Origin of the sequence: Jiella sonneratiae (genome assembly GCF_017353515.1) — a bacterium.
Lineage (GTDB): Bacteria > Pseudomonadota > Alphaproteobacteria > Rhizobiales > Rhizobiaceae > Jiella > Jiella sonneratiae.
The window spans coordinates 395,864-452,463 of record NZ_JAFMPY010000001.1; the positions used below are offsets into that span (position 1 = coordinate 395,864).

General features: G+C 68.7%; 52 protein-coding genes (2 of these 52 running past the window's edge). 21 read left to right on the forward strand and 31 right to left on the reverse strand.

The window, feature by feature from the left end; genetic code table 11:
• From J1C47_RS01750 to J1C47_RS01785, 8 genes are all read right to left on the reverse strand, one after another.
• Nucleotides 1–22: the beginning of an MOSC domain-containing protein gene (locus J1C47_RS01750; RefSeq protein WP_207348987.1), read on the reverse strand. The gene continues 590 nt to the left of window position 1, outside the view; the window shows 22 of its 612 coding nt (coding positions 1–22); the start codon lies at nt 20–22; its stop codon lies beyond the left edge, outside the window.
• 111 nt (nt 23–133) lie between these two features.
• Nucleotides 134–772, reverse strand: a complete 639-nt coding sequence (locus J1C47_RS01755) for a DedA family protein (RefSeq protein WP_207348988.1) — start codon at nt 770–772, stop codon at nt 134–136.
• 228 nt (nt 773–1,000) lie between these two features.
• Nucleotides 1,001–2,629: an NTP transferase domain-containing protein gene (locus tag J1C47_RS01760; protein ID WP_207348989.1), complete on the reverse strand. Its 1,629-nt coding sequence runs from the start codon at nt 2,627–2,629 to the stop codon at nt 1,001–1,003.
• Nucleotides 2,626–3,342, reverse strand: a complete 717-nt coding sequence (locus J1C47_RS01765) for an XdhC family protein (RefSeq protein ID WP_207348990.1) — start codon at nt 3,340–3,342, stop codon at nt 2,626–2,628. Before J1C47_RS01765 ends, J1C47_RS01760 begins: the two co-directional genes overlap by 4 nt.
• A complete protein-coding gene (locus J1C47_RS01770) occupies nt 3,342–3,671 on the reverse strand; it encodes an XdhC family protein (protein ID WP_207348991.1) in 330 nt (109 codons plus the stop codon). The genes J1C47_RS01765 and J1C47_RS01770 overlap by 1 nt, the downstream gene beginning before the upstream one ends.
• A gap of 237 nt (nt 3,672–3,908) precedes the next feature.
• Nucleotides 3,909–5,195: a vWA domain-containing protein gene (locus tag J1C47_RS01775; protein WP_207348992.1), complete on the reverse strand. Its 1,287-nt coding sequence runs from the start codon at nt 5,193–5,195 to the stop codon at nt 3,909–3,911.
• Complete coding sequence (locus J1C47_RS01780; RefSeq protein ID WP_207348993.1) at nt 5,173–6,096, reverse strand: AAA family ATPase; 924 nt, start codon at nt 6,094–6,096, stop codon at nt 5,173–5,175. Before J1C47_RS01780 ends, J1C47_RS01775 begins: the two co-directional genes overlap by 23 nt.
• 73 nt (nt 6,097–6,169) lie before the next feature.
• Nucleotides 6,170–6,631: a flavin reductase gene (locus J1C47_RS01785; RefSeq protein WP_207348994.1), complete on the reverse strand. Its 462-nt coding sequence runs from the start codon at nt 6,629–6,631 to the stop codon at nt 6,170–6,172.
• A 225-nt stretch (nt 6,632–6,856) separates the two neighbouring features.
• On the opposite strand from J1C47_RS01785, the gene J1C47_RS01790 reads away from it, so the two are divergent.
• From J1C47_RS01790 to J1C47_RS01805, 4 genes are all read left to right on the forward strand, one after another.
• Complete coding sequence (locus tag J1C47_RS01790) at nt 6,857–7,960, forward strand: branched-chain amino acid ABC transporter substrate-binding protein (RefSeq protein WP_207348995.1); 1,104 nt, start codon at nt 6,857–6,859, stop codon at nt 7,958–7,960.
• A gap of 102 nt (nt 7,961–8,062) precedes the next feature.
• On the forward strand, nt 8,063–8,824 hold the full coding sequence (locus tag J1C47_RS01795) for a PAN domain-containing protein (RefSeq protein WP_207348996.1): 762 nt from the start codon (nt 8,063–8,065) through the stop codon (nt 8,822–8,824).
• Nucleotides 8,825–8,986: 162 nt separating this feature from the next.
• On the forward strand, nt 8,987–10,009 hold the full coding sequence (locus J1C47_RS01800; protein WP_207348997.1) for a P1 family peptidase: 1,023 nt from the start codon (nt 8,987–8,989) through the stop codon (nt 10,007–10,009).
• A gap of 138 nt (nt 10,010–10,147) precedes the next feature.
• Complete coding sequence (locus J1C47_RS01805) at nt 10,148–12,661, forward strand: cation:proton antiporter (protein WP_207348998.1); 2,514 nt, start codon at nt 10,148–10,150, stop codon at nt 12,659–12,661.
• Nucleotides 12,662–12,677: 16 nt separating this feature from the next.
• On the opposite strand, the gene J1C47_RS01810 is transcribed toward J1C47_RS01805, so the two are convergent.
• Both J1C47_RS01810 and J1C47_RS01815 read right to left on the reverse strand, forming a co-directional pair.
• Nucleotides 12,678–14,663, reverse strand: a complete 1,986-nt coding sequence (locus tag J1C47_RS01810; RefSeq protein ID WP_207348999.1) for an adenylate/guanylate cyclase domain-containing protein — start codon at nt 14,661–14,663, stop codon at nt 12,678–12,680.
• Nucleotides 14,664–18,263, reverse strand: a complete 3,600-nt coding sequence (locus J1C47_RS01815) for a FecR domain-containing protein (protein ID WP_207349000.1) — start codon at nt 18,261–18,263, stop codon at nt 14,664–14,666.
• A 202-nt stretch (nt 18,264–18,465) separates the two neighbouring features.
• Between J1C47_RS01815 and J1C47_RS01820 the strand changes: the two genes are divergently transcribed.
• On the forward strand, nt 18,466–18,948 hold the full coding sequence (locus J1C47_RS01820; RefSeq protein ID WP_207349001.1) for a Pycsar system effector family protein: 483 nt from the start codon (nt 18,466–18,468) through the stop codon (nt 18,946–18,948).
• A 9-nt stretch (nt 18,949–18,957) separates the two neighbouring features.
• On the opposite strand, the gene J1C47_RS01825 is transcribed toward J1C47_RS01820, so the two are convergent.
• A complete protein-coding gene (locus J1C47_RS01825) occupies nt 18,958–19,860 on the reverse strand; it encodes an EamA family transporter (RefSeq protein WP_207349002.1) in 903 nt (300 codons plus the stop codon).
• On the opposite strand from J1C47_RS01825, the gene J1C47_RS01830 reads away from it, so the two are divergent.
• Nucleotides 19,859–20,668, forward strand: a complete 810-nt coding sequence (locus tag J1C47_RS01830; RefSeq protein WP_245396288.1) for a pyrimidine 5'-nucleotidase — start codon at nt 19,859–19,861, stop codon at nt 20,666–20,668. The two genes, J1C47_RS01825 and J1C47_RS01830, sit on opposite strands and share 2 nt — an antisense overlap.
• A 57-nt stretch (nt 20,669–20,725) precedes the next feature.
• Here J1C47_RS01830 and J1C47_RS01835 read toward each other — a convergent pair whose 3' ends face one another.
• Nucleotides 20,726–21,022 carry a hypothetical protein gene (locus J1C47_RS01835; protein ID WP_207349003.1) on the reverse strand — a complete coding sequence of 99 codons (297 nt, stop codon included), beginning with the start codon at nt 21,020–21,022 and terminating at the stop codon, nt 20,726–20,728.
• Between the two features lie 274 nt (nt 21,023–21,296).
• Between J1C47_RS01835 and J1C47_RS01840 the strand changes: the two genes are divergently transcribed.
• Nucleotides 21,297–22,019, forward strand: coding sequence for a fused DSP-PTPase phosphatase/NAD kinase-like protein (locus J1C47_RS01840; protein WP_207349004.1), 723 nt, complete (start codon nt 21,297–21,299; stop codon nt 22,017–22,019).
• 49 nt (nt 22,020–22,068) lie between these two features.
• On the opposite strand, the gene J1C47_RS01845 is transcribed toward J1C47_RS01840, so the two are convergent.
• Both J1C47_RS01845 and J1C47_RS01850 read right to left on the reverse strand, forming a co-directional pair.
• A complete protein-coding gene (locus tag J1C47_RS01845; protein WP_207349005.1) occupies nt 22,069–23,628 on the reverse strand; it encodes a serine protease in 1,560 nt (519 codons plus the stop codon).
• A gap of 242 nt (nt 23,629–23,870) precedes the next feature.
• Complete coding sequence (locus J1C47_RS01850; protein WP_207349006.1) at nt 23,871–25,040, reverse strand: DNA recombination protein RmuC; 1,170 nt, start codon at nt 25,038–25,040, stop codon at nt 23,871–23,873.
• A 138-nt stretch (nt 25,041–25,178) separates the two neighbouring features.
• Between J1C47_RS01850 and def the strand changes: the two genes are divergently transcribed.
• Complete coding sequence (def, locus tag J1C47_RS01855) at nt 25,179–25,694, forward strand: peptide deformylase (RefSeq protein WP_207349007.1); 516 nt, start codon at nt 25,179–25,181, stop codon at nt 25,692–25,694.
• Between the two features lie 4 nt (nt 25,695–25,698).
• The gene (gene fmt, locus J1C47_RS01860; RefSeq protein ID WP_207349008.1) at nt 25,699–26,673 is read left to right on the forward strand and encodes a methionyl-tRNA formyltransferase; all 975 of its coding nucleotides are present in this window, start codon (nt 25,699–25,701) and stop codon (nt 26,671–26,673) included.
• Nucleotides 26,674–26,681: 8 nt separating this feature from the next.
• On the opposite strand, the gene tgt is transcribed toward fmt, so the two are convergent.
• Nucleotides 26,682–27,815, reverse strand: coding sequence for a tRNA guanosine(34) transglycosylase Tgt (gene tgt / locus J1C47_RS01865; RefSeq protein WP_207349009.1), 1,134 nt, complete (start codon nt 27,813–27,815; stop codon nt 26,682–26,684).
• Nucleotides 27,816–28,047: 232 nt separating this feature from the next.
• On the opposite strand from tgt, the gene J1C47_RS01870 reads away from it, so the two are divergent.
• Nucleotides 28,048–28,368, forward strand: coding sequence for a DUF1236 domain-containing protein (locus J1C47_RS01870; RefSeq protein ID WP_207349010.1), 321 nt, complete (start codon nt 28,048–28,050; stop codon nt 28,366–28,368).
• Between the two features lie 7 nt (nt 28,369–28,375).
• Here the strand turns inward: J1C47_RS01870 and J1C47_RS01875 are convergent, their stop codons facing one another.
• From J1C47_RS01875 to coaD, 5 genes are all read right to left on the reverse strand, one after another.
• On the reverse strand, nt 28,376–28,636 hold the full coding sequence (locus J1C47_RS01875; RefSeq protein ID WP_207349011.1) for a hypothetical protein: 261 nt from the start codon (nt 28,634–28,636) through the stop codon (nt 28,376–28,378).
• Nucleotides 28,633–29,724, reverse strand: a complete 1,092-nt coding sequence (queA, locus tag J1C47_RS01880; RefSeq protein WP_207349012.1) for a tRNA preQ1(34) S-adenosylmethionine ribosyltransferase-isomerase QueA — start codon at nt 29,722–29,724, stop codon at nt 28,633–28,635. Before queA ends, J1C47_RS01875 begins: the two co-directional genes overlap by 4 nt.
• 91 nt (nt 29,725–29,815) lie before the next feature.
• Complete coding sequence (locus tag J1C47_RS01885) at nt 29,816–30,292, reverse strand: peptidylprolyl isomerase (protein WP_207349013.1); 477 nt, start codon at nt 30,290–30,292, stop codon at nt 29,816–29,818.
• Nucleotides 30,293–30,453: 161 nt separating this feature from the next.
• Entirely contained in the window at nt 30,454–31,047 is a 594-nt protein-coding gene (locus J1C47_RS01890) for a peptidylprolyl isomerase (RefSeq protein ID WP_207349084.1), read from the reverse strand.
• 81 nt (nt 31,048–31,128) lie between these two features.
• Nucleotides 31,129–31,647: a pantetheine-phosphate adenylyltransferase gene (coaD, locus tag J1C47_RS01895; protein ID WP_207349014.1), complete on the reverse strand. Its 519-nt coding sequence runs from the start codon at nt 31,645–31,647 to the stop codon at nt 31,129–31,131.
• Between the two features lie 211 nt (nt 31,648–31,858).
• Here coaD and J1C47_RS01900 point away from each other — a divergent pair, with 211 nt between their 5' ends.
• Complete coding sequence (locus J1C47_RS01900; protein WP_207349015.1) at nt 31,859–32,005, forward strand: hypothetical protein; 147 nt, start codon at nt 31,859–31,861, stop codon at nt 32,003–32,005.
• A 279-nt stretch (nt 32,006–32,284) separates the two neighbouring features.
• On the opposite strand, the gene gyrA is transcribed toward J1C47_RS01900, so the two are convergent.
• Complete coding sequence (gyrA, locus tag J1C47_RS01905) at nt 32,285–35,074, reverse strand: DNA gyrase subunit A (RefSeq protein WP_245396311.1); 2,790 nt, start codon at nt 35,072–35,074, stop codon at nt 32,285–32,287.
• A 380-nt stretch (nt 35,075–35,454) separates the two neighbouring features.
• Between gyrA and J1C47_RS01910 the strand changes: the two genes are divergently transcribed.
• Nucleotides 35,455–36,105, forward strand: a complete 651-nt coding sequence (locus tag J1C47_RS01910; protein ID WP_207349017.1) for a MarC family protein — start codon at nt 35,455–35,457, stop codon at nt 36,103–36,105.
• 136 nt (nt 36,106–36,241) lie between these two features.
• Nucleotides 36,242–37,234 (forward strand): cation diffusion facilitator family transporter, encoded by a 993-nt coding sequence (locus J1C47_RS01915; protein ID WP_207349018.1) that lies wholly within the window; start codon nt 36,242–36,244, stop codon nt 37,232–37,234.
• A 97-nt stretch (nt 37,235–37,331) separates the two neighbouring features.
• Here the strand turns inward: J1C47_RS01915 and ssb are convergent, their stop codons facing one another.
• Complete coding sequence (gene ssb, locus J1C47_RS01920) at nt 37,332–37,841, reverse strand: single-stranded DNA-binding protein (protein WP_207349019.1); 510 nt, start codon at nt 37,839–37,841, stop codon at nt 37,332–37,334.
• A gap of 427 nt (nt 37,842–38,268) precedes the next feature.
• On the opposite strand from ssb, the gene uvrA reads away from it, so the two are divergent.
• The 3 genes from uvrA (at nt 38,269) to J1C47_RS01935 (ending at nt 41,879) form a co-directional block, all read left to right on the forward strand.
• On the forward strand, nt 38,269–41,190 hold the full coding sequence (gene uvrA, locus J1C47_RS01925) for an excinuclease ABC subunit UvrA (RefSeq protein WP_207349020.1): 2,922 nt from the start codon (nt 38,269–38,271) through the stop codon (nt 41,188–41,190).
• 195 nt (nt 41,191–41,385) lie between these two features.
• On the forward strand, nt 41,386–41,682 hold the full coding sequence (locus J1C47_RS01930) for a DUF4258 domain-containing protein (protein ID WP_207349021.1): 297 nt from the start codon (nt 41,386–41,388) through the stop codon (nt 41,680–41,682).
• Nucleotides 41,679–41,879, forward strand: coding sequence for a hypothetical protein (locus J1C47_RS01935; protein WP_207349022.1), 201 nt, complete (start codon nt 41,679–41,681; stop codon nt 41,877–41,879). Before J1C47_RS01930 ends, J1C47_RS01935 begins: the two co-directional genes overlap by 4 nt.
• Before the next feature lie 233 nt (nt 41,880–42,112).
• Here the strand turns inward: J1C47_RS01935 and J1C47_RS01940 are convergent, their stop codons facing one another.
• Nucleotides 42,113–42,259 (reverse strand): hypothetical protein, encoded by a 147-nt coding sequence (locus J1C47_RS01940; protein WP_207349023.1) that lies wholly within the window; start codon nt 42,257–42,259, stop codon nt 42,113–42,115.
• 274 nt (nt 42,260–42,533) lie between these two features.
• On the opposite strand from J1C47_RS01940, the gene J1C47_RS01945 reads away from it, so the two are divergent.
• Nucleotides 42,534–43,361: a DUF72 domain-containing protein gene (locus J1C47_RS01945; RefSeq protein WP_207349024.1), complete on the forward strand. Its 828-nt coding sequence runs from the start codon at nt 42,534–42,536 to the stop codon at nt 43,359–43,361.
• Nucleotides 43,362–43,535: 174 nt separating this feature from the next.
• Here the strand turns inward: J1C47_RS01945 and J1C47_RS01950 are convergent, their stop codons facing one another.
• Nucleotides 43,536–45,947 (reverse strand): hypothetical protein, encoded by a 2,412-nt coding sequence (locus tag J1C47_RS01950; RefSeq protein WP_207349025.1) that lies wholly within the window; start codon nt 45,945–45,947, stop codon nt 43,536–43,538.
• A 52-nt stretch (nt 45,948–45,999) separates the two neighbouring features.
• Nucleotides 46,000–47,292, reverse strand: a complete 1,293-nt coding sequence (locus J1C47_RS01955) for an adenylosuccinate synthase (protein WP_207349026.1) — start codon at nt 47,290–47,292, stop codon at nt 46,000–46,002.
• Between the two features lie 359 nt (nt 47,293–47,651).
• Between J1C47_RS01955 and J1C47_RS01960 the strand changes: the two genes are divergently transcribed.
• Nucleotides 47,652–48,551 carry a DMT family transporter gene (locus tag J1C47_RS01960; RefSeq protein WP_207349027.1) on the forward strand — a complete coding sequence of 300 codons (900 nt, stop codon included), beginning with the start codon at nt 47,652–47,654 and terminating at the stop codon, nt 48,549–48,551.
• Between the two features lie 435 nt (nt 48,552–48,986).
• Here the strand turns inward: J1C47_RS01960 and rpmE are convergent, their stop codons facing one another.
• Entirely contained in the window at nt 48,987–49,208 is a 222-nt protein-coding gene (gene rpmE / locus J1C47_RS01965; RefSeq protein WP_207349028.1) for a 50S ribosomal protein L31, read from the reverse strand.
• A gap of 214 nt (nt 49,209–49,422) precedes the next feature.
• On the opposite strand from rpmE, the gene J1C47_RS01970 reads away from it, so the two are divergent.
• A complete protein-coding gene (locus J1C47_RS01970) occupies nt 49,423–51,228 on the forward strand; it encodes an ABC transporter transmembrane domain-containing protein (RefSeq protein ID WP_245396289.1) in 1,806 nt (601 codons plus the stop codon).
• A gap of 211 nt (nt 51,229–51,439) precedes the next feature.
• Here J1C47_RS01970 and J1C47_RS01975 read toward each other — a convergent pair whose 3' ends face one another.
• The 3 genes from J1C47_RS01975 to J1C47_RS01985 form a co-directional block, all read right to left on the reverse strand.
• Nucleotides 51,440–52,423, reverse strand: a complete 984-nt coding sequence (locus tag J1C47_RS01975) for an MBL fold metallo-hydrolase (protein WP_207349030.1) — start codon at nt 52,421–52,423, stop codon at nt 51,440–51,442.
• A gap of 163 nt (nt 52,424–52,586) precedes the next feature.
• Nucleotides 52,587–52,976: a VOC family protein gene (locus tag J1C47_RS01980; RefSeq protein ID WP_207349031.1), complete on the reverse strand. Its 390-nt coding sequence runs from the start codon at nt 52,974–52,976 to the stop codon at nt 52,587–52,589.
• 108 nt (nt 52,977–53,084) lie between these two features.
• A complete protein-coding gene (locus J1C47_RS01985) occupies nt 53,085–53,765 on the reverse strand; it encodes a helix-turn-helix transcriptional regulator (RefSeq protein ID WP_207349032.1) in 681 nt (226 codons plus the stop codon).
• A 248-nt stretch (nt 53,766–54,013) separates the two neighbouring features.
• On the opposite strand from J1C47_RS01985, the gene J1C47_RS01990 reads away from it, so the two are divergent.
• On the forward strand, nt 54,014–54,379 hold the full coding sequence (locus tag J1C47_RS01990) for a type II toxin-antitoxin system RelE/ParE family toxin (RefSeq protein WP_207349033.1): 366 nt from the start codon (nt 54,014–54,016) through the stop codon (nt 54,377–54,379).
• 4 nt (nt 54,380–54,383) lie between these two features.
• A complete protein-coding gene (locus tag J1C47_RS01995; RefSeq protein ID WP_207349034.1) occupies nt 54,384–54,740 on the forward strand; it encodes a helix-turn-helix domain-containing protein in 357 nt (118 codons plus the stop codon).
• Nucleotides 54,741–54,858: 118 nt separating this feature from the next.
• Here the strand turns inward: J1C47_RS01995 and J1C47_RS02000 are convergent, their stop codons facing one another.
• Nucleotides 54,859–55,197, reverse strand: coding sequence for a c-type cytochrome (locus tag J1C47_RS02000; RefSeq protein ID WP_207349035.1), 339 nt, complete (start codon nt 55,195–55,197; stop codon nt 54,859–54,861).
• 246 nt (nt 55,198–55,443) lie between these two features.
• Nucleotides 55,444–56,600, reverse strand: the 3' portion of a protein-coding gene (locus J1C47_RS02005) for a PQQ-dependent sugar dehydrogenase (protein ID WP_207349036.1). 100 nt of this gene lie beyond the right edge of the window; the window shows 1,157 of its 1,257 coding nt (coding positions 101–1,257); its start codon lies beyond the right edge, outside the window; its stop codon occupies nt 55,444–55,446.

A 56,600-nucleotide genomic window follows, 5' to 3' on the forward strand; every position in this document is an offset into this window, starting at 1 on the left:
CGGGAAGCATGGTCTGGCCCATGGCCGCCTCTCCTGATGACGTCTCTGCCCTGTCTCGCGCAGGAAACGATCGCGCACAAGGCCGGCATCCCCGCGGACCGGGCCGCGCCGGCGGCTTGCGGCGGGATCGGACCTAGTAGCGCGGATCCTCGGCCGCCTCGTCGCCGGTCTTCGCCGCTTCCGGGGAATAGGTCGCGACCCGGTAGATATAAATCGCCGCGATCGCCACGATGACGACGTTCGAGACCGGGCCGACATAGGCGCCGACCACCTCGTATTGCTGGCCGAGCAGATAGCCGACGACGGTCAGCATCGCCGTCCAGACCGCACTGCCGATCGCCGAGTAGAGGAGGAACGTCGGCATCGGCATGTGCGCGATGCCGGCAGGCACGGAGATCAGGGTGCGGACCGTCGGCAGCTGGCGGCCGAAGAGCACGGCCGTGGCGCCGCGGCGCCGGAACCAGACATTGGCCCGCTCGACATCGGCGGGCGACAGCGTCAGCCAGCGGCCGTGCCGCGCGGCGAGGCGCGTCATCCGCCGCTCGCCGAGGGCGTGCCCGGCATAGTACCAGGGAACGACGCCGAGGAGCGAGCCGATCGTCCCCGACGCGACCACGGAGAAGAGCGACATCTCGCCCTTGGCCGACTGGTAGCCGGCGAGCGGCATGATCAGTTCCGAGGGGATCGGCGGAAAGACGTTTTCGAGAAACATCAGGAGGCCGATCCCGAAGACCCCGAAATCGCTCATGATCGTCCGGACGACGTCGTCCATTGCCGCATCGCTCCTCGTCTCGTGCAAAAATCCGGTGACGGCTCCCGTCCGGCATGCAAGGCAGCAGCAGCGACGTTCGTTCCATCGCCGCTCGGGGTGTGGCGCACCGGGGTGTGGCCCCCTGGGGTAGGCCGGTCGTGCCGGAAGCCATCGCCCCGCCGACCGGACGATCCGTCCGACGAACCGTCGCAGGGCATCGGAGAAAGAGATCGCGCGGGCTCGCGACGCTCAGCCGCGATCCAGCCGTCCACCCGCCGCTTCCAGTGCTTCCGGCGTGTCGACGTCGAGGCTCGCTGCGGGGCCGATGTCGATCTCGATCAGCGCGTCCGGGTTGGCGGCGATGATCCGCGCCGCACCGACGTCGCCGGAGAGCGCATCGACCGCATCGGCGAACTGCCGCGACAGGATCACCGGATTGCGCCGCTCGCCGCGGTCGCAGGCGGCGACGATCGCGCCCCTGCCCTTGCCCGTGAAGGCGGCGATCAGGCGGTCGAGGTCCTTGCCGGTGAGGAGCGGCTGGTCGGCCAGCATGACGAGGATGCCGTCGGCCTCCCGGGCGGCGAGGAAGCCCGCCTTGACGGAGGTCGACAGCCCGTCCGAATAGTTGGGATTGCCCACGATCTGGACGTCGAGGCCATCGAGAGCCGCCACGACGTCGGCGCGCATGTGACCGACGACGACATGCACGCTCGCGGCGTTGCGCGCCGCCAGCGCGGTCTCGACGGAACGGCGGACGAGCGGCTTGCCGTCGAAGGCGGCGAGCAGCTTGTTCGTCCCGCCCATGCGGCTGGACTTGCCCGCGGCGAGCACGACGATGTCCACCGAGGGATCGTCCGCCTCGCCGTCGCCATCCTCTTTCCGCTCGCCCTCGCGCGGCCGCGGCCGCGAGGCGATCTCCATCAAGAGGCCGCCGACGCCCATCTTGCGGATGTCTTCACCCGACACCGGAAGATCCGCCAGCAAACGGTTGATAATCCAATCGAAACCGTTCTCCTTCGGGCTGCGGGCGCAGCCCGGCGCGCCGACGACCGGCCGGCCGCCGAGCGCCCCGAGCAGCAGGAGATTGCCGGGATCGACCGGCATGCCGAGGTGGTCCACCCTGCCGCCGGCGAGGCGGATGGCCGCGGGCACGACATCGTCCTCGTCGATCACGGCGGAGGCGCCGAAGACGAGCACGAGATCGGCGTCGTCCACCTCCTTGAGGCGTTGCGCCAGCGCTTGTGCCTCGTGGGCCGTGCGGGTCTCGCCGACGACCGAGGAGCCCGAGGGCGAAAGCCTCGCGTCGGTGATCCGCCGGGTCTTGTCCAGCGTCTTCGGGCGGGTTCCGGCGAGCTCGGTCTGGATCAGCGCGACCTTGCGGGCCCGAAAGGGCGCGAGCCGGAAGGCGGGACCTTCGGCGAGCACCTTCAGCACGGCCTCGACGGAGCCGCCCGCGACGGCGAGCGGAATGATCTTCACCGTCGCGACCATCCGGCCGGGCCCCACCGGCTCGAATTCGCCGAGGGTCGCAAGGGTGATCGAGGGGTCGACGGCGTTAATGCGGTCGACGACGGCGCGGTCGGGCATAAACAGGCCCGCCGCCTCGGCGAAGACGTTGACGCGGCCGGTCGCGGCGCCCGCGACCGACAGGCCCGATCCGCCGAGCGCCGCGCCGATGCGCGCCGCCGCCTCGTCCTCGGCAAGGTCGTCCGCATCGAGCCTCGCCGCCACGACGGCGGCGATTCCCGCCTCCGCGAGAGCCTCGATGTCGCCGGCCGACAGCCGCGTTCCCTTGGCGATGCGGCCCGTGGCGACCGCTTGCGAATGGGCCAGCAGCGCCCCTTCGGCTTCCCGCGTCGGAAGCTGCCCGAACCTCATGCAGGCTCCTTTTCACCGCGCCGCTCGGCGAACATCTTGCGCTTGCGGAACGCCTCGATCACCGAGGCGAGGATCGCGACGGCGATCTCGCCGGGTGTCGAGGCGCCGATGTCGGCACCGATCGGGGCTTCGATCCTGTCGATCGAGGATTGCGGGATGCCGGCCCCGATCAGCCGCTCCACCCGCCGCGCATGGGTCTTCCGGCTGCCCAGCGCGCCGACGTAGAAGCAGCCGGCCTTCAGCGCCGAAATCAACGGATGGTCGTCGATCTTCGGATCGTGGGTGATGACGCAGACCGCCGTGTAGGCGTCGAGGGGCCGCGCCTTCAAAACGTCCTCGGGCCATTCGGCCGTGAGCACGGCGCCGGGGAAGCGCTCGGGGGTGGCAAAGGCCGTCCGCGGATCGATGATCTCGAAGTCGAAGCCGGCGATCTTCGCCATGGGCGCGAGCGCCTGGCTGATATGGACGGCGCCGATGGCGACGATGCGGGCGGGCGGCAGATGGGCATTGAGGAAGACCTCGCCCGCCCCGGTCTCGGCGATCCCCGACTTGCCGGAGCGGATCGCCTTCTCGATCGGATCGGCCAGCGGATCACCGCCGACTTCGGACTCGCGCACCAGCCGCTGCCGGCCGGTGGCGAGCTCCGTCACCACGACGGCGGCACGCCGCGCCGCGCGTTCTTCGTTGAGGGCGGCGAGAAGAGTCCGGTCCATCAGGCCACCCGCTCGACATAGACGCGGATGCGGCCGCCGCAGGACAGCCCGACACGCCAGGCGGTCTCGTCGGCGACGCCGAATTCCAGGATCTTCGGCGCGCCTGCCTCGATGACGTCGATCGCCTCGGCGACCACCGCCCCCTCGACGCAGCCGCCGGACACCGAGCCCTCGAAATTGCCCTCGGCATCGATGACGAGGTGGCTGCCGGTCGGCCGCGGGGCTGAGCCCCAGGTCTCGATCACCGTCGCAAGCGCCAGCGAGCGCCCTTCGCCGGCCCAGCGCTCGGCGGTCTTCAGGACGTCGAGTTCGATCGCAGTTTCGGACATTGGTCAGATCCTCTTTCCCACTGTCATTTGCAGCGGGTCGACCCTTCCGCCATTCACCCCCCTCTGTCGGCTTCGCCGACATCTCCCCCGCAAGGGGGGAGATCAGCGGGAGCCAACGTCCATGTCGGCCGATCTCCCCCCTTGCGGGGGAGATGCCCGGCAGGGCAGAGGGGGGTTGAGGCGCAGGGCACCTGTCGTTTCGACTTATGTCGATCCCCGCCCCGCCCTCGGCAAGGGTCAGGCGGCGGCGACGAGCGTTTCGTCCTTCAGCCACAGCCTGGGGTCGGTCTCGGCCATCGGCCGGTCGCTCGACAGAGCCTCGCAGAGCGCCCGCATCGCATCGAGCGAATGCACCGAGCGAAACTCGTCGACATGCGGGAGCATCGCCCTCACCCCGCGCGCCTTGGCCGAGAAGCCCTCGTAGCGTAAGAGAGGGTTCAGCCAGATCAGCCGCCGGCAGGACTTGTGCAGCCGCTCCATCTGCCTTTCGAGATCGCCGACGCTGTCGCGCTCGAGACCGTCGGTGATCAGGATGACGATGGCGCCCTGCCCGAGCACCCGCCGCGACCAGACCCGGTTGAAGGTCGACAGCGCCTCGGCGATGCGCGTGCCGCCCGACCAGTCCTTCACCGTGCCGGCACATTCCTCGAGCGCCTCGTCGGGATCCCTGCGGCGCATCTGGCGCGTGACGTTGGTCAGCCGCGTGCCGAAGAGAAACGTCTGGACCCGCCGCCGCTCGTCGGTCAGCGCGTGGAGAAAATGCAGGAAGACGCGGGTGTACTGGCTCATCGAACCGGAGATGTCGGCGATCACCACGACGGGCGGGTGGCGGGTCCGCGGCGAGGCGAATTTCGGCAAGAGAAGATCGCCGCCGGTGCGCATCGAGGCGCGCATCGTCGCCCGCGCGTCGATCCGCGCGCCGCGCGGGTCGAGGCGGTAACGCCGCGTCGCCACCTCGTCGTGCGGCAGCCGGAGCGCGGCGATGGCGCGCTTGGCATCCGCGAGTTCGGCGACCGACATCTGGGCGAAATCCTTCCTGCGCAGCACCTCGTCGCCGGATACGGTCAGGCTGGCGTCGATCTCGACGATCGGCCGGTCCTGTTTCGTCACGCGGTCCTTGGCGCCCTCGAACAGCCCTTCCGCCGCCCGGTCTTCGCCTGCCCGCTTCTTCTCCGGCTCGCGCTCGCGCGGCGGCGCCGTCGGCGAGAACATCGCGATCATCTTCTCGATCAGTTCGCGCGAGCGCCAGAACAGCCGGAACGCCTCGGCGAACACTGCCTCGTCCTCGCGGCGCGACACCAGCGTCGCATGCAGCGTCCAGAAGAAGTCGTCGCGGGAGGCGAGGCCCGCCGCCTTCACCGCCTCGATGGCGTCGAGCGTCGCCGCCGGGCCGAGCTTCAGCCCGGCCCGGCGCAAGGCGCGGGCGAAATAGGCGATGTTGTCGGCGAGCCGGCCGTTCGGATCGGCACGGCGCGGCCCGGCAAGCGTCGCGTCCGCGGGCTCAGGAGGCGGCGCCGAGCTCACGCTTCACCTCGTCGAGTATCTTCCGGCTCTCGCCGCTCTGCAGCCGCTCGATGTCGTCCTGATATTTGAGCAGCACGCCGAGCGTGTCGGAGATGTGGGCGGGATCGAGCGCCACGGCGTTGAGTTCGGTCAGCGCATTGGCCCAGTCGATCGTCTCGGCGACGCCGGGGGCCTTGAACAGGTCGATCGTCCGCAGCCGCTGCACGAAGCCGACGAGCTCGGCGGAAAGTTCCTCGTTGGCGCGCGGCGCCTTGCGACGCACGATGGCGAGCTCGCGCTCGGCCTTCGGATAGTCGACCCAGTGATAGAGGCAGCGCCGCTTCAGGGCGTCGTGGATCTCTCTCGTGCGGTTGGTGGTGATGATGACGATCGGCGGCTCCTCGGCGCGGATCGTGCCGAGCTCTGGAATGGTGACCTGGTTGTCGGAGAGGATTTCGAGCAGGAAGGCCTCGAAGGCCTCGTCGGTCCGGTCGAGTTCGTCGATGAGAAGCACCGGCGCCCGGCCCGGGACGGCCTCCAGCGCCTGGAGGATCGGCCGGCGGATCAGGAAGCGTTCGGAGAAGATCTCCGAGCGCATCGCGTCGCGCGCCGTGTCGCCGCTCGCCTCGGCGAGGCGGATCTCGATCATCTGCGCGGCGTAGTTCCACTCGTAGAGCGCCGAGGAGACGTCGAGGCCCTCGTAGCACTGCAGCCGGATCAGCGGCCGGTCGAGCGCCGCCGCCAGCACCTTGGCGATCTCGGTCTTGCCGACGCCGGCCTCGCCCTCGAGAAACAGCGGCCGGCCCATCTTGAGCGCGAGGAAGAGCACCGTCGCCAGCGGCCGGTCGGCCAGATAGTCGGCGCGGTCGAGCAGCGCCGCGGTTTCGTCGATCGAGGCGGGAAGCTTCGTCACGGTCGTCAAATCCCTGTCGTCTCGCGGGTGGCCGCGGGCGCGCTTTCGCCCGTCCCCCGGCCCTGTTGATCGTCCATCCGCGTCATCCGGCCACCGGCAGGGAGCGGAAGCTGCGGTCGAGATAGAGGAGCGCCGGCGCCGACGGGCCGAGCTGGACGTCCGCGACCTCGCCGATCAGCACCTTGTGGGTGGCGATCACCTTGGCGTCGATCAGCCGGCAGTCGAAGCGGGCGAGCGCCGAGGCGAGCAGCGGCGCGCCGCTGACGCCGGTCGACCATTTTCCGCGGGCGAAGCGCTCGCGCTGGCTGAGCCTGCCCTCGCCGGCGAAGAGGCGGGCGAGCGGCTCGTCCGCCGCGGCGAGCACGTTGACCGCAAAGACGCCGTTCTCCTCGAACCAGGCGTTCTCGGCGCTCGAGAGATTGAGGCAGACGAGCAGCGTCGCCGGATCGTCGGAGACAGAACATGCCGACGTGACCGTCACGCCGCGCTGCCCCGAGGCCCCGCCGGTCGTCACGACGTGGACCGAGGCGGCGAAGCGGGTCATGGCGGCGCGAAACGATCGCGGGTCCGTCCGCAGGGGCGTCGGCAAACGTTGGTCCTCGTTCATCGGAAAGACATGGTTCATCGCATCTACATAGGGTGGCCTCGAACGGCGCGCACCCTCGATCCTCGCTCGAGGGCCGGCGCGGCGACGGATTCGCCGCGGCCCGACAGTCGCACGGCGCGGGCGCGATTTCCAACTGCCGGCGAACGCGCTATCACCGCCACCATGCGCGCTCACGCAATCCTCGCCTTGTCGCTCCTTTCGGCCGTGCCGGCATCCGCCCAGGAGGCTGCGACGCCGCTCGTCGGCGTCGCCGCGCCGCTCGCCGATTCGCAGGCGATCCTCGGTCGCCAGCTGACCGCCGGCGTCGCCGCGGCGGTCGCGAGCCACGGCGGCGGGACGGCGAGAACGGTGGTCGCCGACACCTCTTGCTCGGCAGAGGGAGGCGCCGCGGCGGCGAAGAATTTCGTCGCCGAAAAGGCCGACGTCGTCGTCGGCTTCCTCTGCATCGAGGCGATCGAGGCGGCGCTGCCGATCCTCAAGAAGGCCGGCATCCCGACGCTCGACGTCGGCGTCAGGGCCAACCGGCTGACCGACGACAAGCCCCGCAGCGGCAATCTCCTGTGGCGGATCGCGCCTCGCTCCGACGCCGAAGCGATCGCCGTTTCCCGTTACGTCGCCGCGCGCTGGGCGGACCAGCCCTTCGGCCTCGTCGACGACGGCTCGATCGCCGCCCGCAGCCTGTCGGATTCCGTCCGGCGGCGGCTTGCCGACCAGGGGCTGAAGCCGCAGACGCTCGACAATTTCCGGCCGGCCGAGGAAAAGCAGTTCGGCCTGGCGCGGCGCATGGAACGCAGCGGCGTCACCCGCTTCTTCATCGCCGGCGACAGGCCGGACGTCGCGATCATCGCGCGCGATGCCAAGGAGCTGGGGCTCGACCTTTCCATCGTCGGTTCCGAAGCGCTGTTCGACGAAGCGAGCACCGACACGCCGCTGCCGGCCGGCATCGTCGCCATCGGTCCGCAGACGCGGTTTCCCGAGCTCGAACCGAAGGACGAGGCGGAGGGGACCCGCGACGAGACCGGCCGGCTTCCGCCGCAGGGCTATTTCGGACCGGCCTATGTCGCGACCGAGATCGCCATCGAGGCGGTTCGTCGAAGCCGCGAGGATGGCGGCGACGGCGGCGGGATCGACAAGGCCCTGGCCGGCGGGCCCTTCGAGACCAGTCTCGGCAAGGTGACCTTCGACAAAAAGGGCGACGGCAGTCTCGACCTCTTCCGCGTCTTCGAGTGGCGCGGCGACGAATTCGCGGACGAAACCGGCGGGTAAGCCGCGGCGGCACCCGCTTTGCCATTGCGGGCTCGCCGCAAGCCATGGGCGCCCGGCTGGCGCGGCACTTCGAAGCGACGCTCCGAGGCCCCGACGATTTTTTTGACGCAGGGGCAGCGGCGGCATCGACTTCGCCAGGGCGATAAAATACAATATATTATCCGGTCGACGCTCCTCATCGCGCGCTCTGAACGCCAGAACGCGGCCGGATGCTTCTATCGATCGTATCAGACCATCGCATTGTCCGGAATTCGGGTCCGTGTTTCGGATCGATGCTTCAGGCTGGCGGAGGAAATCTCGATGCGCCGCGTTGTGACGAGTCTTTTCTGCATCTTGCTGCTGCTCTTCCTCGGTGTCGGCGCCTCCCGCGCCGACCAGGAATTCGAGGACAATGTCGACCGCCCCGGCGGCGACTACAAGAATTTCGATCTGAACGACCCGACGCCGGGAAGCTTCGGCGGGCCGGTCGACGCCTGCCGCATCCAGTGCGAGCAGGACGGCGCATGCCGGGCCTGGACCTTCGTCAAGAAGGGCGTCCAGGGTCCGAAGGCCAGATGCTGGCTGAAGACCGCCATTCCCAACGCCGTGCGAAACGGCTGCTGCACATCGGGCGTTCCGGCACGTTCGTTCGAAGCGGGGATCGACCGTCCGGGCGGCGACTACAAGAACTTCGACCTCCCGGCAGCCGATGCCAATCTCTGCGGCAGCGCCTGCAACGGCGAGAACGCCCTCTGCAGGGCCTGGACCTTCGTGCGCCCCGGCGTCCAGGGGCCGAAGCCGCGCTGCTGGCTGAAGAACACGGTCCCGCCGGCGGCGGTCAATGACTGTTGCACCAGCGGCGTGTTGGGCCCTATCGTGCACTGAGGGAGCACGTGCGACATCGAGGCCCCGCCTGGTGCGGATCCCGCGTCGGGTGTCGGATTGGAAGGCTCCATTCGAACCTCCGTCGCGGCGCGTGGCCTGCGGGATCGGCATTCGCCGCGCCGGTCCGGCCGCGGGTCGGCGAAACCAGGAAGCGAACCGCTCTTGCAGAGCCATGGCTGGCATCGGGGTCCGCGCAACCTCATCACCGACGTCGGCGGCGTCTTCGTCGGCAATGCCGGCGACGACGGCCTGAAGAGCGGGACGACCGTCGCGCTCTTCGACCCTCCGGCGGTTGCCGCGGTGGAGATTCTCGGCGGCGCGCCGGGCACGCGCGAAACCGAGCTGCTCGCGCCGGAAAGGCTGGTTCCGGGCGTCGACGCGCTGGTGCTCTCCGGCGGCTCGGCCTTCGGCCTCGACGCGGCCGGCGGCGTCCAGTCCCTGCTGCGCGAGACCGGCCGCGGCTTCGCCGTCGCGGGCTTCAAGGTCCCGATCGTCCCGGCGGCGATCCTCTTCGATCTCGCCAATGGCGGAGACAAGGACTGGGGGCTGCATCCGCCCTATCGCGACTTCGGATATGGAGCGGCGAAAGCCGCCGCGGCGGACTTCGCCATCGGCACGGCGGGAGCCGGCATCGGCTGCACGACGGGGACGGTGAAGGGCGGGCTCGGTTCGGCATCGGTGCGCCTTCCCTCCGGAATCACGGTCGGCGCGCTCGTCGCGGTGAATGCCGTCGGCTCCGCCACCGTCGGCGACACGGCGCATTTCTGGGCCGCGCCCTTCGAGATCGGCGACGAGTTCGGCGGCCTCGGGCTGAATGCCGTCCTGCCCGAGCAGCGGGAGCTGCTGCGCAGCAAGTTCGATCCGAAGCCGGCCGCCAACACGACGATCGGGATCGTCGCCACCGACGCGATCCTCGACAAGGCCGCCGCCAAACGGCTGGCCATCGCCGCCCATGGCGGGCTCGCCCGGGCGATCTGGGCATCGCACACGGCTTTCGACGGCGACCTGGTCTTCGCCGCCGCGACCGGCGCTTCCGGCGTCGCGGTCGACCAGCGCGAGGCGGCGACGATCGAACTCGGCGCCGCGGCTGCAGCCGTCATGGCGCGGGCGATCGCGCGCGGCGTCCATGCGGCCCGCCCCGCCCCGGGAGACGTCGCCCCGGCATGGAGCCAGCGCTTCGGCTGACGGAGCGTCGCCCCATGCGGCGCGGCGGAATTCTTCCGTCAGCAAGCCCCCTCGGCAAAGCCCACCAGCAAACACCATTGTGTTTCTCGCGTCTTGTCGGCAAAGCAGGTCGGTGTGCCCGCCTGAAGTGTTCCAGCCATGCCGATCGCCACCGTCGTTGCCCTCGTCGCCGTCGTCGTCGCCCTCGGCTCGCTGGCGCGGCCGGTGGCGCGCTTCTTCCGGCTGCCGGTGTCGATCGTCCTGGCGGCCGGCGGCCTCGCCCTCGGCCTGCTCTGCCTCTATTCGATCGAGAACCCCGGCTCGATGCTGCCGGCGACGTTCTCGGCCATGGTGCTCGACCTTCCCGTCGGCTCGCACCTCTTCCTTTACGTCTTCCTGCCGACGCTGATCTTCCAGGGCGCGCTCGACGTCGACATGCACAGGATCCGCGAGGACGTCCTGCCGATCGTCATCCTCGCCCTCGTCGCGGTGATCGTCGCGACCTTCGGCGCCGGCCTCGCGCTGTGGCCGCTGGCCGGCATGCCGCTCGTCGCCTGTCTCCTCGTCGCCTCGCTGATCGCCACCACCGATCCGGTCGCGGTCATCGCGATCTTCCGCGAGGTCGGCGCTCCGGAACGGCTGACGCGGCTCGTCGAAGGCGAGAGCCTGTTCAACGACGCCGCGGCGATCTCGCTGTTCCTGATCTTCACCACCGCCCTCACCGCCCCCGGCTCGCTCTCGGCCCTGTCGGTCGCGGCGAGCCTGATCCTCCTGCCGCTCGGCGGCGCCGTGCTCGGCTGGGCCGTCGCCCAGGCCTTCCTCGTCCTGTCGCGCTCGCTCGCGGACGACCGCATCGCCTTCGTCTCGCTCAGCCTCGCCGTCCCCTACCTCGCCTACTGGATCGGCGAGGAGGTGCTGGAGGTCTCCGGCGTCATCGCCGTGGTTTCGGCCGGCGTGACGCTGGCGACCTTCGCCCCCGGCCGGATCGCCGGCGACACCTGGCGCCACCTCAAGGACACCTGGGAACAGCTGGCCTCCTGGTCGGCCATCCTGATCTTCGTGATGACCTCGCTGCTCGTCCCGCGCCTCGTCGGCGGGGCGACGCCGCACGACCTTTTGCTGCTCCTCGTCGTCTTCGCCGCGACGCTCGTCGCGCGCGCCCTGGTGATCTTCGGCTGCTTTCCGCTGCTGTCGCGGTTCGGCCTCTATGACGGGGTGTCCCGCTCCTATGCGGTGGTGATGATCTGGGGCGGCCTGCGGGGGTCGATGACCCTGGCGCTGGCCCTCGCCGTCACCGAGAATCCGGCGATCCCGCGTCCGGTCGCCGCCTTCGTCGCGACGATCGCGACCGGCTACACGCTGGCGACGCTGTTCGTGCAGGGCACCACGCTGCGCCTGCTGATCCAGGGTCTGAGGCTGGACGTCCTTTCCGGCGTCGACCGCGCGATCCGCGATCTCGCGCTGTCGGCGACCTCGGAGAAGGTCGAGGCGCTGGCCCGCTCCATGGCCGAGCGCTTCCGCACCTTCTCGCGCAATGAAAGGATCGGGGACGACGACCTCGACTTCGTCATCGATCCGGTGACCTCCACGGCGAGCCTCTGCGAAGAGGAGAAGCTGCGGCTCGCGCTGATCACCCTGTCCGACCGCCAGCGCGACATCGTCCTCTCCCGCTTTGCCGAAGGCAAGGTCGCGCCGCCGATCGCCCGCGAACTGACGGCCGCCGCCCGGCAGCGCCTCGACCTCGTCCGCGCCCGCGGCGCCGAGGGCTACGACGTCGCCACCCGCAACGAGATCGGCTTCGACCGCCTCGACCGGATGAGCCTGCAACTGCAGCGGCGTCTCGGCTACAGCCGGCTGCTCGCCCGGCGGCTCGGCGACCGCTTCGAGCGCCTGGCCGAGATCTCGCTGGTCATCGACCGGCTGGTGCCCTTCGCCGACGCCGAGCTCAGGCCGGTCCTCGGCGCGGAGCCGGCCGTCGGCGCGACGGCGGCGCTGAAACAGCGCCAGGACGTCGTCGAGCGCGAGATCGCGGCGATCCGCCTGCAATATCCGGCCTATGTCGCGAAACTCGAGCGGATGATCATCGCGCGCTCCATCCGCGCCTTCAAGGCAGCGGAGATCGAGCGGCTGCGCCAGTCCGGCGTCATCAACAGCGAGGTCGAGCGCAGCGTCCTCAAGGGCCTCGGTCCGGCGCGGCTCGTCGAGACGCGGCGGCCGGAGCTCGATCTCGGCCTCGACACGCTCAGCCTGATCGAGCGCTGCGACCTCTTCGCCGGCCTCGACGCGCGGGTGAAAACCGAGCTCGCCCGGCATCTGAGGCCGCATTTCGTGCCGCCCGGCCTCACCGTGATCCGCACCGGTGAGATCGGCGACGCGGCCTATTTCATTGCCTCGGGCGCGATGGAGGTGGAGCGCGGCGACGTCAAGGTTCGGCTCGGCAGCGGCGAGATCTTCGGCGAACTCGCGCTGATCTTCGACATCCGGCGGCAGGCCGACGTCAGGGCGATCGCCTATTCGTCGCTGCTGCGGCTCTCCGCCCAGGACTTCGCGCGGTTCCTCGAGCGCCATCCGGACATACGCGCCAAGATCGAGGCGGTGGCGAGGGCGCGGATGGACGAGAACCAGATGGCGATGCCGAAGGAGCGCGTCGCGATGAGCGAGCCGGTCGCCTGACGCCCGCCGCCCTGCGTCAGGACGCCTCCATCCGGTGCGGGGCCTCTTTCAGGGGCTTGGCGTTCCGGCGCGCTTCGCGGGCGGCGATCGTCGCATGAAGCCCGGCGAGCGCCGGACGGTCGGCGAAGCACGCCGCGTCGCCCCCGCCTTCGCCGGCAAGAAGTGCCTCGACCGCAACATCGAAGCGTTTCCTCGCCTCGTCGCCGAGCGGCTCTACGGACAGCACCGTATAGACCGGCGCGACGCCGCTCCGCCCCTTCACGGCGATGCGGGCGACGAGCAGCGGCGCCAGCCCGGGTGAGATCGCCGCCGCGGTCGCCGCGCCGACGAGCAGCGGCACGGCGCATTCCTTCGAGGCGCTTTCGAGCCTGGAGGCGTAGTTCACGGCATCGCCGAGGACCGAATAGTCGAAGCGGGTCGCCGACCCCATGTTGCCGACGACGCAGGTTCCGGTGTTGATGCCGACGCCGACCGCGAGCTTCGGCGCCGCCGCGCCGAGCTCGGCGCCGAGCTCCGCATTCAGCCCCTCGACGGCCGCGAGCATGGCCAGCCCCGCCTCCACCGCGTGGCGCGCATGGTCGGGATCGTCGAGCGGCGCGTTCCAGAAGGCCATGATGCAGTCACCGATGAACTTGTCGATCGTCCCGCCGCGATCGAGCACCGCCTGCGACAGCGGCGTCAGCAGCCGGTTGATGAGCTGGGTCAGGCGCTCGGGCTCGTCCTTCATCGACTCGGCCAGGGTGGTGAAGTTGCGGATGTCGGAAAACAGGATGGTGAGTTCGCGCCGCTCGCCGCCGAGCTTCAGGGCGGAGGGATCGCGGGCCAGCCGCTCGACCAGGGCCGGCGCGAGATAGTGGCCGAAGGCGCGGATGACGCCGCGGCGCATCGCCCGCTCCTGGGTGATGTCACGCGCGGCGAGCGGCGCGAGCACCGCGGCGACGGCGAGCGAAGGGGCGAGCGGCGGCAGGAACAGCCGCAGGCCGAAGAAGGCCGCGGCGCTGGCGCCGAAGACGGCGGCGACGAGGCAGAGCCCGGCGAGGACGCTCCACAGATCCGCCGGCCGGAAGGCGACGAAGGCCGCGGCGAACGCCGCGACGACGACGAAGCCGGCGACGAGCGGCAGGCCGGCCGGGCGGAGCGTCAAGGCGTGGCGCAGATTGTCGGCGATCGTCGCCTGGATCTCGACACCCGGCACCAGCATTCCGGTCGCCGAGGTAAACGGCGTCGCGAAGCTGTCGGCACCGCCGGTCTCGGCCGGGATCGCCATCTGCAGGCTGCGGCCGACCACGGCGATCTTGCCCTTCAGGAAGCCGGGGGGAAGGAACGTTCCGGGATCGAGCGCCTGATAGTAGGAGACGGTCGGATAGCTGCGGGCCGGGCCCATCGGACGGAGCAGGCCGCCGGCCGCGGCGACAGGCGCCTCGCCGGCCGCTTCGAGAAGCTTTGCGGCAAAGCCGTCCGGCGCGGCCGGCACCCGCCGCAGCACGTTGTCGGGATCGAGCGAGACCGAGGCGAGCCCGACCCGCGCGCCGGCGGCGACGAATTCCGGCAGCGGCTCGGTGCGGATGAGCTGGCTCATCTGCGGCGTCTCGATGACGCTCTCGTCGGCGGCAAGCACCACGTCCGGTCCGAGCGCCTGCGCCAGCGCCGCGTCCGCCGCCTCGCTGGAGGGTTCTGCGAAGACGAGATCGAGGCCGATCGCCCTGACGCCGGCCTGTCTCAGCGCGTCGACCAGCCTGGCATGCAGGTCCCGCGGCCATGGCCATTGCAGGCCGATCTCGGCGAAGGAGGGTTCGTCGATCGCCACGACGACGATGCCGCCGTCACCGTCACCGTCATCCGCCGTCGCGGCCACGGGCGGCGACAGCGTCGCGAAGAGATCGAAGACCCGCGCCTCGGCCATGCGGAAGGGCTGCCAGAGCGACAGGCCGAGGCACAGGAGGATCGCCGCCGCCGCACAGAATGCCGTCTCGACGATGCGCCGGCGTTTCGTCCGGTCCATCTAGAACCGTGCCTGCATCGTCGCGCGGATGGTCCGCTGCGCCGTCGGCACCAGCGGCGCGACCTCGACGGCTTCGTCGAAGAGGTTGTAGACGCCGAGATCGACGGCGAGATGCCGGTCCTCGCTTTCCCACGAGCCGAACACGTCGGTGACGAAGGCGTCGTCGAGCCGCTGGTTGCCGATGTGGGATTCGCGGTGGCCGAGATAGGTCTCGCGGGCGGTGACCTTGATCCGGCTCGGGTCGACATAGGTCAAAGCGACGTTTCCGCCCCAGTCGGGCACATAGGGGATGTCGCCCGTGGCGCCGGCGACGGTTCCCTTCGACCAGCTCCGGGCGAGCGTCGCCGAGGCGCCGAAGCCGCCGCCGAGCCAGCTGTTGACCGTCAGGGACAGCCGGTCGAGCCTGGCGTCGTCGACCGTGACGGCGTCGATATAACCGGGCACTTCGAAGGCGAGACCGGCAAAGTCCTGGTGCTGGTATTCGACCGCCGTGAAGAGGTGCCGCGACCACTCGCTGTCGAGGCGCACGATGGAGGTGTCGACATGTTCGACGCCGCCGCCCAGCGCGTTGGACCGCAGCCCCACGACGCCGATCGGCGCCAGCGTGTAGCTGTCCTGCTCCGGCCGTTCGCGCAGGAAGCCTGCCCTGAGCCACTGCCCCTCGACCGGCATGTAGGCCGCGCCGAAGCGCGGCGCGAGGAACTCGTCCCGCTCCGCCCCGTCGGTCTCGGTCGTCGAGCCGAACAGGCCCGCCTCGAAGCGCAGCGCGTCCGTCGCCTCGAAGGTCGCGTCGATCCAGGCGCGGCCGAAATTCGAACGGCTTTCGGAGGACGCGACCGAGATCAGCCGGGGAATGCCGGCGGCATCGAAGGCGTAGAGTTCGCCGGCGGTCTGCGACCGCTGGCCGCCGTATTCGCCGCCATATTCGAGGGTGAAGGGTTCGAAGCCGACGATGTGCGAGGCGCTGGCCTTCAGGAGGTCCTGCCGGGCGTTGGCGGCATAGGCGCCGAGGACGTTCTGGTAGAGGAGTTCGAGCGGCACCAGCGCCTGCTCGCCGTCGTTCCGCACCCCGAAGACCGCGACGTCGAGGACGTTGTGATAGCCGAAGGTGTGGGAGAAGCCGAGCGTGCCGAGGAAGGTGTCGTCGCGGGCCGTGTCGCCGCGGGTGAACGGGATCGCCTCCAGCGCCTCGTTGCCGGTCCCGCGCGCGGCCGAGACGAAGCCGGCGACGCGGTCGTAAGGGGTGACCTGGAGGCCGAAGCCCCCGACCAGCCGGTAGTTGTCATCGTCCTGGTCGGCATAGTCCGGGGAAGTCGACTCGCCGCTCACCTGCAGCATCATCGAATAGGGCAACGGGTCGTAGCCGAGCGACTGGACGCCCGCACCATACACCCCGCCGGACTGGCCGGCGCGGCTGAGGACGCCGCCGCTGAAGGAGAATTCCGTGAACGGCGTGGTGACGAAGGACGGGCGCAGGTTGGAGCCGGCGAGGCTGAGAGCATCGCCGAGAATGCCCTTGGTCAGGAGCGAGAAGCCCCTGCTGTCGACGTCGGCATCCGGCCCGGCGATCTCGTCGCCGCGGGAGAGCGAGAACGGCGCCGGCGTGCCGTAGAGCGCCCGGTCGAAATAGCCGGCCGATTCGAACGGATCGAAGACCAGTTCGCTCCAGTAGTTGCCCCAGGCGTCGAGCGACAGGAACCCGTAGGCCGAGGCCAGCGCCGAGCCGGAATCGCGCGTCGCATGGATCGACTGGTAGTCGCCGCCGCGGGCGCGGATCCGCTCGACCGCCCGATGCGCGTATTCGATCGCGTCGTCGGCCTGATACTGGTCGACCGCGAGCGCGGCGAGATATTGCGCGGCGAGCACGCTGTTCGGGTCGAGCCGGTCGGCGTCGTCGAAGGCCTGGCGCGCATGCTCGATGTCGCCATTGGCGGCATAGGCCTCGCCGAGGGTGAGAAGCACGTCGGAATAGGCCGGGTTGGTCGCCGAGGCCTTCAGCAGGCTGTCGAGGGCTGCCTTTTCCTCGCCCTCGAGCAGTTGCTGCGTGCCCCGCACCATATAGGCGATGGTGAAGGACGGATCGGCCTCGAAGACCGCGTCCGTCATGGCGCGCGCCTCCGCGACGCGGCCCTGCGCCAGATAGACCATGGCGAGATTGGCGCGGTTGATCGGATCTTCCGGATCGATCTCGACGGCCCTCAGCAGCGCCGCCTCCGCCTCGCGCATCGCCCCGCGTTCCGCGAGCGCCAGGCCGTAGACGTTGAGCAGCGCCGTGTTGCCCGGGGCGAGCGCCAGCCCTCTCTCGAGGTCGGCGATCGCCCCCTTCAGGTCCGATTCGGCATTGGCTCGGTAGTCCGCCCGGGCGGAGAGCACTTCGGGATCGTCCGGATCCAGCGCATAGGCGCGGTCGGCGGCGCGCTTTGCCGTCTTGTAGTCGCTGGCGAACATCGCGACCTTGCTCAAAAGCGCCTCGAATTCCGGGTCGTTGGAAAACCGCGGCTCGGCATCGAGCAGGATCTGCAGCGCCTCGCGCGGGGTCTTGAGGATCGCCGCGATCACCGCCTCGCCGGCGACCGAGATCCGGTCGTTCGGATCGGGCCTCGGCGCCGGCGGCACGTGCCGCGGATCGGCGAGCGAGCGGGCGTAGTAGAGGAAGTAGGTCGCGGTGGTCCGGCGCTCGCCGGAAAGCTGCGGCAGGGCGGCCTCGTAGAGCCTGACGGCCTCGGCGTAGCGCTGCCGGCCCGCGGCGATGTTCGCCTGAAGCAGGGTGAGCCGCGCCGCCCGCGCTGCCGTCAGCGGGCCCTGCCGGGCATCGGCGATCATACGCTCGGCGACCTTCCGCCCGTCGCGGTCGGCGGCGATCTCGGCCGCCAGCACCCGGTCCTCGGCGCTGCGGGAACCGGCGGGGATGGCGGCGAGCCGGCGCTGCTCCTGAAGCAGCCGGCGGTTCGGCAGGGGTGTCGTCGGAAAGGATTCGAAGGCCGAGCGCAGAGAGACGTTGACGAGCATCTGCTCATGCACGTCGTCGGCGACGATGACGTTCTTGGTCGGCGCCTCGCCGAGCGTCGCGGCCGCCGCCTCGCCCTGGCGCACGGTCACCGAGCCCTGCGGGTTGGAAAACTGCACCTCGCCGTCCAGCACCGACAGGGTCGTGCGGCTGCCTTCGGCCTGCATCGCCCAGTCTGTGCCGCGGATCGCCGCGGTGGCGGCGGCCGTCTCGACGAACACGCCGGAGCCGCCGCGCGCCGCACGACCAAAGATCTGGCCGCTCTGCAGCACCAGCTTCGTGTCGCCGCCGGGCACCCGCTCCTTGACGATCAGCGTCGAGTTCCGCCCGACGCGGATCTGCGTCTGGTCGGAGAACAGGATGGCCAGCTGCCCGGCGGAATTCGTCCTGAGGACGTCGCCGGTCTTGACCTCCTGCAGGACCTCGACGCCGCGCCACGCCGGCGCCTCGACGAACTCGATCTCTTCGCCGAGCTTGGTCGCGACGACCGACCCGGCGGCCGGGGCGACCCGCGGAACCGGGTCGGCGCCGGCGGCGGTGGCGGCGAAGCCGCAGGCGGCCAGGAGAGTGAGACGGCAACGCGTCCGATGCATCGCGGGGAAACTCGAGACTTGACGATGCGGCATGAATCTTTGCCGGCCACGTCGCTGTCAATCTGAGGACTGCAGGTTGAGACGCTGCGTCAAGTCGATTCCCGGATTGCGTGACCACGGCGCCACAGACGCCGGACGCGAGTTCCGGCAGAGCGATGATGTCACGTCACCGTCACCCGAATCACGCCTGCTGGAGCGTCGGATGTCCGAACGGCATCTCGTCCATCTCATCGAAGCCAACCGCATCTTCGCCGACCAGATCCGGACGGCCGATCAGAAGGCGGCCTACATCTTCACCTTCATCCTCGCCCTTGTCGTCTGGTCCGCCGAGACGCGGCGCTCTTTCTCGCTGGAGCATCTCGCCGCGGCCGGCCCGGTCAACGCCGTCGCCAGCCTCGTCATGCTGGCGGCGGTGGGCACCGCCCTGATTTCGGCAATCTGCGTCGTCCTGCCCCGCTCGCGCCCGGGCACCAGCTTCCTGTTCTGGGGCGCGTGGCCCGCCGCGGGCGAGGCCCTCGACGCGGCGCGCAGCCGCGACGACACCGAGATCCTCTATCAGGACTATCTCCAGAACACCCGGACGCTCGCGGCGATCTGCCAGGCGAAGTACCGCCTCGTCGCCCTCGCCTTCCGCTCGATGTTCGTGGTTCTGGCGAGCTACATCGCCCTCCTGGTCTCCGGCTGAGGCCGCCGGTCAGCCGGCACCGGCGATCAGCGCCAGGATCGCCAGGACGATCACGGCGGCGCCGAGGAATTCGAGCCGCGTCACCTTCTCGCGGAACCAGAAGACCGACGAGGCGAAGGTAAAGACCAGTTCGATCTGCCCCAGCGCCCGGACATAGGCGACCTTCTGCAGCGTCATTGCGGTAAACCACCCGGCCGAGGCGCTGGCGCCGGCAAGGCCGACCAAAAGGCCCGGTGCCCAGGCGCGGACGACGCGGCAGAGCTCCTCCCGGTCGCGCGCCGCCATCCAAACGAGCATGACCAGCGTCTGGATGGCGAGGGTGACGGCGAGCGTCAGCGCCGCACGCAGCGGGGCCGACCCTTCGTCGAGGGCCAGCGCCGCGGCCCGGAAGAACACCGCCGAAAGGCCGAACAGCGCCCCGGAGGCGATCCCGATCGCTGCCGCCCGCGATGCCAGGCCGCGCAGCACGTTGCCCGGCCCGGCATTGCCGACGGAAATCAGCACGACGCCGACCACCCCGGCGACGACGGCCAGGAGCCCCAGCGGCGCGATGCTCTCGTTCAGGATGAGGAAGCCGAAGAGCGCGGCCTGCACCGGCTCGGTCTTCGAATAGGCGGTGCCGACCATGAAGTTGCGCAGCCCGAAGAGATAGACCAGCAGGAAGGTCGCGCCGATCTGGGCAAGGCCGCCGGCTGCCGCCGCGCCGAGCATCGCGGCGTTCGGCGCGGGCAACTTCTCGGCGTCGATCCAGGCGACGGCGGCGAGATAGAGGAGCGCGAATGGCAGGCCGAAGCCGAAGCGCACGAAGGTCGCGCCGGTCGTCCCCATCCGGCCCTTCAGCCGCTTCTGCAGCCCCGAGCGCAGGTTCTGACAGAAGGCCGCGGCGATGGTGATCGGGATCCAGGCGGGCATGACGCGAATCGTCCTGTTTTTGGCAAGCTCCCGCGTCTATCATCGCCGCATGCTTGAGAAGCCGACAAAATCCGCCAGTCCATCCAGCCCCGCGTCGGGCCACGACGTCCGCACCACGCGCGAAGCGAGGCCGGACGACTTCGCCGGCGTGCGCGACTGGGTGTTCGACCTCGACAACACCCTCTATCCGCGCCACACCAACCTGTTCTCACAGATCGACCAGCGGATGACCTCCTTCGTGGCGGAGTTCCTGCAGCTTCCCAAGGACGAGGCCCGCACGGTCCAGAAGGACTTCTACCGCCGGCATGGAACGACGCTGCGCGGGCTGATGATGGAGCATGCCGTCGATCCGGACGCGTTCCTCGAATACGTCCACGACATCGACTATTCCTGGATCGATCCCGATCCGGCGCTCGGCGCGGTGATCGCCGCCCTGCCCGGCCGCAAGTTCATCTTCACCAACGGCGACCGACGGCACGCCGAGCGCGCCGCCCGCCAGCTCGGCGTGCTCGACCATTTCGAGGACATCTTCGATCTCGTCGCGGCGGACCTCGTCCCGAAGCCGGCGGCGGAGACCTACGACAAGTTCCTCGGCCTGCATCGGGTGGACGCCGCCCATGCCGCGATGTTCGAGGATCTCGCCCGCAATCTGGAAGTCCCTAAGCGCCTCGGCATGCGCACCGTGCTGATCGTCCCGCCGAATTTCGAGGACACCTTCGGCGACGTCTGGGAGCACGAGGGGCAGGACGGCGCGCATATCGACTTCGTCACCGAGGATCTCGCGACCTTCCTGCGCGGCATCAGCTGACGCGATCGGAGCGCCGGCCGGCCGCCGACGGAACGGCCGGCAGACAAACTCCGCGTCTCAGCCGCCGAGAAGCGACCGCCCCTTGCGCACCAGCCCGCGCAGCGACCGGCTGCTCGTGCCTGTGCCGTCCTTTGCGCCCGCCGAACCACCGCCGTCCCGGTTCTGCTTCAGGATCGCGTCCATCTGCTCGCGGCCACCCGCCCCCTCGCCGCGGATCGCGGCGCGCCGGGCCTCGCCGCTCTCCGCGTCGCTGTCGCCGGCTTCCTTGCGCCGCCCTTCGGAGCCGATCTGCTGCGGCGTGTCGCGATCCTGCTGATCACGGACGAGCGTCGGGTCGGTGTCGAGATCGGGCATGGGGTCACTCCTTGGATCCTGCAGGACGGCAGCTGCTCACCCCCGCATCGTAAGGCCGAGCCGAGAGCCGCGCGAACCGTTCGCCTCTTTTGCGAACGGCGGCGCGGCGCGTCGGTTCCGAAGCAACGCCCCCGACCCACCGGCTGGCTTCATCCGCACGACATCGATGGCAGGCAGAAGGGCGCCGACACGACGCAGGCACGACGACGCGGGCACAGGGGCGCCCGGCTGACGGGTCGACGGCAGCGCTCGTCAACCCTCACCGGGGGCGCGGATGACAGTCACGGATTTCGGCGCGGGTCGGCGCGACGACGCTCTCGGCGATGCGCTGCAGGCAATCTCGCACGGAACGGCCGCCGCGGCGGGACGTGCGGCCCAGCTCTTTCCGCCCTATGCCGCAGGCGAACGGCGCGAGGCGCTGCGCCGTCTCGCCGTCGCCGCTGCGAGCGCCCTCGCCGTCATCGTCGGCACGTCGCTCGCCAATCTCGTCGCCCTTCACGCGACCGGCAACATCAACGCCGTCGCGGCCGGCCGCCTCTACCGCTCGGCCACTCTCCCGCCGGCGCGGCTCAACTCGCTGATCGTGACAGAGAGAATACGAACGATCGTCAACCTGCGCGGCGGCGAAGGAAGCGACTGGTACGAGGCCGAGCGCGCGCTCGCGGCGCAGCACCGCCTGGATTTCGTGAGCTTTCATCTCTCGGCGACAAGCGTTCCGGACGAACGGCTTCTCGACGGGATCGTCTTCGTCCTGAAGAACGCGCCGAAGCCGATCCTCATCCATTGCAAGTCAGGCTCGGACCGTACCGGCCTCCTTGCAGCGATATACGAATACGCATTCGAGGGCGAAAGCGCCGGGGCGGCTGCCGGGCAGCTGTCCTTCGACTACGGCCATTTTCCCTGGCTCGGCAGCCGGACGATTGCGATGGACGAAGCCTTTGCGGCCTATGTCGCCAGGCACCGCGCGGGCGATGCTGCAGCGGTAGATGGGAAGTGAGGTTGGAAGAGCCGTCGCCTGCCGTAACAGGCGGGCTGGCGGGCGGCGGTCAGTCGGTGCAGACGACCGGGTAGACCGCGTCCTTCACCTTCGCCGTTGCGTCGGGCACGCTCTCGAGCGCCGCCTTGGGATCGGCGGTCCTGAAGGCGACGCCGTTCTTGTGCAGGAAGGAAGCGACGGCGTCGGGACGGATGGCGAAGTTGATCGACTGCGGGATGTCCCCCGTCGCGTCGGCAACGGCGACGGCGTCGAGCTTGGCGGTGACGACGCCCACCACGCGGCCGGCGAGATCGACCAGCGGACCGCCCGAATTGCCCGGCTGCACCGGGGCCGAGATCTGCAGGTAGCGCGGATCGTTCATCAGGCCGAGCAGCGAGGAGACGTTGCCGCGGGTGACGTTCAGCGAGTCGGCGAGGATCGAGCGCAGCGGGAAGCCGAGGGCGAGGATGTCCTCGCCGAGCCGCGGCTTCGTCGCCGAGATGGCGAGCGGCGTACCGATGCTCGAATTCACATGGACCAGCGCGAGGTCGTTGTCCGCGTCGATGCGGATCTCCGACGCCGGGACATTGGCGCCGACCTCGACCTTGCGGCAGCCGCGCACGACATGGGCATTGGTCAAGAGCCAGCCGTCGGCCACGACGAAGCCGGAGCCCGCCATGTCGAAGGCCGGCGTGCCGGGCTGCGGCGAAACACCCTGGGCCGGCTCGATGGCGGCCTTGCCGTAGCGGCGCTCGCGCGGCAGCTCGAACATGTGAGACCCGGCACCCGCCTCGCCGCCGTCGGCCATCGCATAGCGCGTCTCGCCCCGTTCGGTCGCCCGCCGGTGGGCCAGCATGGCAGAGAACGGCTTGTCGGCATTTTCGGCGACGAGCGGAGCGCTCGGCTCGCCGGCAAACGGTTCGAAGAGGTTGGAAGCGACGGTGACGAAGGGCGCGAGATCGCCCACAGCCTTTTCCGGATAGGACACCGAAAAGCCGCGGAGGTCCGGCCCGGAGCCGGCAAAGCGCATGAAGTAGTGTCGTCCCGCCTCGGTCCCGGCGACGGTGAACCAGTCGCCGGCCTTCTCGGAGTCGAGCACCGACCGCTTGGCCGTCGGCTGGCTGAGGGTCTCGTAGAGACCGGCCAGCGTCTGCCCGGTGTCGGAGATCCGGACGGTCTCGACCTCGACGCTGCCGTCCTCGGCGCGCCAGAGATTGCCGACCTCGGTCCGGCCACGATCGCTGACGAGCTTCAGCGGCAGAGCGAGGCGGGCACCGGTGGCGCCATCGTCGACCATGGCGACGCCGAGATCCTGCTGAACCGTGTCCGAAAGCGAGATCAGCTGCTGCAGCATCACCTCGCTGATGACACCGTCGGCCTGCATGCCGTGCCGCGCCTGGAAGTCGCGGATCGCCCGCAGGGTCGGCGCGGCTATCATGCCGGAGAACGGCCCGGAATAATCGCCGGTCCAGGCGAGCCGGATCTGCAGGCCGCGGCGGAAGGAAAGGTCCGTCTGCGTGTTGTAGGCAAGTGACAGATTGGCCGGGGAGGATGTGGTAGCCGTGACGTGGGAAGACGGCTCACGTGCGAGCGCGGCCGGCGAAGTCGCCAGCACGAATGCCGCAATCATGACCCCCAATCCGCGACGCATATCGTCCCCCTGCGGTGTCGACGTTCCAGCCTACAATGCAGCCAGAGCGGTTTCGATCCGTCTAGCATAATCTTTTTTTAAGGTTTCCAGGCGCTGTTAGCCGTTACGCAGGGGAATGTACAGCTATTCACGCAGCGTTGATTGCCTTGCGAGGCGGGCGCCTGCGTCATGCCGGGCCTTGCTTGCCTGCGTTCGCCGCCCTGCCCTTCGGTCGCGACCGTTCAGCCGCGCGCGCCCGGCGCGGCGATCCCGTCCGGCCGCGTCTCTTCCCCGAGTTCGACGTCGGCGATCCTGCGGCCGCGATGCCGGAGCTTCTCGCTCGACAGGCCGATCTGGTCGACGTCGCGCGAGGCCTGGCCGAAATGCTGGCGCAGCGCCGCGACCCGCGCATCGAGCCGTTCCAGATCTTCGGCGAAGAGCCGGACCTCGGCCTGGATCCGCCCGGCCGAGGCGCGCAGCCTGGCATCCTTGAGCACCGCCTGGACGACCTGGATCGACAGGTTGAGCAGCGACGGCGAGACGATGACGACGCCGGCCCGGTAGGCCTTCTGGACGATATCGTCGAACTCCTCGTGGAGGACGGCGAAGACGGTCTCCGACGGGACGAAGAGGAAGGCGGTGTCCTGGGTCTCGCCGGGGATCAGGTATTTTTCCGCGATCGCCCGGACATGGACGTCCATGTCGCGCCGCAGCCGGGCGCCCGCCGCCGACCGCCCGGCCTCGTCGCCCGCCGCCTCCAGCGCGCTGTAGGCCTCCAGCGGAAACTTCGCGTCGACGACGAGGCCCGGTGCGCCGTTCGGCATGCGGATCAGGCAGTCCGGCCGGCGGCCGTTCGACAGCGTCGCCTGGAACCGGTAGGCCGAGGCCGGCAGGGCATCGGCGACGATCGCCTGCATCCGGCCCTCGCCGAAGGCGCCGCGGCTCTGCTTGTTGGCGAGGACGTCCTTCAGCCGCACCACCTCGCCGGCGAGGTTGCGGATCTCGCTCTGGGCGCGATCGATCACGGCGAGACGTTCGGCAAGGATCGAAAGCGACGCCTTGGTGTCCTTCGTGGTGGAGAGGATCGACTGGCCGACGCGGCTGGTGAGGCCGTCGAGACGGTCCGAGAGCGTCCGTGTCAGGTCTGCCTGCCGGGCGCCGAAGATCTCCGCCATCGTCTGCATCCGCCCGGAGATCTCGGCCTGCGCGCTCAGAACGGCGTCGAGCCGTTCGGCATCCGCCTCGGCCGCCTCGAGCGCCGCCTGCCGCGACCGGGCGCGCCCGGCCGCCCGCAGCCAGAGGACGGCGACGCAGAAAAGCGCCGCGGCGAGGAACAGCGACAGCCCGTCGACCCTCACGCCGAGGAGCGTCGCGACGGGACGGTTCAGTTGTGCGGCGAGATCGGGACTCATGCCCGAGCCTCATAGCATGCAAAGGTTAAGGATGGGACCAAAAGCAGAACGAAACGACGGGAGAAGCCGCCGCAAACACTGCAACCCCGCGCAACAACCGGATTGACCGCCCCCGCGCCAGCGACTACCTCCGCAGCCATGACGATCAAGCCGCTCATCATCCTCCCCGATCCCAAGCTGCGCCAGGTCTCGACGCCCATCGAGCGGGTGGACGAGACGCTGCGCAAATTCGCCGACGACATGCTGGAGACGATGTACGACGCCCCCGGCATCGGCCTTGCCGCGATCCAGGTGGGCGAGCCGATCCGGATGCTCGTCCTCGACGTGTCGAAGGAGGAAGAGGAGAAGACGCCGCGCGTCTTCCTCAATCCCGAGGTCGTCTCGCGGTCCGACGGGCGGAGCACCTACGAGGAGGGCTGCCTCTCCATTCCCGACTATTATGCCGAGGTGGAGCGGCCGGCCGAGGTGACGGTGCGCTATCTCGGCCTCGACGGAGCGATGCACGAGGAAAGCGCGAGCGGGCTCTACGCCACCTGCCTGCAGCACGAGATCGACCATCTCGACGGCATCCTGTTCATCGACCACATCTCGAAGCTCAAGCGCGACATGGTGATCAAGAAGTTCACCAAGCAGGCGCGGCTCAAGGCGGGCTGAGCCGGTGGCGCTCGCCGTCGTCTACATGGGCACGCCGGCCTTCTCGGTGCCGACGCTCGCCGCCGTCGCCGCGGCCGGCCATTCGTTTCGGGCGGTCTATACCCAGCCGCCGCGCAAGGCCGGGCGGCGCGGGCTGAAGCTCACGCCGTCGCCGGTCCATCTCGAGGCGGAGCGCCTGGGCCTTCCCGTCCGCACGCCCCTCGATTTCAAGGATCCGGCGGAGATCGAGGCCTTCGCGGCGCTTCAGGCCGACGTCGCGGTGGTCGTCGCCTACGGCCTCCTCTTGCCGAAGCGGCTTCTCGACGCGCCGCGCTTCGGCTGCCTCAACGGCCACGGCTCGCTGCTGCCGCGCTGGCGCGGCGCCGCGCCCATCCAGCGGGCGATCGAGGCGGGCGACGCGGTGACCGGCATGATGGTGATGCGGATGGAGGCGGGGCTCGACACCGGCCCGGTGGCGCTCACCGCCGAGACGCCGATCGGACCGTCGGAGACGGCGGGCGACCTGCAGGAGCGGCTCAGCCGGCTCTCGGCAACCCTGATGGTCGAGGCGCTGGAAAAGCTCGAAGCCGGCACCCTCGCCTTCGAAGAACAGGCCGCGATCGAAGCCCGCACCGGACGCCGGGCCGTCTATGCCAGAAAGATCGACAAGGCGGAGGCCGAGATCGACTGGTCGGCCGCGGCGGGTGCCGTCGCCGGCAGAATCAACGGCTTTTCGCCGATGCCGGGGGCCTTCACGACCGTCGCGCTCGGCGGCGCGCCGGAGCGGGTAAAGGTCCTGCGGGCGGTCGCCCTCGCCGGAGCCGAACTCTCCGGCGACGCTTGCGAGGCGCCCGGCACCGTGCTCGACGACGGGCTCGCCGTCGCCTGCGGCAGCGGCGCCGTGCGTCTCCTGGAACTGCAGCGTCCCGGCGGCCGGCCGATGCGGGCCGCCGACCTGCTGCGCGGCACGCCGGTCGCCCGCGGCGTGCGCCTCGGCTGAGACCACGATCAGCCGAGCGCCGGCAGGTCGCCTTTTGCCCAGCCTTCCGAGACCTCGGCACAGAAGTCGCCGTAGCGGCCGGCCTCGATCGCCGCCCGGATGCCGGCCATCAGCGACTGGTAGTAGGCAAGGTTGTTCCACGTCAGCAGCATGCCGCCGAGCGACTCGTCCGAGCGCACGAGGTGATGCAGATAGGCCCGCGAATAATCGCGCGCCGCCGGGCAGTCCGACGTCTCGTCGAGCGGCCGCGGGTCCTCGGCATGGCGGGCGTTCTTCAGGTTGATCTTGCCGCGGCGGGAATAGGCGAGGCCGTGCCGGCCGGCTCTGGTCGGCATCACGCAGTCGAACATGTCGATGCCCCGGGCGACGGAGCGGATGATGTCGTCCGGCGTGCCGACACCCATCAGGTAGCGCGGCTTCGCCTCGGGCAGCACCGGCACCGTCTCGTCGAGCGTTTCGAGCATCACCGCCTGCGGCTCGCCGACGGCGAGACCGCCGACGGCGTAGCCCTTGAGGTCCATCGCCGAAAGGCCCGCCGCCGAGCGCTGGCGCAGGTCGATCTCCGTGCCGCCCTGGACGATGCCGAACATCGCCTTGCCGGGCTGGTTGCCGAACGCCGCCTTGCACCGTTCGGCCCAACGCAGCGACAGTTCCATCGCCCGTTCGATCTCCGGCCGCTCGGCCGGCAGGCGGATGCACTCGTCGAGCTGCATCTGGATGTCGGAGTCGAGCAGCCCCTGGATCTCGATCGAGCGTTCCGGCGTCAGCGAATGGACCGAGCCGTCGACATGCGAGCGGAAGGTGACGCCGGTCTCGTCGAGCTTCCTGAGGTCGGCGAGCGACATCACCTGGAAGCCGCCGGAATCGGTCAGGATCGGATAGGGCCAGCGCGCGAATTCGTGCAGGCCGCCGAGCCGGGCGACGCGCTCGGCGCCCGGGCGCAGCATCAGGTGGTAGACGTTTCCGAGGATGATGTCGGCGCCGAGTTCCCGGACCTGGGAGAGATACATCGCCTTGACGGTCCCGGCGGTCCCGACCGGCATGAAGGCGGGCGTGCGCACCGTGCCGCGCGGCATCGCAATCGTGCCGCGGCGGGCGCGACCGTCTGTCGCATGGAGGCGGAAGGAGAAGGCTTCGGTCATGGCCGGCATCGGGTAGCCCGCCGGGCGCCGGCTGGCAACGCGAAAACGCCCGCGGGCGGTTATTTCGCCTCACGGCCCGGCAGGCTCGCGCCTCGCTCGGATCACAAGAGACACGCGGCTTGAGAACTCACGAATGGTTGCGAACAGCAAGGATTTGCGATCCCTCGTCGGGAACGCTCGACGGCTGCCGGGAGTTGTCGGCCCCGAAGGACAATCCAGAAGGATCGAACCGATGAAACGCATCATCCTCGCCGTCGCCGCGATCGCGCTTGCCGCTCCGGCCGCCGTCGCCCAGACGACCACGACGACGACCACCACCGTCGAGACCACCAAGGAGCCCGACTACGACACGATCCGGACCTACGTCACCAAGGAGAAGCACGAGTCCGTGGCGGCTCCCGACGGCTACACCGTGACGGTCGGCACCGCCCTTCCGGAGCCGGTGCCGCTGTACCGTCTTCCGGACAATGTCGGCCCCTACGAATATGCCGTCGTCGACGGCCACACCGTGCTGGTCGACGACAACCGCAACATCGTGAAGATCATCGACTGATACGAGATCAGCTCGATCGGAGCGGGGCCCGTATCAGGCCCGCGCGGCGAATGACCGTCTTTGTTTCCGGCATCACGAAGTGATCTGCCGGAAACCGTATGACGAATTTCGCGCGGCCGCGAGGCTGCAGCGTCCAGTCAGACACCGGGCGGGGCCGCGAGGCTCCGCCCGTTGCGTTTGCGGTGGAGGCGAGCGCATGGCCGAGCGTCGGCTCGCGCTCGGAAGCAGAAGCCGGCGGGCGGGCCAGCCCCGTGCGCTCGATCGTCACGTCGCCCGATCCAGCAGGCAGGCATCGCCATAGGAATAGAAGCGATAGCCGGTCGCGACGGCGTGGGCATAGGCCGACCGCATGGTATCGAGGCCCGAAAAGGCCGAGACCAGCATGAACAGCGTCGAGCGCGGCAGGTGGAAATTCGTCACCAGGCGGTCGACCGCCCTGAAGCGGTAGCCGGGGGTAATGAAGATGTCGGTCGCGCCGGCGAAGGGACGGATGACGCCGTCGCCGCCGGCAGCGCTTTCGAGGAGCCGCAGCGACGTCGTCCCGACGGCGACGATGCGCCCGCCCCGCCGCCTCGCTTCGTTCAGCCGCTCCGCCGTCGCCGCATCGACATGGCCGATCTCCGCGTGCATGCGGTGCTCTGCGGTGTCTTCCGCCTTGACCGGCAGGAACGTGCCGGCCCCGACGTGCAGCGTCAGGAACTCGACGCCGACGCCGCCGGCCTCGAAGCGCTGCATGAGTTCCGGCGTGAAGTGCAGACCCGCCGTCGGCGCCGCGACGGCACCGCTGTTTTTGGCGAAGATCGTCTGGTAGTCGCGCCGGTCGGCCTCGTCGTCCGGCCGCTTCGAGGCGATGTAGGGGGGCAGCGGGATGTGGCCGATGGCGGCGATCGCCTCGTCGAGGACCGGGCCCGCGAGTTCGAAACGCAGCGTCGCCTCGCCGGCTTCGCCCCGCTCTTCGACCTCCGCGACAAGCCGGCCCATCAGGCAGGCGCCGCCCTCCTCGGCCCCGAAGACGATCCGGTCGCCGGCCTTCACCCGCTTCGCCGGGCGCAGAAAGGCCTTCCAGCGATCCGGGTCGAGGCGCATGTGCAGCGTCGCCTCGATGCGGGCGACGCCGTCGCCGGTGGTCACGCCCTCGCGCCGTCGGATGCCGCTCAGGCGTGCCGGGATGACCCTGGTATCATTGAAGACGAGCACGTCGCCCGGACGGCAGAGGCCGGGCAGGTCGCCGACCGTGCGGTCGGCGAGCGAACCCGACGCCGCGACGCAGAGCAGCCGCGCCGCCTCGCGCGGCACGGCCGGCCGAAGCGCGATTCGCTCCTCCGGGAGGTCGAAGTCGAAGAGGTCGACGCGCATCGTCGCAAGGCTCTCATGTCAGGCGCCGCGCATCGCCGGCGCCGCCGCCCGGCCGACGGCCGGCGAGACGCGTTGCCGGGCGGGCGAGGCCTCAGCCTTCGAGGTCTGCCGCGACCCGCATGGTCTTGATCTGGTCGGGATCGCGCACCGGCTCGCCGCGCTTGATCTGGTCGACGTTCTCCATGCCCTCGATCACCTCGCCCCAGACCGAATACTGCTTGTTCAGCCAGGGCGCGTCCTCGAAGCAGATGAAGAACTGCGAGTTCGCCGAATTGGGATTGGCCGTCCGCGCCGCCGAGACGGTTCCGCGCTTGTGCGGCGTGTCCGAGAACTCGGCCTTGAGGTCGGGCTTGTCGGAACCGCCGGCGCCGGTGCCGGTCGGATCGCCGGTCTGCGCCATGAAGCCGTCGATAACCCGGTGAAAGACCACGCCGTCGTAAAAGCCTTCACGCGCGAGTTCCTTCACCCGTGCGACGTGGCCCGGAGCGATGTCCGGCCTCAGCTTGATGACGACCGTGCCCTTGCTCGTCTCGAGTATCAGCGTGTCTTCGGGATTTTCGTAAGCCAACGGAGCGCCCTCTCTTTCCGTGAACATGCCGGCCGTTGCCCGGCCGGCGCGTGAACGGGCTGTTTGGGCGCTTTTGGCGCGAGACGCAAGAGCGCGGCCGGGACGCGCCTGCGACAGCTCGTCCCGCTCCGCCGCCTCAGCCAAGGCTCACGCGCGAAAGACTATTTTTGGTCCGCGGCGACCGTGACCGTCAGCATCTTGTCGGGATCGTCCACCGCGCCGTTGGCCTGGGAGTCGCCCTTCTTGATCTTGTCGACCACGTCCATGCCCTTGGTGACGTTGCCGACCACCGTATACTGGCCGTCGAGGAAATGGCCGTCGGCGAGCATGATGAAGAACTGCGAGTTGGCCGAGTTCGGATCCTGGGCGCGGGCCATGCCGACGGTGCCGCGATCGAAGGGCTCCTTGGAGAACTCCGCCTTGAGGTCCGGCAGCTTCGATCCGCCCATGCCGGCGCGGTCCGGGCTGAAGCCGCTCGATCCTTCCTTGCCGAACTCGACGTCGCCCGTCTGGGCCATGAAGCCGTCGATCACCCGGTGAAAGACGACGCCGTCATAGGCGTGGTCGCGGGCGAGCTGCTTGATCCGCTTGACGTGGTTCGGCGCGAGGTCCGGCCGCAGCTTGACGTCGATCTCGCCGTCCTTCGTCATGATCACCAGCGTGTTCTCCGCCTCGGATTTCGGCGATGCGGCATGGGCCGGCATCGACGCGGCGGAGATCGCGGCCGCAAGGCCGAGCATTGCAACGAGTTTCATCATGTCACCCCAAAATCGAAGCCGGCCTGCGCCGAAGCCGGGAACCGGAGCCGCCGCTTCGCCCCCGGTTTTCCGGCAGCGTCACGACCCTTCGGTATCCATGCCCTGGCGCGGCCCGCGTTTCCCCCTGATCGCCGCAGCGACGTGGGCCGGAACGAAACGCGAAACGTCCCCGCCCATTTTGGCGATCTGCCGAACCAATGTGGCGGTAATGGGCCTGGTGTCGGGCGATGCGGGGAAAAACAGCGTCACGACCTGCGGACGCATCGCGCCGTTCATTCCCGCCATCTGCATCTCGTAATCGAGATCGGTGCCGTCCCTGACACCGCGGATCAGCGCGACGGCGCCCGCTGCGTCGGCCGCATCGACCACCAATCCGTCGAAAGAGACGACGCCGACGCGTTCCGGCGCCGCGCTCGCCGCGACGGCCTCGCGGATCATCGCCACCCGCTCCTCGAAGGAAAACAGCGCCTGCTTGCCGGGATGCACGCCGATGCCGACGACCACCTCGTCGAACACCGCCAGCGCCTGGACGAGCACCGACAGGTGGCCGTTCGTCAGGGGATCGAAGGATCCGGGGTAGAAGCCGCGTCTCGGCATGGGCAGACCGCTCCGTTCACGCTGGTTTGACGGGTAGCGACGAAAGTTCATTGGCGCCCCGAGCGCCTCATATACAAATTACTCATGCGGCGCACCGATGATCTGTCGATCGCAGCCCGCCGGATTACGACTTCGTGACGATCGCCTGGCATCGCGATCGGGAACGAAATGCCCCTCCCGGCGGTTTGGGGATCAAAATGGAGATGCGCAGATGCTGATGATCGCCTTGTCGATGACTTTGGTTCTCACCCTCGCGACCGCGACGGCGATCGCCCTCAGCGAAGACCGCGAGGATGCCCGGATCAAGGTTCTCGCGAAGAACCGCGATGGATTCGGCTTCCGCGTGCAGGACCGCTGACCGGACGGGGACGGGGCAGTAAACTGGTCTCACCGGCCGACAAGGCTTTGGCTCACGCAACACATCGCGACCCGTCTCCGGACGACTTGTGCCGCAACGTGCGCCGGCCACAGGCGGATGCATGACCTGAGTGGATGTATGACCGCTGGCTGATTGCTCACCGCCGGCTGCCGTAAATATCCGGGCCGCTGTCCGACATGCCGGCGCGAGCTGAACAAGAGAAGGGCCATCCCGCACAGGCAGGACGGCCCCTTTTTTTCTTTCGCGAATTCGGACGGCTCAATCGTCCGTGTCACCTGGCTCCTGACCATCCGGACCGGCATCTTCCGGTCCCAAATCGATCGACATGTCGGAACCACCCGGCGCAGCGTCCGGACCCGGATCGCCGTCGAGCCCCGCCCCGTCCTCGCTCTCGCCGGCCTCGTCCGCTCCCTGGTCGGGGATGCGCTCGACCGAAACCACCCGCTCGCCGTCGGCCGTCCGGAAGATCGTGACGCCCCCCGTCGCGCGGCCCTTCATGCCGATGCCCTCGATCGGGACGCGGATCACCTGGCCGCGATCGGTGACGAGGAGGAGCTGGTCCTCGCGATCCACCGGGAAGCCGGCGACGAGCCGTCCCAGCTTGTCGAGGCGGTTGGTGTCGGTAGCGCGGATGCCCTTGCCGCCGCGACCGCTTATCCGGAACTCGTAGGAAGACGAGCGCTTGCCGTAGCCGAACTCGCTCACCGTCAGGATGAACTCCTCGGCGGCGCTAAGTTCGCCGTAGCGCTCGGGGGTGATCGCGACGTCCTCGACGCCCTCTTCCTCGACCACCGGCGCGTCGCCGTTGACGTCGCCGGCGGCCTCGCCTTCGACGGCCCGGCGCATCTTCAGATAGGACGCGCGCTCGGCCGGCGTCGCCTCGACGTGACGCAGGATCGCCATCGAGACGACCGTCTCGCCCTTGCCGAGCGAGATGCCGCGCACGCCCACCGAATTGCGCCCGGCGAAGACCCGGACGTCGGTGGTCGAGAAGCGGATGCACTGGCCGGACGAGGCGGTGAGCAGCACGTCGTCGTCCTCGGTGCAGGTGGCGACGGCGAGAATCTCGTCGCCTTCCTCGTCGAGCTTCATGGCGATCTTGCCGTTGCGGTTCACCTGGACGAAGTCCGACAGCTTGTTGCGGCGGACGGTGCCCCGGGTCGTCGCGAACATCACGTTGAGCCGCTCGGCGGCATCCGGATCGCTCGGCAGCGGCAGGATCGAGGTGATGCGCTCGCCCTTTTCCAGCGGCAGGAGGTTGATCATCGCCTTGCCGCGCGACTGCGGCGTCGCCAGCGGCAGCCGCCAGACCTTTTCCTTGTAGACGATGCCGCGCGAGGAGAAGAACAAGACGGCGGTGTGGGTGTTGGCGACGAACAGCCGCGTCACCGAGTCCTCGTCGTTCTTCAGCGACATGCCGGCGCGGCCCTTGCCGCCGCGCCGCTGCGCCCGGTAGGTGCCGAGCGGCACGCGCTTGATGTAGCCGCCGTGGCTGACCGTGACGACCATGTCCTCGCGGGGGATGAGGTCCTCGTCCTCCATGTCCGCGGCGCCTTCGGTCAGCTGCGTGCGGCGCGGGGTGGAGAACTCGTCGCGGATGGCGATGAGCTCGGCCTTGATGATCTCGCGGACCTTGATCCGCGAGGACAGGATTTCGAGATATTCGCGGATCTCGGCGCCGATCTTGTTCAGCTCGTCGCCGATCTCGTCGCGGCCGAGCGCCGTCAGGCGCTGCAGGCGCAGATCGAGGATCGCCCGCGCCTGCGCTTCCGACAGCCGGTAGGTGCCGTCTTCGGTGATGCGGTGGCGCGGGTCGTCGATCAGCCGGATCAGCGGCGCGACGTCCTTGGCCTCCCAGTTGCGCTCCATCAGCCGTTCGCGCGCCGTCGCCGGATCCGGCGCCTCGCGGATCAGCTTGATCACCTCGTCGATGTTGGCGACGGCGATGGCGAGGCCGACCAGGACATGGGCCCGCTCGCGCGCCTTGCGCAGCAGGAACTTGGTGCGCCGGTTCACCACCTCCTCGCGGAAGGCGATGAAAGCCGACAGCATGTCGGGGAGCGTCAGCTGTTCGGGCTTGCCGCCGTTCAGCGCGACGATGTTGGCGCCGAAGGAGGTCTGCAGCGGCGTGAAGCGATAGAGCTGGTTGAGCACCACGTCGGAGGAGGCGTCGCGCTTCAGCTCGACGACCACGCGGTAACCGTCGCGGTCGCTCTCGTCGCGGATGTCGGAGATGCCCTCGATGCGCTTGTCGCGCACCAGCTCGGCCATCTTCTCGATCATCGAGGCCTTGTTCACCTGATAGGGAACCTCGGTGACGATGATCGCCTCGCGCTCGCCGCGCAGCGTCTCGATGTGGACCTTGCCGCGCATCAGGATCGAGCCGCGGCCGGTCGAATAGGCCGACATGATGCCGGCGCGGCCGAGAACCAGCGCGCCGGTCGGGAAGTCCGGCCCGGGAATGATCTCGACGAGTTCCTCGAGCGTGATCTCCGGATTGTCGATCATCGCGACGCAGCCGTCGATCACCTCGCCGAGATTGTGCGGCGGAATGTTCGTCGCCATGCCGACGGCGATGCCGCCCGAGCCGTTGACGAGAAGGTTCGGGAACCGCGCCGGCAGAACGACGGGCTCGTGTTCGCGGCCGTCGTAGTTCTCCTGGAAATCGACGGTTTCCTTGTCGATGTCCTCGAGCAGCGGGTCGGCGATCTTCTGCAGCCGGCACTCGGTGTAGCGCATCGCCGCGGGGGGATCGCCGTCGATCGAGCCGAAATTGCCCTGCCCGTCGATCACCGGCGCGCGCAGCGACCAGTCCTGCGCCATGCGCACCAGCGCGTCGTAGATCGCCGCGTCGCCGTGCGGGTGGTATTTACCCATCACCTCGCCCACGACGCCGGCGGACTTGCGGTAGGACTTGGTGGAGTTCAGCCCCATCTCGTGCATCGCGTAGAGGATGCGCCGGTGCACCGGCTTCAGGCCGTCTCGCACGTCCGGCAGCGCGCGGCTGACGATCACGCTCATGGCGTAATCGAGATAGCTGCGCTGCATTTCCTCGATGATGGAGATGGTATCGATGCCGCTGCCGGGCCCCGCGGGGGGCGGCTGGATCGGCGGGTCGTTTTCGTCTGCCAAGAAGCTGTCCTGATCGGCAAGATTTCCGTGCGTCCGCTATAGCGCGGCGGCCCGGGAAGCGCAAATCTCCGGCCTTCGTCATCCCGTAAAAATTGTCATATGAAACAATGTCTTATGGAGGCGTCCAAAGAAATGGTCGCGCGCAATGTGTCCGCCCCGTGTCTGGCCCTCGCCGGGAGGGATCGGGGGGCGAATCGCCCGCGTCGCGCGGCCGTCGCACCGGGCCGTGCGCGCCGCTTGCTCTCGCGCCGGAAGCTGCTACCGAAGATGACGACAAACGCCGGGATGCAGAGCCGATGTTCGACGTCCTCCTCAACGGGTTCACGACCCTCTTCGTCATCCTCGACCCGCTCGGCCTGGTGCCGCTGTTCCTCGCGCTGACGCCGGGAGCCGGGTCGCAGACGCGCAGCGCCCTCGCCCTGCGCGCCTCGCTCATCGCCTTCGCCATCCTGGCGCTGTTCGGCCTCACCGGCCTCGCGCTGCTCGAGGTACTCGGCATCACCCTCGGCGCCTTCCGTCTCGCCGGCGGCCTGTTCCTCTTCTGGATCGGCTTCGAGCTGGTGTTCGAAAAGCGCACCGAGCGCAAGCAGAAGAGCGCCAGCCAGGCCGTCGGAGACCCGGACGGCGGCGACGTCGCGGCCTTTCCGCTGGCGATCCCGCTGATGGCCGGGCCCGGCGCGATCTCCGCCGTCATCCTCCTCGCCGGCAACCTGCCGGGCCTCGTCGGCAAGGCGGCGCTCCTCGCCGTGATCTTCGCAGCCGTCGCCTCGACCTTCGCATTCCTCGCCGTCGCCCACCGCCTCGACCGGTTTCTCGGCGTCACCAGCCGCGCGGTCATCTCGCGGCTTCTCGGCGTCCTCCTCGCCGCGCTGGCGGTTCAGTTCGCCGCCGACGGCGCCGCGGCGCTGATGCATTCGACCGCCGCCACCGCTCCGGCGGCGGCTTGAGCCGAGGCCTGCGTGCTTTCGCATCACGACATGCCGGCCGGCACGCCCGGCGACGCCGGTCCGCGATGCGCGAAGTGACGCAACGTTTCGCCTGCTGTCGTGTTGTGTTCCGGATTCACCTTGAGGAGAGCAGCGGATGGCGGAAGCCGCACGAGAAGGCGAGAGTTCAAGCAGTTCCGAGGGCAGCAAGGGCGCGGTGATCGCCGCCGCCGGCGCCAATCTCGCCATCGCCGCGACGAAGCTGGTCGCAGCCCTGTTCACCGGCTCCTCCTCGATGCTCGCCGAGGGCATCCATTCGATCATCGACACCGCCAATCAGGGATTCCTGCTGATCGGCCTGAAGAACTCGAAGAAGCCGCCCGACGACAAGCATCCCTTCGGCTACGGCGCCGAGGTGTATTTCTGGTCGTTTCTCGTCGCCATCTTCATCTTCGCCCTCGGCGCCGGATTTTCCGGCTACGAGGGCGTCATGGGCCTGATCTCCGGAGAGAGCGAACTGACCTCGCCGCTCGTCGCGCTCGGCGTCCTGTTCCTCGCCTTCTGCTTCGAGGGCTATTCGTGGTCGGTCGCCTTCCGCGAGTTCCAGCAACGGCGCCGCGGCCGCGGCTTCCTGCGCGACTTTCGCGACATGAAGGACCCCTCGATCTTCGTCGTCCTGTTCGAGGATTCGGCGGCCTGCATCGGCGTGGTCATCGCGGCGATCGGCATCGGCCTGTCCTGGTCGACGGGCATTCACCAGTTCGACGCGATCGGCTCGATCCTGATCGGCGTCCTGCTCGCCCTGGTCGCGATCTTCCTCGCCATCGAGGTCAAGGGACTGCTGATCGGCGAGACGGCCGGGCCGGAAATCGACCGCCTGGTCCGCGACAAGCTGGGAAGCCATGCGGAGATTGCCGCGATCAACGAGCTGCGCACGCTGCATCTCGGGCCGGAGGACGTGCTTCTGACGATCAGCGTCGACTTCAAGGACGACGTCGTGTCCCAGCGGATCGAATCGATCGTCAGCGAGACCGAACACCTCGTCCGCGAAAAATTCCCGATCGTCCGCAAGGTCTATGTCGAGGTGCAATCGCAGACGGGGCACAAGGCGCTCGCCCGGAAGGACGCCGAGGATCATCCCGACACGTGACGGCTGACGACGCCGTCAGGCGTCGACGTGAGGCGGGCGGCGAGATCACGGCGGGCCGTGCCGGCACGCGGCCGGCGCGGCTCGGCTGCCCCGTGCCTCAGAACGGGATTTCGTCGTCGAGATCGTTCGACCGGCCGCCGCCGCCGTAGTCGCCGCGGTCACGGTCGCCGCCGCCATAGCCGCCACCGCGGTCGGATCCGCCGCGCTCGTAGCCGCCGCCACCGCGCGAACCGCCACCGCCGCCCTCGCCATCGCCGCGCGAATCCAGCATCTGCAGATCGCCGCGGAAACGCTGCAGCACGACCTCGGTGGTGTAGCGCTTCTGGCCGGACTGGTCGTCCCAGCTGCGGGTCTGGAGCTGACCCTCGATATAGACCTTCGAGCCCTTCTTCAGGAACTGCTCGGCGACCTTCACGAGGTTCTCGTTGAAGATCACGACATTGTGCCACTCGGTGCGCTCGCGGCGCTCGCCCGACGACTTGTCGCGCCAGTTCTCCGAGGTGGCGATCCTGAGATTTGCCACCGCGTCGCCGGAGTTGAGGCGCCGGATCTCGGGATCGGCCCCGAGATTGCCCACCAGAATGACCTTGTTGACGCTGCCCGCCATGACCGGACTCCCCATCGCTGAATTTGCCGCGACCCTAGACGAGCCGCATTCGGGACGAAAGGCGGAGGGCCGCGCTCATCCCCACCTACCCGAGCCATCCCGTCGGCATCGCCGGGCGCAGCCCACGACCGCAACGGCGCGTCGCCGGCCCACCGTCGCAAGGCGGCCTGCCGAACCATGCGCCGCCGCCGCGGTCGCAGCCGCCGCACTGCCTTGGCCTGTCCCACGAGTTCCGTCGACCCTCGAGCCCGCATGCTCGCGACGGCTTTTCAACTCATGGAATCCGGTTTATAGAACAAAATACGAACATGCAAGGGTTGAGTCGCAGAGCGCGGCATCTTCGGGACGGCGCCTTGGAGTCTGTCGCCGCGAGCCTTAAGTAGTGCCCTGCCCTGCAGACCGAGACGAACGACGGACCGCGGATTTCATGGCCGAATTGAAGACGATCTCCATTCGCGGCGCGCGCGAGCACAATCTGAAGGGCGTCGACCTCGACCTGCCCCGCGACAGGCTGATCGTCATGACGGGGCTTTCCGGCTCCGGCAAGTCTTCGCTCGCCTTCGACACGATCTATGCCGAAGGGCAGCGGCGCTATGTCGAGAGCCTCTCCGCCTATGCCCGGCAGTTCCTCGAGATGATGCAGAAGCCGGACGTCGACCAGATCGACGGCCTGTCGCCGGCGATCTCGATCGAACAGAAGACGACGTCGAAGAATCCGCGCTCGACGGTCGGCACGGTCACCGAGATCTACGACTATCTCCGGCTTCTCTTCGCCCGGGTCGGCGTGCCCTATTCGCCGGCGACCGGCCTGCCGATCGAGAGCCAGACGGTCAGCCAGATGGTCGACCGGGTGCTTGATCTCGAAGAAGGGACGCGGCTCTATCTGCTGGCGCCGATGATCCGCGGCCGCAAGGGCGAGTACCGCAAGGAGCTTGCGGAGCTTCAGAAGAAGGGCTTCCAGCGGGTCAAGATCGACGGCGCGTATCACGAGATCGCCGACGCCCCGGCCCTCGACAAGAAGTACAAGCACGACATCGACGTCGTCGTCGACCGCATCGTGGTGCGGCCGGACATGAAGTCGCGCCTCGCCGATTCGATCGAGACGGCGCTCGGGCTCGCCGACGGTCTCGCCGTCGCCGAGTTCGCCGACCGGCCGCTGCCGAAGGATCGGCTCGCCGATGCCGGCGCCAACCGCAACAAGAACGAGACGCACGAGCGGCTCTTGTTCTCGGAGAAATTCGCCTGCCCGGTCTCCGGCTTCACCATCCCGGAAATCGAGCCGCGGCTGTTTTCCTTCAACAACCCCTTCGGCGCCTGTCCGACCTGCGACGGCCTCGGCTCGCAGCTCGCCGTCGATCCGAAGCTCGTGGTGCCGAACGAGGCGACGACGCTGAAGGCCGGCGCCATCGCGCCCTGGGCGAAGTCCACCTCGCCCTATTACGGCCAGACGCTCGACGGGCTCGGAAAGGTCTACGGCTTCAAGCAGACCGACCGCTGGGCCGAACTGTCGGAAACGGCGCGGTCGGCGATCCTCTACGGCACGGGCAGGGACAAGATCGAGTTCCGCTACCGGGACGGGATCCGCTCCTATGCGACGACGAAGACCTTCGAGGGCGTCGTCAACAATCTCGCGCGCCGCTGGAAGGAGACCGATTCGGCCTTCATGCGCGAGGAGATCGAGCGCTTCATGTCGGCGACGCCCTGCCCGGCCTGCGGCGGCTACCGGCTGAAGCCCGAGGCTCTGGCGGTGAAGATCGCCGGCCGGCACATCGGCGAGGTCACCGAACTTTCGATCCGCCACGCCGCCGAGTGGTTCGAGGCCCTGCCGGCGGCGATGAACGCCAAGCAGAACGAGATCGCCGTCCGCATCCTGAAGGAGATCCGCGAAAGGCTGCGCTTCCTCAACGACGTCGGGCTGGACTATCTGACCCTGTCGCGCTCCTCCGGCACGCTGTCCGGCGGCGAGAGCCAGCGCATCCGCCTCGCCTCGCAGATCGGCTCCGGCCTGACCGGCGTGCTCTACGTGCTCGACGAACCGTCGATCGGCCTGCACCAGCGCGACAACGCCCGCCTGCTCGACACGCTGAAGCACCTGCGCGACATCGGCAACACCGTCATCGTGGTCGAGCATGACGAGGACGCGATCCTGACCGCCGACCACGTCGTCGACATCGGCCCGGCGGCGGGCATCCACGGCGGCGAAGTGATCGCATCCGGGACGCCGGCCGAAATCATGGCGCATCCGAAGTCGCTGACCGGCCGCTATCTCGCCGGCGACCTCGGCGTGCCGGTGCCGGAGACACGGCGCAAGGCGCCGAAGAACAGGCGCCTGAAGGTCGTCGGCGCGCGCGGCAACAACCTCAAAAACGTCACCGCCGAGGTGCCGCTCGGGGTGTTCTCCTGCGTCACCGGCGTCTCGGGCGGCGGCAAGTCGACTTTCCTGATCGAGACGCTGTTCAAGGCCGCCTCACGCCGCATCGCCAACGGCCGCGACATCCCGGCCGAGCACGACCGGATCGAGGGGCTGGAGCTCCTCGACAAGGTCATCGACATCGACCAGTCGCCGATCGGCCGCACGCCGCGCTCCAACCCGGCGACCTATACCGGCGCCTTCACGCCGATCCGCGACTGGTTCGCCGCACTCCCCGAGGCGAAGGCCAGAGGCTACCAGCCGGGCCGTTTCTCCTTCAACGTCAAGGGCGGGCGCTGCGAGGCCTGCCAGGGCGACGGCGTCATCAAGATCGAGATGCACTTCCTGCCGGACGTCTACGTCACCTGCGACGTCTGCAAGGGCAAGCGCTACAACCGCGAAACGCTGGAGGTCACCTTCAAGGAGAAGTCGATCGCCGACGTCCTCGACATGACGGTCGAGGAAGGCGTGTCGTTCTTCGCGGCGGTGCCGGCGGTGCGCGACAAGCTGGTGACGCTGAACGAGGTCGGCCTCGGCTACATCAAGATCGGCCAGCAGGCGACTACGCTGTCGGGCGGCGAGGCGCAGCGGGTGAAGCTCGCCAAGGAACTGTCGCGCAAGGCCACCGGCAAGACGCTCTACATCCTCGACGAGCCGACGACGGGCCTGCATTTCCACGACGTCGCCAAGCTGCTCGAGGTGCTGCACGACCTCGTCGACCGCGGCAACACGGTGGTGGTCATCGAGCACAATCTCGAGGTCATCAAGACCGCCGACTGGCTGATCGATATCGGCCCCGAGGGCGGCGACGGCGGCGGCGAGATCGTCGCCACCGGCACGCCGGAGGAGGTCATCACGGTCGAGCGCTCCTACACGGGTCAGTTCCTGCGCGAGCTTCTGGAGCGACGGCCGCGGCTGAAGCGGGAAGCGGCGGAGTAGATGGCCGAGACCATCGAGCGTGTTCTAGTGGATTGAATTTGACATTTGAGTCCCGATCGGGTGAGGCGTCGTATCAAATGTCAAATTCGAAAAATCCACTATAATCATAAAACTTGGCAAGTGGTCTTTCGATTCCGACATTTGCTGCACGGTCTCCACAAGACGATACCAAATGTCGGAATCGGACCACTAGCATTGCTGGGCCGCGGCGAGGTGGTTTTTTCGGGCCATGCCCTGAACGAGGTCGAAAGCGACGGAATTCTCGTCACGCCTCTTCTCGATGCCATCGACGATTGGCGGGTCGTCGAGGATTATCCGGAGGCGTTCAAAGGTCCGAGCGTACTGGTAAAGACATTCGATGTGGATGGCTGCCCCGTCCATCTTCTTTGGGGCATCCCGAAGGGTCGGGATGGACCCGCCGTTCTGATCACCGGATACAGGCCGGAACCGAGCCGGTGGAGCGATGACTTTCTGAGCAGGAGGCGGCCATGACCCGGCCAAGCGTTCATCTGATTCATGAAGGCGATCTCGCAGCGGAAGTGCTGGTGCAGCTCGAGGACAGCGCGGGCGAGTGGTCGCCGGCGATCTCTCTTCAGGACATGCGAAAGCTCGATCGCGTCCGTCTGGCGCTCAGAACGGGCGACATCGCGACCGCATCGAAGGACGCGCGCCTTTTCCGCCTGATATGACACCGCTGGCTGTCTGATGCCCGGAGATCCCTCTCGCGGCGCGCCAGCGCGGCTGCCCAGACATTGAATTGCGGGCGATGATCCTGACCGACCACATCGTCGGCTGCGGTAGCCGGTCAGAAGTTCTGCTCCGCCCGATGGGAGTTGATCGTCGACGCCGAAATGGCGGAATAACGGCGGCCCGATTGCATCGCAGAAGCGCCAGGGCGCGAACCGGCTGCCACGCCAGCTTCCTAGCGCCGCCGCGCCAAAGCGCGGCTGACGTGTCGCCCACCGGCGATCACCGCGACGAGCACGACCACCGCAACGAGGCAGAGAACCTCCGTCGAGCCGTCCCCGCCATCGGGGGAGAGACCGAACCACTGCTCGATGAAGTCCATGGCTGAGACCCCCACGATCGCCAGACGCCGACCTTCTAGGCGCGTCAAGGCTGCCCGACAAGCATTTCCTGGCAATGACTTGCGGATGTCGTAAGGTTTTCGCCGGCCGGGACGGCGGACGAGCGCAAGGGGGCTGGCCGCCCCGTCCCGTGAGGGTCGGCGGCTGCAAAAATCGCTCGCGGGCGGATCGGCTTTTCGGGCAGACAATGCGGGTGGCGGCGGCGCGGCCGTTCGGAAAGATCGGCCGGCGCAACGAGACCGAAGGACGAGTGTGATGGGTGACTGCGGCGTGATGCGGACCGGGATCGGAGGCTGGACCTTCGACCCGTGGAACGAGACCTTCTATCCGCCCGATCTGCCGAAGAAGCGGCAGCTCGACTATGCCGCCTCGCGGCTGACGACCATCGAGGTCAACGGCACCTTCTACCGCTCCCAGAAGCCGGAGACCTTCGCCGCCTGGGCGGCCGCTGCGCCGGAAGGCTTCGTCTTCTCGCTGAAGGCACCGCGCTTCGCGGTCAACCGCAAAGTCCTCGCCGAAGGCGGCGAATCGATCCAGCGTTTCGTGAATTCCGGCATCGCCGAACTTGGCGACCATCTCGGCCCGATCCTCTGGCAGTTCGCCGCGACGAAGCAGTTCGACCCGGCGGATTTCGGCGCATTCCTGGACCTTCTGCCGAACGCCGTCGGCGGCATGGCGCTGCGCCACGTCGTCGAACCGCGGCACGAGAGTTTCATCGTGCCGGCCTTCGCCGCGCTGTGCAGGGAGAAGGCCGTCGCCATCGCCGTCGCGGACAGTTCGGAGCATCCGCAGATGGCCGACGTCACCACCGACTTCGTCTATCTCAGGCTGCAGCGGGGCGAGGAAAGCATCGGCACCTGCTACGAGGCTTCCGCGCTCGACACCTGGGCCCGCCGCATCGAGGCCTTCGCGGAAGGCCGCGAGCCCGGCGACCTTCGCAAGGCCGACCCTGCCGCCGTCGCCGATAAAGCCCCGCGCGACGTCTTCGCCTATTTCATCCGCGGCGGCAAACCGCGGGCGCCGCACGGCGCGATGGCGCTGATGGAGCGGCTGCGGGCCGACCGCTCCCGCGGGATGAAGTGAGCTTCGCTCATCCTGCCGCTCCATCTTCCCGTTTCCGCATGATCTCTTCCGAAATCCGGTTGCCACTTTTCGAAATCATGTTCCAGGCCGGACGCCGCGACAGAGCTTCGACAGCACGGTTGCCGCCCCGGGCGCCGCCCGGCCTGCCGAAGCACCGCACGACGTCGGAGCCCGTCAGGTCTTCGCCTGCCAGGCCTTCATCGCCTCCTTGAACACCCGGTCGCCCGGAATGCCCTTCTCGACCGAAATCAGGGCCCGTCGGCCCGTCTGGTAGGCGATCGGGATGTCGATCCATTTCTGGTTCTGGAGCAGCGCCAGATTGTTCTGGACCGCCTGGTCGAGATTGTTCAGCGCGATGATGAAGTAGTTGTCGGAGATCTTGCCGGCGACGCCGATCAGCGGCTCGCCGCGCGCCTGCTCCGTCTCCTTCAGCGCAAGACGCTGGACGTTGGCGACGCTGCCGCCGGAAAAGTCCTGCGGTACGTCGAATTCGAGCTCGATGACGTGGCTCGCGGGGAGCGTCGGATCGCTGTTCCGCTTGATCGTCATCGTCAATTTGAGCTTTTCCTCCGGCACGTCGACGACGGCGCGCACGGCCGGTTCGGCGGGCTTGCCGTTGGCCCCGGATTCGTCGACGAGCGACCAGACGACCGTCCCGGTCTCCTGGGTCCCCGGCAGGTCCTCGGTCCGCTCCTGATAGAACACCGCCTTCTGGCCGACGGCGACGTCGCCGCTCGCCTGTGCGGTCTCGTCGGTGCCGGCAGGTGCCGGCGTCGCGCCCGCTTCAGGGGAGTCCGCCGGCGTCTCCGCACCGTCTGCCGGCGCGCCAGCTTCCGGAGAGTTGTCGCCGGGCGCGGCATTCTCCGCGGGTTCGCCGCCGACGACCGACGGGTTCTGGCCGATCTCGCTCGAAATCGTCGGCGTCGCGTCGGCCGGCGGTTCGCTCTGGTCGACATTCGTCGCGGCGGCGACGTTGGTCCCCTCGTCGAAGGCGTTCGGCGCCTTCTTGGCCGGTCCCTCGTCCACCTCGTCTCCGTCCGGCAGGAGACGCTGGGTGAAGCGCCGCGTCGACGTCGATTCCGGCTCGGCCGACGCCGTCTGGGTGGGCGTCTGCGAAGCCGAGCTGTCGTTCTCCTTGGCGGAATTGTCGGTGCCCGAGCCGGAATTCTGCGCGATCGTGCCGATGTCGCCCGGCGCCACCAGCAGCGCCTCGATGTCGTCGCGGTAGATCCAGCCGGCCGTGCCCGCCGCGCCGAGGAGCAGGATCACGGCAGCGGCGGCGGCGATCTTGCCGCCGCGTCCCGACCGGCGCTCCTGGCGTCGCGGCGCGTAGCGCGGCGCGCTGATGTCCGCCTCGGGAATCTCGCCGTCGTCGAGCCGGATGTCGTGCGGAATCCGGCCGTCCTCGCTGCCATAGGCCGCCTCGTCTTCGGGCGTGTCCGGCCGCGGCGAGGGTGCCGCCGGCCCCTGCCGGGCCTCGGGCACGAGGAACGGCGCACCGATCGCCGGCGGCTGGTCGCCGGCGTCGGGCTCCTCCGTGTCGACGGGGAAATAAGGCTGGCCGCCGCGCGCGTCGGCTTCGCCCGGTTGCGGCCCGGCCGGCGCCGGCTGGCCCGCCGCAGCGCCCGGCATGGTCGCGGGCGGCAGCGATGGCCTTGCCGCGCCGGGCTGCTGCTGGGGCCGGGGCTGCGCCGCGCCGCCGCCGTTACCGGCCTGCTGCGGCTTCGGCTGTCCGGCGGCCGCGGGCTTCGGCTGCTGTGGTGAAGGCGCCTGCCCTCCCGGCTGGGGGACATTGCCACCCATGGCCGGAAGGTCGCGCGGGGTCTCGGGCGAGGTGGCGGCGGGCTGCGCCGGCCGCGGCTGGGCCTGCGGGGCGCCGTTGCCGCCCGGCTGCGGCTGCGGCTTTTCAGCCGGCTGTCCCTGAGGCTTTGCCGGCGCCGGGCCGGGCTGTGCCTGACCGTTGCCCTGGCCAGCCCCTTGGCCGGGCCGGGGACCCTGCGGCTGGCCGCCTCCCTGGGGCTGGCCTGGCCCTGCCTGCGGCTTCGCCGCGGCCGCCTGACCGCCCTGCGGCTGCGGTTTCGCCGCCGGCTGTCCTTGAGGCTTGGGCGCCGCCGGCTGCCCCTGGGGCTTGGGTGCCGCCGGGCCGGGCTGTCCCTGACCGTTGCCCTGGCCAGCGCCCTGGCCGGGCCGCGGGCCTTGCGGCTGACCGCCTCCCTGGGCCTGGCCGGGCCCGGGCTGCGGCTTCGCGGCCCCCGGCTGTGCCCCCTGCGGCTGCGGCTTTGCCTGCGGCGCAGTCTGCTGCGGCGCAGCAGGGTTAGCGGCCGGCGGCGTCGGCTGCGCCGCCGCGGGGGCGGCCCCGGCTTCCGCGGATTCCTGTGCGGAATAATGCTCCTCGGTGCGGGAAATGGCGTCCTCGAGCGCGGCGAGCCGTGCCGCAACGACATTTTCGGCCAGCGGCGGATTGGCCGCGCCGATCTGCCGCTGGATGGCGGCCCGTGCCTTTTCGTAGACCTTTTCCCGCATTTGCGGCGTTGCGCGCGGCAGGCCGTCGATGGTCTTGCGAAGAACGCCGCTCAGATCCGCCATGGAATGCAGTCACTCGCTTGTCGTGGTGGATTAAGTCCCTGCGATCCCGACTCTAGTCCTGAAACGGATCGCGAACAAGTATTGTATCCTCGCGTTCCGGCGAGGTCGAAAGCAGTGTCACGGGGGCTGCGACCAGCTCCTCTATGTGTCTGACATACTTGATCGCCTGCGCCGGAAGATCGCTCCAGCTGCGGGCACCGGCGGTCGTCGCCTGCCATCCTTCGAAGCTTTCGTAGACGGGCTTTACCCGCATCTGCTCGGATAGACTTGCCGGAAGATAATCGATCGGCACCCCGTCCAGTTCATATCGGGTGACGACCTTGATCTCCTCAAGTCCATCGAGAACGTCCAGCTTGGTCAGGGCAAGCCCGTCGATGCCGTTGATCGCCACCGCCTGGCGCACCAGCACGGCGTCGAACCAGCCGCAGCGCCGCTTGCGCCCGGTCACCGTGCCGAATTCGTGGCCCTTCTCGCCGAGGAACTGGCCGATCTCGTTCTGCTGCTCGCTCGGGAACGGCCCCTCCCCGACCCGCGTCGTGTAGGCCTTGGTGATGCCGAGCACGAAGCCGAGGCTTCCCGGGCCGAGGCCGGAGCCGGCGGCCGCCTGGCCGGCCACGGTGTTCGACGAGGTCACGAAGGGATAGGTGCCGTGGTCGATGTCGAGCAGCGAGCCCTGCGCGCCCTCGAAGAGGATGCGCGCGCCGGCCTTGCGGCGTTCGTCGAGAAGCCGCCAGACCCGGTCCATGAAGGGCACGATCTCGCCGGCGACCGACGTCAGCTCCTGAAGAATCGCTCCGGCGTCGATCTCGTCCTGGCCGAGGCCGCGGCGCAGCGCGTTGTGATGGGCAAGCAGCCGCTCGATCCGTTCCGGCAGCGCCTCGGGATGCGCGAGGTCCATCACCCGGATCGCCCGCCGGCCGACCTTGTCCTCGTAGGCCGGCCCGATCCCCCGGCCGGTCGTGCCGATCTTGGTGCCGGAACCGGCGTTCTCCCGGGTCGCGTCCAGTACCCGGTGGAGGGACAGGATCAGCGCGGCATTGTCGGCGATGCGAAGGCTCGTCGGGTCGATCGCGACGCCCTGCGCCTGGAGGCGCTTGCGCTCGGCGACGAAGGCATGCGGGTCGAAGACGACGCCGTTGCCGATCACCGACAGCTTGCCGTGCCGCACGACGCCCGAGGGCAGCAGCGACAGTTTGTAGGAGACGCCGTCGACGACGAGGGTGTGGCCGGCATTGTGACCGCCCTGGAAGCGCACGACGACGTCGGCCCGCTCGGACAGCCAGTCGACGATCTTGCCCTTCCCCTCGTCGCCCCACTGCGACCCGATGACGACGACGTTTGCCATGAACTTCCTCGAATGAACCGTTGGCGGCGCAAAGGGCGCCATCCGAAGCACTTTCGGCGGCGGGCTGCCGCGCGAAGGTTGAGATGCGAGACCTTCGTCAAGCTTGACGGCGGGGATTGCCGTTGCGCTGTAACGCGTCGCCCCCCGCCTGTCCACAAAGACGCAGCGCGCGCTCCCGCGGAGCCGACGCCCACCCGGCCTCGGCGCCGAAGGTCTTCGTCGAGCCGCAAGCCCCTCGCCCGCCTCGCGAAAAACCATAAGTCGGTCTGGCCAGCCGGGTGGATCGCCACTAGACCACCACCAGCCGCGACCGTCGCCCGGATGCAACGAGGGGACAGGCGTCGGCGCAAGGGGAAGAAATGCCGCGCAGTCTCGTCCATCCCTATCTCGTTCTGACGACGGTCGCCCTTTTGTGGGCGGGCAACGCGATCGCTGGCAAGCTCGCCGCCGGCCACATCTCGCCGATGCTGCTCACCCTGATCCGGTGGTTCCTCGCGACGGTGCTCGTCGCGCCCTTCGCCCTGCCGCATGTCAGGGCGGACTTTCAGGCGATCCGGGCGCGGCTCGCCTATCTCTTCCTGCTCGGCGTCGTCGGCTTCGCGTCCTTCAACGCGATCTTCTATCTCGCGGCGAACTTCACGACGGCGATCAACATCACCATCGAACAGTCGGCGATGCCGCTGGTGGTCTTCGTCGCCAACTTCTTCCTGTTCCGCACCGCCGTCGCCCGGCTGCAGATCCTCGGCTTCGCCCTCACCCTCGTCGGCGTGCTTCTGACCACCGCGAACGGCGACCTGTCGACGCTGCTCTCCCTCGACCTCAACCGCGGCGACGCGCTGATGGTGCTCGCGGTGCTGTTCTACGGCGGCTACACGGTGGCGCTGCGATTCAAGCCGCAGATCCACTGGCTGTCGATCATCTTCGTGCTGTCGTCCGCGTCGCTGGTCGCCTCCTTCGCCTACGCCGCCATCGAATTCGCCCTCGGCCTGACGCGCCTGCCGGATTTCCAGGGCGGCGCCGCGGCGCTCTACACCGCGATCTTCCCGTCGCTGATCGCCCAGACGCTCTATATCCGCGGCGTCGAGATGATCGGGCCGAACCGGGCGAATCTGTTCATCAATCTCGTGCCGGTGTTCGGAGCGCTGCTCGCCGTGATGATCGTCGGCGAAAAACTGCACCCCTTCCACGTCGTCGCGCTCGTCTGCGTCCTCGGCGGCATCACGCTGGCCGAAAGGGGCGCGAGGCGGCACCGGAACTGAGCTGCAACCGGAGGATCGTTCTGACAGAGCCTTCACATGCGGCGAAGGAGGCGGCGACATCCAAGCCAAAAGCTCATGCCGTCACAGGAAATTCGCCGAACTCTTTGAAACTGCGTCATACGAGATCCGCTCGATCAGAGCGGGGCTCGTATCGAGCCCGCGCGGCGAATGAGCGTCTTTGTTTCCGGCGTCACGACGTGATCTGCCGCAAACCGTATCATTGGCGCAAATGCCTTTGAAATCGAACGTCTTGGCGGCCGGTCGGAGACGGCGTCCAGGTCGCGCGATCGAGCAAAATGCGCAGGCATGGCAGGATGTCGGTTGCGAGGACACATTCGCAGAACCGCGACGACGAAATAAAAAGGGCCGGACGCGTCCCCCGCATCCGGCCCTTCTTCAGATCGATTCCGGCATGTCGCCGGGGGGGTGTCGGGATCAGATGCCGAGGCCTTCGTAGCGCTTCTTGAAGCGCGAGACGCGGCCGCCGCGGTCCATCAGCTGCTGGTTGCCGCCCGTCCAGGCCGGATGGCTGGTCGGATCGATGTCGAGATTGAGCTTGTCGCCCTCGGAACCCCAGGTCGAGCGGGTCTGGTACTCGGTGCCGTTGGTCATCACCACGGTGATGGTGTGATACTCGGGGTGGATCGACTTCTTCATCGCGCTTGGTCCTCGAACGTCATTCGCCAAAACATCCCCGACGCATTGCCAAGCCGGGCCGGTGGCCCCGAAGCCTGTCGCGATGTCGCGGGGATCGGGAAGCTTTGATCGCTTCCAAAATCGGGTTCGAGCCTATACATCAGACGCGGGGCCGGCACAAGGTCCGGGCGGCCATGCCTGCCCGGCTCCTGGTGAATGGACGACGGAGTTTGTTTTGGGCGATGAAAAGACGGCCGGCAACGGACGGAGTTCGACGCGCCGCAACCTGAAGCCGCTGGGCAGCCTCGTTCCCTTTCTCGGACGATACAAGGCGATGGTCGCCGGCGCCTGCTTCTTTCTGGCGCTCGCGGCTGTGACGACCTTGTCGCTGCCGCTGGCGGTGCGGCGGGTCATCGATCACGGCTTCATCGAATCTGACACCGGGCTGATCAACGACTATTTCGGCATGCTGATGGTGCTCGCGGCGGTCCTCGCGATCGCCAGCGCCGGGCGGTATTTCTTCGTCATCACCCTCGGCGAGCGGGTGGTGGCCGATCTGCGCAAGCATGTCTTCGCACATCTCGCGAAGCTCTCGCCGACCTTCTACGACACCGTCGAATCGGGCGAGATCGTCTCCCGCCTCGCCGCCGACACCACCCAGGTGAAGGCCGCCGTCGGGGCGACGGCCTCGGTGTTCCTGCGCAACGCCATCCTGTTTCTCGGCGCGCTCGCCATGATGATCGCGACGAGCCCCGCCTTGTCGCTCATCGTCATCGCCGCCATCCCCTTCATCGTCCTGCCGCTGGTCGCCTTCGGCCGCGGCGTCCGGCGCAAGTCCCGCCACGCCCAGGATACGCTGGCGACGGCGACGGCCTATGCCTCGGAGGCGATCGGGGCGATGCGCACCGTCCAAGCCTTCACCTCCGAACGGGCCGTCACCGGCCGGTTCGGCGCCGCGGTGGACGAGGCCTTCGGCGCCGCGCGGGCATCGATCAAGGCGCGGGCGCTGCTGACCGCCATCGCCATCTTCCTGATCTTCGCCTCGGTGGTCGCCGTCCTGTGGATCGGCGCGTCCCGCGTCACCGCCGGGACGCTGTCGCCCGGCACGCTCAGCCAGTTCCTGCTCTATGCGGTCTTTGCCGCCGGCGCGCTCGGCCAGCTTTCGGAAGTCTGGGGCGAGCTGTCGCTCGCGGCCGGCGCCGCCGAGCGGCTGTCGGAGCTTTTGGAGGAGCGGCCAGTGATAGTCGCGCCGCAAAGCCCCGTCGCCCTGCCGGTTCCCGCTTCCGGCCGCCTTTCCTTCGAAGACGTCTCCTTCGCCTATCCGAGCCGGCCGGACCTTCCGACGCTCAACGGGCTCTCCTTCAGCGTCGAGCCGGGCGAGACGGTGGCGATCGTCGGACCGTCCGGCGCCGGCAAGTCGACGGTCTTCGCGCTGATCGAGCGCTATTACGATCCGGTCTCGGGCCGCATCCTGGTCGACGGAGTCGACCTCACCGCCGCCGATCCGCTGGAGCTGCGCACGCGCATCGCCCTCGTGCCGCAGGACACGGTGATCTTCGCGGCGTCCGCCCGCGACAACATCGCCTTCGGCGATCCGGGCGCCAGCGACGCGGCGATCGCCGCGGCCGCCCGCCAGGCCCTCGCCGAGGGTTTCGTCACCGCCCTGCCCGAAGGCTACCGCACGCTGCTCGGCGAGCGCGGCGTGACGCTCTCCGGCGGCCAGCGCCAGCGCATCGCGATTGCCCGGGCGCTCTTGCGCGACGCGCCGATCCTGCTCCTCGACGAGGCGACCTCGGCGCTCGACGCCGAGAGCGAGGTGCTGGTGCAGCGGGCGCTGGACGAGCTGATGGTCGGACGCACGACGCTGGTCATCGCCCATCGCCTCTCGACCGTATTGAAGGCCGACCGCATCCTCGTCCTCGACCAGGGACGCCTCGTCGAGGAAGGCACGCACCAGAGCCTGATCGCCAAGGGCGGCATCTATGCACGCCTCGCCAGGCTGCAGTTCGAGGCGGGGCGGCTGGACGACGCGGCGGAGTAGGATCGTGTGACGTGTCTGTGGAGGGGCGGGAAGCGCATTCCCCCTCATCCTGAGGTGCGAGCGAAGCGAGCCTCGAAGGGCAAGGGGCACGCGCCCGCCAACTGCGGGAACGCGGCCGAACCCTTGAAGGAAAATTCCCTCGCCCCTCGAGGCTCCCTGTCGCTTCGCTCGGGTCGCAGCTCGGGATGAGGGAATTCTTGCCGCCCTGCCCTCAGCAGCCCTTCACGCAGGCGCCGCTTTCGTCGAAGGTCATCGTCCGGCCGCTCAGCGGCAGGTAGGCGTTTGCCTTCACCGCCTGCATGAAGGCCTCGGTCTTCGAGCCGGGAACGACTTTGCCGCCCTCGGTGGCCTTTTCGTTGGCGTGCGAGGGGATCACCGAGACCGGCTTGACGATCTCGTCGACAACATAGGCGGCTTCCTTCGGCCCGGTCGTGAAGACGTCGCCGATGTTCATGACGACGAGCTTGGCGCCGTACTGCTTCGAGACCACCGTATCCTGCTCGGCGGTGACGCCCGTGTCGCCCGACAGATAGGCGACGAGACCGTTGGAGAAGGTGAGGACGTAACCGGTGGGCGGGCCGACATAGGCGTTGAGACCGGCGGTCTTCAGGTTCTCGCCGAGCGGGCCGGCGACGAAGTCGCCCGACAGGCCGTTCGAATGCACCGCCGGAACGGTGGTGATCGAGACCCCGCCGATCTTGCGCGAGCCGCCGAAGCGCACGAGCTGCGAATCCGCCGGATCGCCGCCGAGGGCCTTCAGCTTGGAGCCGAGGAAGCTCGCCATCTCGCTGCCGACGACGATCTTGGCGCCCTTGCCCGCGGCGATCTCCGCACTGTTGGAGTTCGGCACCGTCGCAACGCTCGTCTCCGGCTGTGCGCAGGTGCCGGCATTCACCGCGGCGATGCGCTGGTCGCCGAGATGATCGCCATGGACATGGCTGACGAGAACGGCGTCGATCCTGCCGAGGCGCGGATCGTCCGCACCGGCGACGGTGCGCCCGGCATCGTAGAGGATGCGCGTCCCGTCGGGATCCTCGAAGACCATCGCCCGGTCGCGCGAGCAGAACTCGCCGTCGTGGCTGCCGAGCGGCGTCACCGAGACGCCGGCGGCTTCAGCGCCCGCGGGCTTCTCCTCCTGTGCCAGAGCGGGCGCGGCGGCTGCGACGATCATGGTCGCGACGAGCGTCTTCATCATGGTGCTGTGTCTCCCGAAATCCGATGCCGGCGGGCCGGCGGCTTACGTATCGGGAACTAGAAGCCTGCCGCGCCAGGCAAGGCGCGGCAGGCCGGATCGCCGGCCCGGGCCGTTCACGTTCGATCACGATCGCGAAGGCGGCGGGCGAAAAGCAGCGCGGCGGTCAGCCCGCATTGCCGTCGCGCGCGAAGACGCGGATGCGGTTGCCGTCGTCGAGGGCGGCGGTGAACGTATAGCCGAAATCCATCGCCACCGGCTCCTGCAGGATGGTCAGCTGCGCGTCCCAGGCCCGCGTGCAGGCGGCGTCCACCGCCGCGCGGCCGCCTTCCACCGACAGCGCGAATTCCGCCGCGCCCGGGCGGGCCCTCGGCTTCGGCTCGACGTCTTCGAGCTTCCACAGCCCGAGCCTGCCGCCGCCGATCATGAACAGCGCGAAGCCGGGCGAGGCGTCGACGGGCGCAAAGCCGAGGAAGCGCTCGAGCTTGCCGGCAGCGCGCAGGACGTCGTCGGTGTAGAGCAGCGTGTAGGGTACGCCTTCGAGATGGTCGGTCATGGGTCCGTTTCCACGATTGGTTCGAAACGGTCCGAGACTTATGCCCGGCCACTGTCAGATTCCGTCAGCAGTGATGACCGCCCCCGGCGATCGGGCCGGCTAGGCCGCTCAAAACCCTTCGCCGCAGTCGCGGTCGAGCTGCCAGTCGGCGAGAAGCAGCCGGTGGCGCCGCCCCATCGGCCGGCCGGCCGGCGCGATCTGCTCGATTCGGTCGAGGCGAAAGTGGCGGAAATCCTGCCTTAGCTCGCACCAGGCCGCGACGACCTCGGCGGTGTCGAAAAAGCCGACGATCACCGGCCAGATCGCCCGCTCGCTGGCGGCACCCTTCTTGTCGGAATAGGCGATGATCAGCGCTTCCTCCTTGCGGATCGCCTCCCGAATCGCGTCCAGCACCCTGGCCGAGCCGGTGGCCGGCGTGCCGACGAGAAGCTGCACGTCGGCCGCCGAACGGCCGTGCGGAAGCACCGCCTCGATCTTGCCGAGCGCCCGCCGCGCATCGTCGCCGAGCCCGCCCGGCAGCCTTCGTTCGACGAGACGCAGGCCGAGCACGACGGCGTCGAGCTCGTCGACGTCGAAGTTCAGCGGCGGCAGCGTCAGCCCCGGGCCCAGCACGTAGCCGAGTCCCGCCTCGCCGGCGATAGGGACGCCTTCGCCCTGCAGCGTCGCGACGTCCCGATAGAGACTGCGCAGGCTGATGCCGAGCTCCGCAGCGAGGTCCGCCCCGGCGACGGGCCGGCGATGGCTGCGCAGGATCTCGACGAGCTTCAGGAGGCGTGAGGAACGGGACATGGACGATCGGCCCATCGACAGCATGACCGCCCCCGCCCGCATCAGGCGGAGCGTGGCGCGACGACCCTCCGATCCTGACGCCTCACTTCACCTCCGGCAAGGTCGCCTCCACGGTGATCGCCGAAAACCAGGCGGCGAGCTGCAACCCGACCCGTCGTCCGTCCGGAAATCCGAAGCCTGCCGCAGGCGCTCGCCCCGACCATCGACATACGCTTGCGCTTATATAAGCTCGAAGCTATATTTTCCCGGTGATCTGGGACGTGAAATTCGACGAGCGTTTTGCGGAAGAGTTCGCTTCCTTCGCCGACGCGGTACAGGTCGAGATCGAGGCGCTTGCCCGCATGCTCGCCCGTTTCGGGCCGCAGCTCGGACGCCCCCATGCCGACACGCTGAAGGGCTCCAAACACCCGAACATGAAGGAACTGCGGTTCAAGGCCGCCGATGGTGCCTGGCGCGTGGCCTTCGCCTTCGATCCCGAGCGGGCCGCGATCCTGCTCGTCGCCGGCGACAAGGCAGGCAGTTCCGAAAGGCGGTTCTACAAGCAGCTGATCATGACCGCCGACAAGCGGTTTTCCGAGCACCTCGATCGCCTGCCGACGGGAAAAGGAGGATAGGACAATGGCCGTTTCAGCCGAAGACGTGTTCCAGAGGGCGATGACGCCCGAACAGCGCGAGGCTGCCGCACGGCGAGCCGACGAGCTCACGGCGCAATATCTGACACTGCAGGAGCTGCGGAAGGCGCGCGAGCTGACGCAGACGCAGCTTGCCACCGTCATGGGCAAGAGCCAGGTGAACATCGCCCAGCTCGAGAAGCGCGCCGACATGCTGCTTTCGACGCTGCGCAGCTATATTGAGGCGATGGGCGGGAAGCTCAATCTGGTGGTGGAGTTTCCGGACCGGGAACCGCTGTTTCTCACGGGCCTGACGGACGACGAGCCAAAGCCCCTGCCCGCTCGGCATCCTGTCGAGCCGTGAGCGGCTGCGGCTTCGTTCAGCCTTTGCAATAGCCGCAAGCGTCCGACCTACCGACGGACACCCGTCCCCCGCCCGCATCAGGCCGGGCGTGGCGCGACGACCCTGCGATCCTGACGCCTCACTTCACCTCCGGCAAGGTCGCCTCCACGGTGATCGCCGAAAACCAGGCGGCGAGGTCGTCGATGTCCGCGTCGGACAGGCCCTTGGCGATGATCGACATCTGCTCGTGCTGGCGCTTGCCGGCCTTGAAGGCCTTCAGCTGCGCCGTCAGGTAGTAGGCGCTGTCGCCGGCGAGATTCGGCGCGTCCGGCTGCACGGCAATGCCGTTCAGCCCGTGGCAGGGGGCGCATTCGCCGGCCTTCTTCCTGGCAACGGCAAGGTCTGCCGCCTCGGCTGAAACGGCTGCCGCAATAACGAGGGCGAGCGCTGCCGCGCCTCGCGAGACGGTGAGGAGCATGCGTGGTCCTTCGACGCTGGATGGCTGGGGATCGTGGTTTCGGACCGGGCGCCGGAGAGGGTGCCCGAAAATTTCAAACGGGATGATCGATCGGGCCGCCGGCCGCACCGGCGCCCGGCCGACGGAGCGGCGCAGTCTGCCGCGACGCTGCCCGCGCCGTCGCGTATTCCGCGCTTCGGCGCGGGGCGTCGCGGTGGCGAGCGGGTTCCGGCGGCGCTTTTCGCCGCCGGCCCCGATGGCCGGTGCCTATTTTTCGTAGGAGATGCGGTAGACCGCACCGGCGAGGTCGTCGGAAACGAGGAGCGAGCCGTCCTTCATCGTCTCCACGTCCACCGGCCGGCCGATATATTCGCCGCTGCCGGTCAGCCAGCCTTCGGCGAAGACCTCCGGTTCGCCGGCGGTTCCATCCTCCTTCAGCGGCGTGAACATCACCCGCGCTCCGACCGGCGTGGTGCGGTTCCACGAACCGTGCTGGGCCGAGAAGATGCCGCCCCGGTATTTCTGGGGGAACATCGTGCCGGCATAGAAGTCCATGCCGAGATCGGCGGCATGGGCGGTGAACTTCACCTGCGGCATGACGGCGTCGGCCGGTGGTTCCGCGCTCTTGTACTCCTCAGTCCGGACGTCGCCGCCGCCATACCAGGGGAAGCCGAAATTCTCGCCAGCCTTCGTCGCGCGGTTCAGTTCGCCCGGCGGAATGTCGTCGCCCATGCCGTCGACCTGGTTGTCTGTGAACCAGAGGTCGCCATTGGCCGGATTGAACTGCATGCCGACCGAATTGCGGATGCCCGAGACGAAGACCTCGCGGTTCTTGCCGTCGCGATCCATGCGGATGATGCCGCCGATGCCTTCCTTGGCGAAGAGGTCGAGCTTGTCCTCCGGCGGCACGTTGAAGGGCTGGCCGAGGGCGATGTAGAGCTTGTTGTCCGGCCCGATGCGGCAGACGCGGGCGGTGTGATTGAAGGATTCCTCCGACGCCGGGATCAGCTTGCCCTGCGGCACGACCTCGCCGACGGCGACGTCCGGGCTCTCGTAGAAGAACTCCGCCGCCGGCAGGACCAGGACGCGGTTCTGCTCGGCGATGAACAGGAAGCCGTCCTTCGAGAAGCACACGCCGTTCGGAATGGTGAAGCTGATCGAGGGCGCCAGTTCCTTGACCTCGTCGGCGACCCTGTCCTTGTCGCGGTCGGTCGCCACCCAGACGTTCTGCTTGCGGGTGCCGACGAAGACGGCGATGCCCTGGGGTCCGACGGCCATGTGCCGGGCATCGGGCACGACGGCGAACAGATCGATCCTGAAGCCGTCCGGCAGCTTGATCTCTTCGAGGTTCTTGCGCAGCTGCTCGGCGGTCTTGCCGGTCTGGTCGATGGTCTTGAAGTCCATCGACGTGCCGGTCGACTGAA

Coding starts and splice junctions, on each gene's coding strand:
- J1C47_RS01755 (WP_207348988.1), bottom strand. CDS start 772: ATGGACGACGTCGTCCGGACGATCATGAGCGATTTCGGGGTCTTCGGG.
- J1C47_RS01760 (WP_207348989.1), bottom strand. CDS start 2,629: ATGAGGTTCGGGCAGCTTCCGACGCGGGAAGCCGAAGGGGCGCTGCTG.
- J1C47_RS01765 (WP_207348990.1), bottom strand. CDS start 3,342: ATGGACCGGACTCTTCTCGCCGCCCTCAACGAAGAACGCGCGGCGCGG.
- J1C47_RS01770 (WP_207348991.1), bottom strand. CDS start 3,671: ATGTCCGAAACTGCGATCGAACTCGACGTCCTGAAGACCGCCGAGCGC.
- J1C47_RS01785 (WP_207348994.1), bottom strand. CDS start 6,631: ATGACCCGCTTCGCCGCCTCGGTCCACGTCGTGACGACCGGCGGGGCC.
- J1C47_RS01790 (WP_207348995.1), top strand. CDS start 6,857: ATGCGCGCTCACGCAATCCTCGCCTTGTCGCTCCTTTCGGCCGTGCCG.
- J1C47_RS01805 (WP_207348998.1), top strand. CDS start 10,148: ATGCCGATCGCCACCGTCGTTGCCCTCGTCGCCGTCGTCGTCGCCCTC.
- J1C47_RS01810 (WP_207348999.1), bottom strand. CDS start 14,663: ATGGACCGGACGAAACGCCGGCGCATCGTCGAGACGGCATTCTGTGCG.
- J1C47_RS01815 (WP_207349000.1), bottom strand. CDS start 18,263: ATGCATCGGACGCGTTGCCGTCTCACTCTCCTGGCCGCCTGCGGCTTC.
- J1C47_RS01820 (WP_207349001.1), top strand. CDS start 18,466: ATGTCCGAACGGCATCTCGTCCATCTCATCGAAGCCAACCGCATCTTC.
- J1C47_RS01830 (WP_245396288.1), top strand. CDS start 19,859: ATGACGCGAATCGTCCTGTTTTTGGCAAGCTCCCGCGTCTATCATCGC.
- J1C47_RS01825 (WP_207349002.1), bottom strand. CDS start 19,860: ATGCCCGCCTGGATCCCGATCACCATCGCCGCGGCCTTCTGTCAGAAC.
- J1C47_RS01835 (WP_207349003.1), bottom strand. CDS start 21,022: ATGCCCGATCTCGACACCGACCCGACGCTCGTCCGTGATCAGCAGGAT.
- J1C47_RS01840 (WP_207349004.1), top strand. CDS start 21,297: ATGACAGTCACGGATTTCGGCGCGGGTCGGCGCGACGACGCTCTCGGC.
- J1C47_RS01845 (WP_207349005.1), bottom strand. CDS start 23,628: ATGATTGCGGCATTCGTGCTGGCGACTTCGCCGGCCGCGCTCGCACGT.
- J1C47_RS01850 (WP_207349006.1), bottom strand. CDS start 25,040: ATGAGTCCCGATCTCGCCGCACAACTGAACCGTCCCGTCGCGACGCTC.
- def (WP_207349007.1), top strand. CDS start 25,179: ATGACGATCAAGCCGCTCATCATCCTCCCCGATCCCAAGCTGCGCCAG.
- tgt (WP_207349009.1), bottom strand. CDS start 27,815: ATGACCGAAGCCTTCTCCTTCCGCCTCCATGCGACAGACGGTCGCGCC.
- J1C47_RS01870 (WP_207349010.1), top strand. CDS start 28,048: ATGAAACGCATCATCCTCGCCGTCGCCGCGATCGCGCTTGCCGCTCCG.
- queA (WP_207349012.1), bottom strand. CDS start 29,724: ATGCGCGTCGACCTCTTCGACTTCGACCTCCCGGAGGAGCGAATCGCG.
- J1C47_RS01890 (WP_207349084.1), bottom strand. CDS start 31,047: ATGAAACTCGTTGCAATGCTCGGCCTTGCGGCCGCGATCTCCGCCGCG.
- coaD (WP_207349014.1), bottom strand. CDS start 31,647: ATGCCGAGACGCGGCTTCTACCCCGGATCCTTCGATCCCCTGACGAAC.
- J1C47_RS01900 (WP_207349015.1), top strand. CDS start 31,859: ATGCTGATGATCGCCTTGTCGATGACTTTGGTTCTCACCCTCGCGACC.
- gyrA (WP_245396311.1), bottom strand. CDS start 35,074: ATGCAGCGCAGCTATCTCGATTACGCCATGAGCGTGATCGTCAGCCGC.
- J1C47_RS01910 (WP_207349017.1), top strand. CDS start 35,455: ATGTTCGACGTCCTCCTCAACGGGTTCACGACCCTCTTCGTCATCCTC.
- J1C47_RS01915 (WP_207349018.1), top strand. CDS start 36,242: ATGGCGGAAGCCGCACGAGAAGGCGAGAGTTCAAGCAGTTCCGAGGGC.
- ssb (WP_207349019.1), bottom strand. CDS start 37,841: ATGGCGGGCAGCGTCAACAAGGTCATTCTGGTGGGCAATCTCGGGGCC.
- uvrA (WP_207349020.1), top strand. CDS start 38,269: ATGGCCGAATTGAAGACGATCTCCATTCGCGGCGCGCGCGAGCACAAT.
- J1C47_RS01935 (WP_207349022.1), top strand. CDS start 41,679: ATGACCCGGCCAAGCGTTCATCTGATTCATGAAGGCGATCTCGCAGCG.
- J1C47_RS01940 (WP_207349023.1), bottom strand. CDS start 42,259: ATGGACTTCATCGAGCAGTGGTTCGGTCTCTCCCCCGATGGCGGGGAC.
- J1C47_RS01945 (WP_207349024.1), top strand. CDS start 42,534: ATGGGTGACTGCGGCGTGATGCGGACCGGGATCGGAGGCTGGACCTTC.
- J1C47_RS01950 (WP_207349025.1), bottom strand. CDS start 45,947: ATGGCGGATCTGAGCGGCGTTCTTCGCAAGACCATCGACGGCCTGCCG.
- J1C47_RS01955 (WP_207349026.1), bottom strand. CDS start 47,292: ATGGCAAACGTCGTCGTCATCGGGTCGCAGTGGGGCGACGAGGGGAAG.
- J1C47_RS01960 (WP_207349027.1), top strand. CDS start 47,652: ATGCCGCGCAGTCTCGTCCATCCCTATCTCGTTCTGACGACGGTCGCC.
- rpmE (WP_207349028.1), bottom strand. CDS start 49,208: ATGAAGAAGTCGATCCACCCCGAGTATCACACCATCACCGTGGTGATG.
- J1C47_RS01975 (WP_207349030.1), bottom strand. CDS start 52,423: ATGATGAAGACGCTCGTCGCGACCATGATCGTCGCAGCCGCCGCGCCC.
- J1C47_RS01980 (WP_207349031.1), bottom strand. CDS start 52,976: ATGACCGACCATCTCGAAGGCGTACCCTACACGCTGCTCTACACCGAC.
- J1C47_RS01985 (WP_207349032.1), bottom strand. CDS start 53,765: ATGTCCCGTTCCTCACGCCTCCTGAAGCTCGTCGAGATCCTGCGCAGC.
- J1C47_RS01995 (WP_207349034.1), top strand. CDS start 54,384: ATGGCCGTTTCAGCCGAAGACGTGTTCCAGAGGGCGATGACGCCCGAA.
- J1C47_RS02000 (WP_207349035.1), bottom strand. CDS start 55,197: ATGCTCCTCACCGTCTCGCGAGGCGCGGCAGCGCTCGCCCTCGTTATT.